The sequence below is a fragment of the Billgrantia desiderata genome, assembly GCF_900108215.1.
GTDB lineage: Bacteria > Pseudomonadota > Gammaproteobacteria > Pseudomonadales > Halomonadaceae > Halomonas > Halomonas desiderata.
In genome coordinates, this window is the sequence record NZ_FNVC01000003.1 from 1 (window position 1) to 55,221 (window position 55,221).

The 55,221-nt window shown below is 66.9% G+C and carries 55 protein-coding genes and 1 riboswitch (1 of these 56 only partly in view); of the genes, 37 read left to right on the forward strand and 18 right to left on the reverse strand.

Going from position 1 to position 55,221, the window contains the following annotated elements; genetic code table 11:
* Positions 1-272: group II intron maturase-specific domain-containing protein (locus C4S71_RS03940; RefSeq protein ID WP_304481824.1), on the forward strand; the 272-nt coding region annotated here is incomplete at its 5' end.
* Between the two features lie 86 nt (positions 273-358).
* Here C4S71_RS03940 and C4S71_RS03945 read toward each other — a convergent pair.
* From C4S71_RS03945 to ptsP, 3 genes are read right to left on the reverse strand one after another with little or no spacing between them, the layout of a single operon-like run.
* A complete protein-coding gene (locus C4S71_RS03945) occupies positions 359-2,101 on the reverse strand; it encodes a PTS fructose-like transporter subunit IIB (protein WP_103968279.1) in 1,743 nt (580 codons plus the stop codon).
* Positions 2,098-3,072, reverse strand: a complete 975-nt coding sequence (gene pfkB / locus C4S71_RS03950) for a 1-phosphofructokinase (protein WP_103968280.1) — start codon at positions 3,070-3,072, stop codon at positions 2,098-2,100. Before pfkB ends, C4S71_RS03945 begins: the two co-directional genes overlap by 4 nt.
* Positions 3,072-5,963, reverse strand: a complete 2,892-nt coding sequence (gene ptsP, locus C4S71_RS03955) for a phosphoenolpyruvate--protein phosphotransferase (protein WP_103968281.1) — start codon at positions 5,961-5,963, stop codon at positions 3,072-3,074. Before ptsP ends, pfkB begins: the two co-directional genes overlap by 1 nt.
* 207 nt (positions 5,964-6,170) lie before the next feature.
* Between ptsP and cra the strand changes: the two genes are divergently transcribed.
* Complete coding sequence (cra, locus tag C4S71_RS03960; RefSeq protein ID WP_103968282.1) at positions 6,171-7,169, forward strand: catabolite repressor/activator; 999 nt, start codon at positions 6,171-6,173, stop codon at positions 7,167-7,169.
* Between the two features lie 263 nt (positions 7,170-7,432).
* On the opposite strand, the gene C4S71_RS03965 is transcribed toward cra, so the two are convergent.
* The 5 genes from C4S71_RS03965 to edd are packed head-to-tail and all read right to left on the reverse strand — an operon-like array spanning position 7,433 to position 13,166.
* A complete protein-coding gene (locus C4S71_RS03965) occupies positions 7,433-8,413 on the reverse strand; it encodes a carbohydrate kinase family protein (protein WP_103968283.1) in 981 nt (326 codons plus the stop codon).
* A 36-nt stretch (positions 8,414-8,449) separates the two neighbouring features.
* Positions 8,450-9,283, reverse strand: coding sequence for an aldo/keto reductase (locus tag C4S71_RS03970; protein WP_103968443.1), 834 nt, complete (start codon positions 9,281-9,283; stop codon positions 8,450-8,452).
* A gap of 41 nt (positions 9,284-9,324) precedes the next feature.
* The gene (locus tag C4S71_RS03975; RefSeq protein ID WP_103968284.1) at positions 9,325-10,299 is read right to left on the reverse strand and encodes an aldose epimerase family protein; all 975 of its coding nucleotides are present in this window, start codon (positions 10,297-10,299) and stop codon (positions 9,325-9,327) included.
* Positions 10,300-10,314: 15 nt separating this feature from the next.
* Positions 10,315-11,283: a glucokinase gene (gene glk / locus C4S71_RS03980; protein WP_103968285.1), complete on the reverse strand. Its 969-nt coding sequence runs from the start codon at positions 11,281-11,283 to the stop codon at positions 10,315-10,317.
* Positions 11,280-13,166 carry a phosphogluconate dehydratase gene (edd, locus tag C4S71_RS03985; protein ID WP_086509386.1) on the reverse strand — a complete coding sequence of 629 codons (1,887 nt, stop codon included), beginning with the start codon at positions 13,164-13,166 and terminating at the stop codon, positions 11,280-11,282. The genes glk and edd overlap by 4 nt, the downstream gene beginning before the upstream one ends.
* Positions 13,167-13,360: 194 nt before the next feature.
* Between edd and C4S71_RS03990 the strand changes: the two genes are divergently transcribed.
* The 14 genes from C4S71_RS03990 (at position 13,361) to C4S71_RS04055 (ending at position 26,017) form a co-directional block, all read left to right on the forward strand.
* On the forward strand, positions 13,361-14,494 hold the full coding sequence (locus C4S71_RS03990; RefSeq protein ID WP_103968286.1) for a GNAT family N-acetyltransferase: 1,134 nt from the start codon (positions 13,361-13,363) through the stop codon (positions 14,492-14,494).
* 74 nt (positions 14,495-14,568) lie between these two features.
* Entirely contained in the window at positions 14,569-14,922 is a 354-nt protein-coding gene (gene ftsB / locus C4S71_RS03995; protein WP_086509387.1) for a cell division protein FtsB, read from the forward strand.
* Complete coding sequence (gene ispD / locus C4S71_RS04000) at positions 14,915-15,679, forward strand: 2-C-methyl-D-erythritol 4-phosphate cytidylyltransferase (RefSeq protein WP_103968287.1); 765 nt, start codon at positions 14,915-14,917, stop codon at positions 15,677-15,679. The genes ftsB and ispD overlap by 8 nt, the downstream gene beginning before the upstream one ends.
* A gap of 4 nt (positions 15,680-15,683) precedes the next feature.
* The gene (gene ispF, locus C4S71_RS04005; RefSeq protein ID WP_086509389.1) at positions 15,684-16,175 is read left to right on the forward strand and encodes a 2-C-methyl-D-erythritol 2,4-cyclodiphosphate synthase; all 492 of its coding nucleotides are present in this window, start codon (positions 15,684-15,686) and stop codon (positions 16,173-16,175) included.
* Complete coding sequence (truD, locus tag C4S71_RS04010) at positions 16,168-17,256, forward strand: tRNA pseudouridine(13) synthase TruD (RefSeq protein WP_103968288.1); 1,089 nt, start codon at positions 16,168-16,170, stop codon at positions 17,254-17,256. Before ispF ends, truD begins: the two co-directional genes overlap by 8 nt.
* A gap of 18 nt (positions 17,257-17,274) precedes the next feature.
* The gene (gene surE, locus C4S71_RS04015) at positions 17,275-18,021 is read left to right on the forward strand and encodes a 5'/3'-nucleotidase SurE (protein WP_103968289.1); all 747 of its coding nucleotides are present in this window, start codon (positions 17,275-17,277) and stop codon (positions 18,019-18,021) included.
* Positions 18,008-18,688 (forward strand): protein-L-isoaspartate(D-aspartate) O-methyltransferase, encoded by a 681-nt coding sequence (locus tag C4S71_RS04020; RefSeq protein WP_103968290.1) that lies wholly within the window; start codon positions 18,008-18,010, stop codon positions 18,686-18,688. The genes surE and C4S71_RS04020 overlap by 14 nt, the downstream gene beginning before the upstream one ends.
* Positions 18,685-19,668 carry a DUF368 domain-containing protein gene (locus C4S71_RS04025; protein ID WP_086509393.1) on the forward strand — a complete coding sequence of 328 codons (984 nt, stop codon included), beginning with the start codon at positions 18,685-18,687 and terminating at the stop codon, positions 19,666-19,668. The genes C4S71_RS04020 and C4S71_RS04025 overlap by 4 nt, the downstream gene beginning before the upstream one ends.
* Complete coding sequence (locus tag C4S71_RS04030) at positions 19,661-20,752, forward strand: peptidoglycan DD-metalloendopeptidase family protein (protein WP_086509394.1); 1,092 nt, start codon at positions 19,661-19,663, stop codon at positions 20,750-20,752. The genes C4S71_RS04025 and C4S71_RS04030 overlap by 8 nt, the downstream gene beginning before the upstream one ends.
* 145 nt (positions 20,753-20,897) lie before the next feature.
* Positions 20,898-21,890, forward strand: coding sequence for an RNA polymerase sigma factor RpoS (gene rpoS, locus C4S71_RS04035; RefSeq protein ID WP_086509395.1), 993 nt, complete (start codon positions 20,898-20,900; stop codon positions 21,888-21,890).
* Between the two features lie 110 nt (positions 21,891-22,000).
* The gene (locus C4S71_RS04040) at positions 22,001-23,473 is read left to right on the forward strand and encodes a TolC family outer membrane protein (RefSeq protein WP_086509396.1); all 1,473 of its coding nucleotides are present in this window, start codon (positions 22,001-22,003) and stop codon (positions 23,471-23,473) included.
* A gap of 130 nt (positions 23,474-23,603) precedes the next feature.
* Positions 23,604-24,722 carry an alanine racemase gene (gene alr, locus C4S71_RS04045; RefSeq protein WP_103968291.1) on the forward strand — a complete coding sequence of 373 codons (1,119 nt, stop codon included), beginning with the start codon at positions 23,604-23,606 and terminating at the stop codon, positions 24,720-24,722.
* Between the two features lie 44 nt (positions 24,723-24,766).
* Positions 24,767-25,681, forward strand: a complete 915-nt coding sequence (gene lpxL / locus C4S71_RS04050; protein WP_103968292.1) for an LpxL/LpxP family Kdo(2)-lipid IV(A) lauroyl/palmitoleoyl acyltransferase — start codon at positions 24,767-24,769, stop codon at positions 25,679-25,681.
* Positions 25,682-25,855: 174 nt separating this feature from the next.
* Entirely contained in the window at positions 25,856-26,017 is a 162-nt protein-coding gene (locus tag C4S71_RS04055; RefSeq protein ID WP_086509399.1) for a DUF1328 domain-containing protein, read from the forward strand.
* Between the two features lie 67 nt (positions 26,018-26,084).
* On the opposite strand, the gene ettA is transcribed toward C4S71_RS04055, so the two are convergent.
* The 4 genes from ettA to C4S71_RS04075 form a co-directional block, all read right to left on the reverse strand.
* Positions 26,085-27,746, reverse strand: a complete 1,662-nt coding sequence (ettA, locus tag C4S71_RS04060; RefSeq protein WP_086509400.1) for an energy-dependent translational throttle protein EttA — start codon at positions 27,744-27,746, stop codon at positions 26,085-26,087.
* Between the two features lie 86 nt (positions 27,747-27,832).
* The gene (locus C4S71_RS04065) at positions 27,833-28,042 is read right to left on the reverse strand and encodes a PA3496 family putative envelope integrity protein (protein ID WP_086509401.1); all 210 of its coding nucleotides are present in this window, start codon (positions 28,040-28,042) and stop codon (positions 27,833-27,835) included.
* A gap of 195 nt (positions 28,043-28,237) precedes the next feature.
* Complete coding sequence (locus C4S71_RS04070; RefSeq protein WP_103968293.1) at positions 28,238-28,672, reverse strand: PAS domain S-box protein; 435 nt, start codon at positions 28,670-28,672, stop codon at positions 28,238-28,240.
* A 109-nt stretch (positions 28,673-28,781) separates the two neighbouring features.
* A complete protein-coding gene (locus C4S71_RS04075; RefSeq protein ID WP_086509403.1) occupies positions 28,782-30,095 on the reverse strand; it encodes an MFS transporter in 1,314 nt (437 codons plus the stop codon).
* Between the two features lie 55 nt (positions 30,096-30,150).
* Here C4S71_RS04075 and C4S71_RS04080 point away from each other — a divergent pair, with 55 nt between their 5' ends.
* Complete coding sequence (locus tag C4S71_RS04080) at positions 30,151-30,420, forward strand: Rdx family protein (RefSeq protein ID WP_086509404.1); 270 nt, start codon at positions 30,151-30,153, stop codon at positions 30,418-30,420.
* A gap of 5 nt (positions 30,421-30,425) precedes the next feature.
* Entirely contained in the window at positions 30,426-31,340 is a 915-nt protein-coding gene (locus C4S71_RS04085) for a DMT family transporter (RefSeq protein WP_103968294.1), read from the forward strand.
* Here C4S71_RS04085 and C4S71_RS04090 read toward each other — a convergent pair.
* The 3 genes from C4S71_RS04090 to C4S71_RS04100 all read right to left on the reverse strand — a co-directional run bounded on the left by C4S71_RS04090 (position 31,325) and on the right by C4S71_RS04100 (position 32,703).
* Entirely contained in the window at positions 31,325-31,672 is a 348-nt protein-coding gene (locus C4S71_RS04090) for a type II toxin-antitoxin system RelE/ParE family toxin (protein ID WP_086509406.1), read from the reverse strand. The two genes, C4S71_RS04085 and C4S71_RS04090, sit on opposite strands and share 16 nt — an antisense overlap.
* Positions 31,669-31,932 carry a type II toxin-antitoxin system Phd/YefM family antitoxin gene (locus tag C4S71_RS04095; RefSeq protein WP_086509407.1) on the reverse strand — a complete coding sequence of 88 codons (264 nt, stop codon included), beginning with the start codon at positions 31,930-31,932 and terminating at the stop codon, positions 31,669-31,671. The genes C4S71_RS04090 and C4S71_RS04095 overlap by 4 nt, the downstream gene beginning before the upstream one ends.
* 66 nt (positions 31,933-31,998) lie before the next feature.
* Positions 31,999-32,703 carry an arylesterase gene (locus tag C4S71_RS04100; RefSeq protein ID WP_103968295.1) on the reverse strand — a complete coding sequence of 235 codons (705 nt, stop codon included), beginning with the start codon at positions 32,701-32,703 and terminating at the stop codon, positions 31,999-32,001.
* Between C4S71_RS04100 and C4S71_RS04105 the strand changes: the two genes are divergently transcribed.
* The 4 genes from C4S71_RS04105 to glyA all read left to right on the forward strand — a co-directional run bounded on the left by C4S71_RS04105 (position 32,702) and on the right by glyA (position 39,076).
* Positions 32,702-33,451 carry an ABC transporter ATP-binding protein gene (locus C4S71_RS04105; RefSeq protein ID WP_086509409.1) on the forward strand — a complete coding sequence of 250 codons (750 nt, stop codon included), beginning with the start codon at positions 32,702-32,704 and terminating at the stop codon, positions 33,449-33,451. The two genes, C4S71_RS04100 and C4S71_RS04105, sit on opposite strands and share 2 nt — an antisense overlap.
* The gene (locus tag C4S71_RS04110; RefSeq protein WP_086509410.1) at positions 33,448-36,048 is read left to right on the forward strand and encodes an ABC transporter permease; all 2,601 of its coding nucleotides are present in this window, start codon (positions 33,448-33,450) and stop codon (positions 36,046-36,048) included. Before C4S71_RS04105 ends, C4S71_RS04110 begins: the two co-directional genes overlap by 4 nt.
* Positions 36,049-36,276: 228 nt before the next feature.
* On the forward strand, positions 36,277-37,614 hold the full coding sequence (locus tag C4S71_RS04115) for a hypothetical protein (RefSeq protein ID WP_234250016.1): 1,338 nt from the start codon (positions 36,277-36,279) through the stop codon (positions 37,612-37,614).
* Positions 37,615-37,810: 196 nt separating this feature from the next.
* On the forward strand, positions 37,811-39,076 hold the full coding sequence (gene glyA / locus C4S71_RS04120) for a serine hydroxymethyltransferase (protein WP_103968444.1): 1,266 nt from the start codon (positions 37,811-37,813) through the stop codon (positions 39,074-39,076).
* 86 nt (positions 39,077-39,162) lie between these two features.
* Here glyA and C4S71_RS22685 read toward each other — a convergent pair whose 3' ends face one another.
* Complete coding sequence (locus tag C4S71_RS22685; RefSeq protein ID WP_103968296.1) at positions 39,163-39,996, reverse strand: calcium-binding protein; 834 nt, start codon at positions 39,994-39,996, stop codon at positions 39,163-39,165.
* Between the two features lie 81 nt (positions 39,997-40,077).
* Positions 40,078-40,482, reverse strand: coding sequence for a hypothetical protein (locus C4S71_RS04130; RefSeq protein WP_103968297.1), 405 nt, complete (start codon positions 40,480-40,482; stop codon positions 40,078-40,080).
* Positions 40,483-40,602: 120 nt separating this feature from the next.
* Positions 40,603-40,681, reverse strand: a riboswitch (cyclic di-GMP riboswitch).
* Between the two features lie 359 nt (positions 40,682-41,040).
* Between C4S71_RS04130 and C4S71_RS04135 the strand changes: the two genes are divergently transcribed.
* From C4S71_RS04135 to C4S71_RS04160, 6 genes are all read left to right on the forward strand, one after another.
* A complete protein-coding gene (locus C4S71_RS04135; RefSeq protein ID WP_103968298.1) occupies positions 41,041-42,450 on the forward strand; it encodes an MBL fold metallo-hydrolase RNA specificity domain-containing protein in 1,410 nt (469 codons plus the stop codon).
* Between the two features lie 394 nt (positions 42,451-42,844).
* Positions 42,845-43,039 (forward strand): YgaP family membrane protein, encoded by a 195-nt coding sequence (locus C4S71_RS04140; protein ID WP_086509416.1) that lies wholly within the window; start codon positions 42,845-42,847, stop codon positions 43,037-43,039.
* 43 nt (positions 43,040-43,082) lie between these two features.
* Positions 43,083-43,949, forward strand: coding sequence for an MBL fold metallo-hydrolase (locus tag C4S71_RS04145; RefSeq protein WP_086509479.1), 867 nt, complete (start codon positions 43,083-43,085; stop codon positions 43,947-43,949).
* Between the two features lie 10 nt (positions 43,950-43,959).
* On the forward strand, positions 43,960-45,708 hold the full coding sequence (locus tag C4S71_RS04150; protein ID WP_103968299.1) for a SulP family inorganic anion transporter: 1,749 nt from the start codon (positions 43,960-43,962) through the stop codon (positions 45,706-45,708).
* 52 nt (positions 45,709-45,760) lie between these two features.
* On the forward strand, positions 45,761-46,222 hold the full coding sequence (locus C4S71_RS04155; RefSeq protein ID WP_086509418.1) for a YeeE/YedE family protein: 462 nt from the start codon (positions 45,761-45,763) through the stop codon (positions 46,220-46,222).
* Positions 46,219-46,632: a DUF6691 family protein gene (locus tag C4S71_RS04160; protein ID WP_086509419.1), complete on the forward strand. Its 414-nt coding sequence runs from the start codon at positions 46,219-46,221 to the stop codon at positions 46,630-46,632. Before C4S71_RS04155 ends, C4S71_RS04160 begins: the two co-directional genes overlap by 4 nt.
* A gap of 56 nt (positions 46,633-46,688) precedes the next feature.
* Here C4S71_RS04160 and dsbG read toward each other — a convergent pair whose 3' ends face one another.
* Positions 46,689-47,444 (reverse strand): thiol:disulfide interchange protein DsbG, encoded by a 756-nt coding sequence (gene dsbG, locus C4S71_RS04165; protein ID WP_103968300.1) that lies wholly within the window; start codon positions 47,442-47,444, stop codon positions 46,689-46,691.
* Positions 47,445-47,642: 198 nt separating this feature from the next.
* Here dsbG and C4S71_RS04170 point away from each other — a divergent pair, with 198 nt between their 5' ends.
* The 9 genes from C4S71_RS04170 to C4S71_RS04210 all read left to right on the forward strand — a co-directional run.
* Positions 47,643-48,164: a copper chaperone PCu(A)C gene (locus tag C4S71_RS04170; RefSeq protein ID WP_160113352.1), complete on the forward strand. Its 522-nt coding sequence runs from the start codon at positions 47,643-47,645 to the stop codon at positions 48,162-48,164.
* A 143-nt stretch (positions 48,165-48,307) separates the two neighbouring features.
* On the forward strand, positions 48,308-48,790 hold the full coding sequence (nrdR, locus tag C4S71_RS04175) for a transcriptional regulator NrdR (protein WP_086509422.1): 483 nt from the start codon (positions 48,308-48,310) through the stop codon (positions 48,788-48,790).
* Positions 48,791-48,850: 60 nt separating this feature from the next.
* Complete coding sequence (gene ribD, locus C4S71_RS04180; protein WP_086509423.1) at positions 48,851-49,987, forward strand: bifunctional diaminohydroxyphosphoribosylaminopyrimidine deaminase/5-amino-6-(5-phosphoribosylamino)uracil reductase RibD; 1,137 nt, start codon at positions 48,851-48,853, stop codon at positions 49,985-49,987.
* A gap of 301 nt (positions 49,988-50,288) precedes the next feature.
* On the forward strand, positions 50,289-51,443 hold the full coding sequence (gene ribBA / locus C4S71_RS04185) for a bifunctional 3,4-dihydroxy-2-butanone-4-phosphate synthase/GTP cyclohydrolase II (protein WP_086509424.1): 1,155 nt from the start codon (positions 50,289-50,291) through the stop codon (positions 51,441-51,443).
* A gap of 100 nt (positions 51,444-51,543) precedes the next feature.
* A complete protein-coding gene (ribH, locus tag C4S71_RS04190; RefSeq protein WP_086509425.1) occupies positions 51,544-52,038 on the forward strand; it encodes a 6,7-dimethyl-8-ribityllumazine synthase in 495 nt (164 codons plus the stop codon).
* On the forward strand, positions 52,035-52,541 hold the full coding sequence (nusB, locus tag C4S71_RS04195; protein ID WP_086509426.1) for a transcription antitermination factor NusB: 507 nt from the start codon (positions 52,035-52,037) through the stop codon (positions 52,539-52,541). Before ribH ends, nusB begins: the two co-directional genes overlap by 4 nt.
* 10 nt (positions 52,542-52,551) lie before the next feature.
* Positions 52,552-53,505: a thiamine-phosphate kinase gene (gene thiL, locus C4S71_RS04200; protein WP_176342811.1), complete on the forward strand. Its 954-nt coding sequence runs from the start codon at positions 52,552-52,554 to the stop codon at positions 53,503-53,505.
* On the forward strand, positions 53,502-53,975 hold the full coding sequence (locus C4S71_RS04205; protein WP_010627176.1) for a phosphatidylglycerophosphatase A family protein: 474 nt from the start codon (positions 53,502-53,504) through the stop codon (positions 53,973-53,975). The genes thiL and C4S71_RS04205 overlap by 4 nt, the downstream gene beginning before the upstream one ends.
* Positions 53,976-54,035: 60 nt before the next feature.
* Positions 54,036-55,221 carry the 5' portion of a DUF945 family protein gene (locus C4S71_RS04210; protein WP_086509428.1) on the forward strand. It continues 53 nt past the right edge of the window, so 1,186 of the gene's 1,239 nt are visible here — the first part of the coding sequence; it begins with the start codon at positions 54,036-54,038; the stop codon falls past the right edge of the window.

Here is a 55,221-nt window from a genome sequence, read left to right on the forward strand (position 1 = left end):
AGCGTCCACTGGAAGCGCTGGATGGTTGGATACGTCGCCGACTGCGCTGCGTGATCTGGCGGCAGTGGAAGCGCCCGCGGACCCGGCGTCGTAAGCTCTTGGCGCTGGGGCTGGACGACTATCGGGCGTGGAAGTCAGCGGGAAATGGGCGAGGCGCCTGGTGGAACGCCGGGGCCTCGCACATGAATCAGGCCCTGCCAAGGAAGTGGTTTGATGGACTGGGCCTGATCTCGGTACTCGATACGGTAAGAGGGCTTAGCCGTTCTTCATGAACCGCCGTATACCGAACGGTACGTACGGTGGTGTGGGAGGGCGCCGGGGGTGACCCCGGCCCCTACCCGATGCTTGATGCACGCGTTCAGGCGGTGGCGCCCACCGCTACCGGTGCCGCGCCGCGCTTGATGGCGGCGTAGCCCAGGCCGGTGACCAGCGAGCCGATGACGATGGCGCCGAGGTAGAGCAGCACCGGGGTGATGGCGTTGGGAATCAGCAGCACGAAGATACCGCCGTGGGGCGCCATCAGTTGGGCGCCGACCAGCATCGAGAGGGCGCCGGTCACCGCGCCGCCGGCGATGCAGGCGGGGATCACCCGCAGCGGGTCCTTGGCGGCGAAGGGAATGGCGCCTTCGCTGATGAAGCACAGCCCCAGCACGAACGACGCCTTGCCCGCTTCGCGCTCCGGCTCGGAGAACTTGTGGCGGGCGACGAAGCTGGCGATGCCCATGCCGATGGCCGGGACCATGCCGGCGGCCATGATCGCCGCCATCGGCGCGTAGGTCTGCGAGGCCAGCAGGCCGACGCCGAAGGTGTAGGCGGCCTTGTTGACCGGCCCGCCCAGGTCGAAGCACATCATGGCGCCGAGCAGGATCCCCAGCAGCACCGCGTTGGTGGCGTCCATGCCGGCGAGGAAGCCGGTGAGGCCGGCGAGGATTGCCGCCACCGGCTCGCCGATGATGTAGATCATGGTCAGGCCGGTGACCAGGCTCGACACCAGCGGGATGATCAGGATCGGCTTGAGCGACTCGACGCTGGCGGGCAGCTTGACGTGACGGGTCACCGCCAGCGCCACGTAGCCGGCCAGGAAACCGGCGATGATGCCGCCGATGAAACCGGCCTCGATATTGGCCGCCAGCATGCCGCCGATCATGCCCGGGGCGATGCCCGGCCGGTCGGCGATGGAGTAGGCGATGTAGCCGGCCAGCACCGGGATCATCAGGGCGAAGGCGGTGCCGCCGCCGATCTGCATCAGCGCCGCGGCCAGCGTGCCCTCTTCCTGGAAGGCCTCGATGCCGAAGACGAAGGAGAGTGCGATCAGCAGGCCGCCGGCCACCACCATGGGCAGCATGAAGGAGACCCCGGTGAGCAGGTGCTTGTAGACCCCTTTCTCCTTGATGCTGCGGCTTGCATCGCTGCGGCGAGCGGTGCCGCTATGTTCTACCTCGGCCTGATCGAGGGCCGCCTCGATGGTGGGACGCGGTTTCTTCAGCGCGTTGCCGGTGGAGGTGCGGTAGATGCGCTTGCCGGCGAAGCGGGTCGGGTCGACCTCGATGTCGCAGGCGAGAATCACCACGTCCGCCGCGGCGATCTCCTCGTCGGTGAGCTTGTTCTGCGCGCCCACCGAGCCCTGGGTCTCGACGCGAATCGCATGGCCCAGGCTCTTGCCCGCTTCGCTCAGCGCCTCGGCGGCCATGAAGGTGTGGGCCACGCCGGTGGGGCAGGCGGTCACGGCGACGATTTTACTGCCGCCGGGCGCCTTGTGCTGATTGCCCGCTGCGCTCTGGGCGGGCGGGGTGAAGCTCTCGGCCTCGCGCTGGGCGCGCTGCAGGAATGCCTCGGGATCGGGCAGTGCCTCGCCGATGGCGGCGCGGAACAGCCGCTTGCCGGCAAAGCGCTCGGCGGCAGGAATCTGGTCGGCGGCGACCACGATGAGTTCGGCTGCGGCAATGGCGTCGGCCGAGACGGGCTCGACGGCCTCGAGCTGGCTGTGCATCTCGATGCTGGCTTGCCAACCCAGCCGACGGGCGGCCTGCTCCAGGCGACGAGCGGCGAGGAAGGTGGTGGCCATGCCGCTGGGGCAGGCGGTGACGATGATCACGTTCATGCGAGGGCTCCCCCCGCGTCTACGTCGTTGAGGCGACGCACGCGGGTCTGTTGTTGGAGTTGCGGGAAGTCGTCGGCGTGGAGGTTGCCCACGCCCAGGTGACGAACCGATTCGGCGGAGAGTGCGGTGGCCAGGCGCAGGGCCTGGTCGGGTGGATGGCCGCACACCACCCCGTGCAGCAGGGCGGCCAGCAGGGTGTCGCCGGCGCCTACGGTGCTGGCAACGCTGACCCGGGGCGGCATGGCCTGCCAGGCGCCGCGATGGCTGACCCACAGCACCCCGGCAGCCCCGGCGGAGACCACGGCCTCCTCGATACCGGCGGCATACAGGCGCAGCGCCGCGGTCAGGCGTGCTTCCGCCGTGTCGAGAGCGTTGCCGGCCCAGGCCGCCAGCTCGAGCTCGTTGGGTTTGACTGCGGTGGGGCGAGCCGCGATGGCTTGATCCAGGGCGGCGCCGCTGGTATCGACCCACACCGGCAGCCCGGCCTCGCGCAGCCGGATGACCAGCTCGGCAAGATTGCCCGGTGTCACCCCCGGCGGCAGGCTGCCGGCGATCACCACGGTGTCGGGGCGACGCCGCGGGTCGCCGATGCGCGTGTCGAGGCCGTCGAGCAAGCGCTGCCAGGCCGCTTCGTCGATGGCCGCGCCGGGGCCGTTGATGTCGGTGATGCGTCCGTCGGCCTCGGCGAGCTTGGCGTTGATGCGGGTCTCGCCAGGCACGCGCAGGAACGCGTCCTCCACTTGCATGGCCTCGAAGGCGCGCAGGAAGGGGCCGTCGTTGTCGGCACCAAGAAAGCCGGAAACCGTCACGTCGTGACCCAACTGGGTCAGTACCCGCGCCACGTTGACGCCCTTGCCGGCCGCCGTCAGGTGGGTCTCATGGGTGCGATTGACCGTGCCCGGCTCCAGCCGCTCCAGGCTCACGGAGAGGTCCAGCGCCGGGTTCAGGGTGAGGGTGAGCAGGCGGGCCATCAGCGTGCCTCCAGGGCGTCGCGTACCGCCTCGCTGGTGGCCTGGGCCAAGGCCAGTTGGGCCTGGGCACGGGCCTCGGCCAGATCGAACTCGCGCAGCCTGGCCTTGACCAGCGGTACCTGACGCGCGCTCACCGAGAGCTCGTCGACGCCGAGCCCGACCAGCACCGGCACCGCCAGGGTGTCGCTGGCCAGCTCGCCGCATACCCCGACCCACTTGCCGTGAGCGTGGGCCGCCGCCACGGTCATCTCGATCAGGCGCAGCACCGCCGGGTGCAGGCCGTCGGCCTGGGCCGAGAGCTCGGGGTGGTCGCGGTCGATGGCCAGGGTGTACTGGGTCAGGTCGTTGGTGCCCACCGAGAAGAAGTCGACCTCGGCGGCCAGGGCGGATGCCAGCAGGGCGGCCGAGGGAACCTCGATCATGACGCCGAGCTGCACGTCGGTGGCGCGCTTGGCGGCGGGAATCTCGTCGAGCAGGCGCTCGAAGATGGCGCGTGCGGCGCGGAATTCGCCTACGTCCTTGACCATCGGCAGCATGATACGCAGTGGCCGCGGCTTGTCAGCCGCCTCGCCGGCGGCGGGGGCTGCCGCCATCAGCAGTGCCCGCAACTGGGTTTCGAGCACCTCGGGCCGGGTCAGGCTGAGGCGGATGCCGCGCAGGCCGAGGAAGGGGTTGTCCTCCTTGGGTACCGGCCAGTAGGGCAGCGGCTTGTCGCCGCCCACGTCGAGGGTGCGGGCCACCAGCGGGCGACCCTCCAGGGCGTCCAGGGCCTCGCGGTACTCCTCGATCTGCGTGGCGAGATCCGGCTCCCGGGCGTGGGCCATGAACAGGAACTCGGTGCGCAGCAGGCCGATGCCCTCGGCGCCACGCTCCACGGCGTCGGCGGCGTGGGCGGTGTTGCCCAGGTTGGCGGCCACCTCCACGCGATGGCCGTCACGGGTTTGGGCGGGGTCGAAGCGCGCCTGCCACGCCTCGGCCTCGCGCCGCTCGCGTTCAGCCAGGCGCTGCTCGGCGCTGGCGCGGCGTTCGGCGGAGGGCGCCGGAATCACCCGGCCACGTTCGCCATCGAGAATCAGCTCCTGGCCGCCTGCCAGCGTCAGCACCCGTTCGCCGGCGCCCACCACGGCGGGAATGCCCAGAGCGCGGGCGAGAATCGCGCTGTGCGCAGTGGCGCCGCCGCGGGCGGTGAGCAGGCCGCGCACCCGCTGGGTGTCGAGCCGCGCCACGTCGGAGGGACCGATGTCGTCGGTCACCAGGATGTAGGGCGTCTCCGGCGGTTCGGGCAGCTGCACCTCGCACAGCACGCCGAGTACGCGGCGGCCGACGTCGCGCAGGTCGGCGGCGCGCTCGGCCAGCAGGCGGTCGGCGAGCATCTCCTGGGCATGGGCGGCAGTCTCGATGGCTTCCCACCAGGCGGACTCCGCAGAGCGGCCCTCCTGAATGCCTTCACGGGCGGCCTCGAACAGCTCGGGGTCGGTGAGCATCTCTTCGTGCATGGACAGGATCTGTGCCACTTCGCCGCCGCGGGCCTGCCGTACCAGCGCCTCGAGCTGGGCCGCGCCATCGGCGAGGGCCTGACGCAGGCGCCGCTGCTGCTCGGCGGGGTCGGCGGCGCGCTCGGGATAGTCGAAGCGCGGGGTCTGCAGCACGAAGGCCGGCGCGATGGCCAGCCCCGGGGAGGCTGCCACCCCCGGGTGCGGCACGTCGTCGGGCAGCGGCTCGACGGGGGCCGCATCCGCCTGCGGCATGCTGCGCTCACGGCTTTCGTCGAAGGGCAGCACGTGCTCGCCGAGGCCGTCCGCCACGGCGCGACACACGGCGTCGAGCGCCTGCTGGGCTCCCTCGCCTTCGGCGGAGAAGAGCAGCTGCTGGCCGCGGCGGGCACCAAGGTTGATCACCTTGGTCAGGCTGGAAGCGGACACCGCGGCGCCACCGCCCTCGGCCAGTCGCACCTGGATCGGCAGGCCCTGTTCCCGAGCCGCCTGCACCAGCTGCTTGGCCGGGCGGGCATGCAGTCCGTGGGCGTTGAGTACCCGGGCCAGCCGGGTATGGGCCGCGGCGGATTCGCCGGCCAGGCGGGCCAGTACGGTGGCGGCATCGGCACTGGGCAGCTCGGCGGCGGCACCGCTGTCGAGCAGGGTGAGAACGCGCTCCAGCAGGCCGCGGTGGGCGTCCCCCTGGGCGGCCAGGCAGAACACCCCCTTCACCGCTTCGCCGCCGCTCTCCAGGCGCTCATCCGGCGTGGCCAGGGCCAGCGCCGGCACCGTGACGCTGCGCTCGCCGAGGCTGAGCCACAGCCCCTGGCCCAGCGGCGCCAGCTCGCGTTCGGCGACCTCGGCGACGAAACCGCTGCCCACGCAGCCGAGCTGACGCAGCCGGGCGGCGCCGGCCAGAGCCAGTTCGCGCGCGTCGCGGGCAGGAAAGCCGAGACACAGAGTATCGGTGTCCAGTCGCGCTTCCACCTGGGCCTTCGACAGCAGGGCCGCCACGGTCGCCGCCGAGCTCGCGCCGGCCAGACGCTCGCCGACGCGGTCGTCGTCGAGTACGTGGGTGAGCTGGCGCAGGATGTCCAGATGCTCGTCGCTCTGGGCGGCAATGGCGACCAGCACGTGAACGCGCTGGCCATCGTGCCACTCGACGCCGGCGGGAAACTGCAGTACGCGTACGCCGGTGGCCAGCACGTGCTCGCGGCTTTCCGCCGTGCCGTGGGGGATGGCGATGGCGTTGCCGAGGTAGGTGGAGGACTGCGCCTCGCGCTGGAACAGGCCGTCGCGGTAGGCGGGGGCGGTCAGCCCTGCCCGGTGCAGCGATTCGGCGGCCTGCTCCAGCGCATCGCGCCAGTCAGGCGCCTGGCAGTCGAGGCGGACGTCCTCGGGGCGTAGCGTGAGCATGGGCAATCTCCTGTTGGCGGTGACCCCGATCGACGCCGCTGGATCGAGTCCTGGCTTGTCGATTACGTTTTGCTGAATCGTGTCACCTTGTCTATTCTTCATGCTGGATCGATTCATCTGCTTTCGCAAGTCAAGGATCTTAGACTTTGGCAGGGGGTGGGGCTCAGCCACTGGCGTAGAATGACAGGCCGTTAACGGGGGAGAGCGATGACACTTGCCGAAATCGCACGCCTGGCCGGTGTCTCGCGCACCACGGCCAGCTACGTGATCAATGGACAGGCCGCCGAGCGGCGCATCAGTCAGGATACCGTCGACAAGGTCATGGCCGTGGTGCGCCAGCACCGCTACCGGGTGGATGCTCAGGCCGCCGCGCTGCGGCGGGGCTCGAGTCGTATCCTCGGTCTGATCGTGCCGGATCTGGAGAATGCCAGTTATGCACGGCTGGCGAAGCGGCTCGAGCGCGGCGCACGGGAGCAGGGCTACCAGTTGCTGATCGTCGGCTCCGACGACCGGCCGGAGAGCGAGCGTGAGCTGGCCCTGGCCCTGCGCGCCCAGCGCTGCGAGGTGCTGATCACCGCCAGCTGTCTGCCCCTGGAGGATCCCTTCTATGCCGAGCTGATGGCCGACGGCCTGCCGGTGATCGCGGTGGACCGCGGCTTCGATCCCCGGCACTTCGCCTGTGTAGTGAGCAACGACAGGGAGGCCGCCGAGCGGCTGACGCGCTCGGTGCTGGGCGAAGGCGTGAAAAGCGTGGCCTGGCTGGATGCCGTGCCGGGGCTCTCCATCAGCCACGAGCGGCGCAGCGGGTTTCGACAGGCGCTGGTCGGCAGTGACGCCACGGTGCTCATGTACGGGGCCGAGCGCTACGAGCGAGACGAGGGAGCGCGCCTGATGCGCGAGCTGCTTGCCGAGCATGGCCTGCCCGATGCCCTAGTCACGGCTTCCTACACGCTGCTCGACGGGGTCTTCGACGTGCTGCTGGAGCAGGGTGGGCTGCCGCAGACGCTGCGCCTGGCCACTTTCGGCGACAACCGCCTGCTCGACTTCCTGCCGCTGCCGGTCAATTCGGCGGTGCAGGATCACGAGCGGATTGCCGACGCCGCCCTGGCCGCTGCCCTGGCTGCCGCCCGGGGCGATTATCGCCCGGGGCAGCAGGTGGTGGCGCGAACGCTGCGCTGGCGGCTGCCGGCGCGAGTGCCGCTATGACACGGCTGGGGCGGCATGGCTGAGTGGCAGGTATCGCTTAGGGAAACACTGCACAAATGCCTGCGCGAGCGAATCGCTGCGTTGCGCGGTGCCGAAGCGTCGGACCGGCGGATCCTCACATATACCCCATATGCTCCGGTTGACTCGAAGCCTGGGGCTTCTCGCCCCTTCGGGGCCAGCCTACGGCTGTTTGTCGCTTCGCTCGGTACTGTGCTCCGTGCGCCTTGCGCTTCATCTCGCTCGTCGATTTGTTCAGCGCTTCCTTAGCTCTCGCTGCGCAGCCGAGCCAGGTCGCCCCGGTTGGGCAGGGCGGCATAGGCGCCGGGGCGGGTCACCGCATGAGCACCGCAGTTGGCGGCGGTGCGCAGGGCGCGACGCAGGAAGTCGTCGTCCTTGTACCAGTCGCCGTCGCCGGCCGTGGCGCCCAGATAGTCGGCCAGCTCGGCCAGCAGTCCGCCGATGAAGGCATCGCCGCCGGCGGTGGTGTCCACGGCCTCGACCCTGGGCGGTGCATGGCGCAACTCCCTGCCCACGCCGATGGCGCGCACTTCGCCGGGGCCGTCGGTGATCACCAGCAGCCGGACGCCGGCGGCAAGCCGCTCGGCCAGCCAGGCCTCGGCGGGATGATCGGCGCGCAGGTAGTCGAGCTCGTCCGTCGAGAGCTTGACCAGGCCGGCACGGTCGATCAGCTGAGTGACCAGGGCGATGTCGGCGCTGCCGCCGGCCCAGAGGTTGTGGCGCAGGTTGGCGTCGACGCTGACCAGACAGCCGGCGCGGCTGGCCATGTCGGCCATGGCCAGGGTGGTGTCGGCGATTTCCGGCTCGGTCAGGCTGTTGCTGCAGAAGTGCACGATGGCCGGTTCGGCGAACACGCCGGGTGGCAGATGCTCCAGCCGATAGAGCAGATCCGCTGCCGGCGGGCGATAGAAGTCGAAGGTACGCTCGCCCGAGGCGTCGCGAGAGACGAAGGCCAGCGCCGTACGCGCTTCGCGGGTGCGCACCACGCCGCTGGTGTCGACCCCGTGAGCGGCGAGCTCGCCGGCGAGAAAGTCGCCGAAGTGGTCCTCTCCCAGCATGCCGAGGAAGCGGCTGGGCACGCCCAGGCGCGCGCAGGCCACTGCCACGTTGGCCGGGGCGCCGCCGGCATAGGGCGTGAAGGTTTCCGGAGCGTCGCCGGCGAGGTCGCCGAGGCGGCTGGAGAGCATGTCGACCAGGGCTTCGCCGAAGGCGATGACGGATAGCATGTGAATTCCTCGTATTGTCCTTGTGAGCGGCGAACCTCAGGCCACCTCGTGCCCCCGAGCGGACTCCAGCAGGGCATACCAGGTGGGGCGATCCATCTCCGTGTGGGCATCGGCGTGCAGGGCGGCGATGCGCTCTTCACGCAGGCTGCCGATCACCGGCCGTGGGCGACCGGGCAAGGCGCGCAGCCAGGCCAGCGCCAGCCCGGCAGGTGTCAGGCCGCGCTCCTCGGCGAGCCGGATCAGCCGCCGCTCGGCCGGCCCCTGGAAGACCCGACCGCCGCCCAGGGGCGACCACACCAGCGGTATCTGGCCGTCGCCGACCAGTGCATCGTAGGTGCCGTCGAAGAGTGGCTGGGTGTGGTCCAGCGAGAGCTGCAGCTGATGCGTGGCCAGTTGGTGATGCATCGCCGCCTGCAGGCGGCGCCATTGGTCAGGCAGGAAATTCGAGACCCCGACGGCACCGACCTTGCCGGCATCGATGGCGTCATCCAGCGCCCGGCCGGTGGCCTCGGCATCCATCAGCGGGCTCGGGCGATGCAGCAGGAAATGGTCGAGACGCTCGACGCCGAGACGAGCCAGTGAGTCGTCGATGGCGCGTGTCAGGTACTCCGGCGAGCTGTCGTAGTGCTTGACGCGAAACGGCGAGGTATCGCGCTCCGGCGTGACGATGCTGGCCTTGGTGACGACCCTGACGCGTGCCGCGAGCCCGGGGCGAGCGCGCAGGGCGGCGCCGAACAGGGCCTCGCCCTGGGTGTCGCCGTAGATGTCGGCATGATCGAACCATTCGAGCCCCTCGTCGAGGCGGGCTTCGATCCAGTCGGCCAGGCGCGCCGGCGGGTGCAGGTCGGTCACCTCGTGCAGGCGCATCATGCCCAGCAGGAAAGGCGTCTCCAGCGCCCCGGCGGCGTGCTTCACGAGTCTGCCTCGCAGGATAGGGTGGTGCCGAGCAGGTGCTGAGCGCCGGGCACCAGCCACACCGGGTCGAGGCGGGTATTGGCTGACTCCACGCAGAGGAAGCGTCGCGCGGCGGCGGGTGAGGTGTCGTCGGGCGGTGCCTCGCCGGGGTGCCACACCACCGCCGAGTCGCTGCCCTGGCGGGCGACGCGCAGGCGTCGGTTACCGTCGTCGAGCACCACCTCGGCGTTGCTGTGGTAGATGCGGTCGAGCCCGCCGCGCACGGCGAGCTCGCCCTGCTGTTCGCGCTCGGCGAAGCCGGCCAGCTTGTCCAGATAGCGGGCGCCGGCCAGTCCCGTGAGGCGACAGGCGAAGCTGTCGGCCACGGCCAGGTAGCTGTGCAGGGCGCCGCTGAGCTTGACCGGGGTCTCGCCGACGTGCTCGGTGATCAGCTCCACGTGCAGGCGCCGGGCGTTGGCCTGGATCACCGCGCGCGGCACCAGTTGGCTGTGCAGGCGCTCGGCGGGGGAGAGGTGCAGCTCCACGCCGCCCTCGTGTTCGTCCACTGCGTCGAGACGCCACTGGGCCTTGCGCGCCGGGCCGTGCATGGGGCCCGAGCGATCCGGCGATTCATCCGCGCCGCGCTCGTCGGCGAACCACGGCCAGCACAGCGGAATGCCGCCGCGAATGGCACCGGGCAGCGCCTGGGGCGTGGGCGTGACCCACAGCCAGCCGCCGGGCACCAGCGCCTCTTCTCCCTCGCCCATGACTTCCGGCGTGCCAGCTCGTGCGGGGGTGGGCGCGTAAGGTGGCGAGCCTTCAGCTGGCGTGGCTTCGGACGCCGGTAAAAAGTGAAGCACCTGGGCGCCCTGCAGACAGACCGCCAGTTCGCCCCAGGCTTCGCGGGCCAGCCACACGCGGCGGTCGGCCCACTCGCACTCGCGGCGGCCGTCGGTCTCGTCGAGCAGGGCTCGCAGGCTTTGCGGGATCATTCGCGCTCCTTCACGTCATTCCACTTCTTCGTTGTGCAGGGCCTCGGCGGCACCCAGCAGCCCCGGCCAGGGAGCAGTGACAACCCGCACCGGGATGGCGCGGTTGTAGTCGCTCATGCGGCCCTTGGCGGTAAAGGCTTCGACGAAGCGGCTCTGGGGCAGCCAGTCCAGCAGCCGCGGCAGGATGCCGCCGCACAGATAGACCCCGCCGCGGGCGCCCATGGTCAGGGCAGCGTCGCCGCAGACGTCGCCGAGGATCTTGAGAAACCGCAGCAGGGTATCACGAGCGATGGCGTCACCGCCCGCGGCGGCGGCCGTCACCTCGGGCGGGGTCTGGCAGCTGGGATTGGTGCCTTTCAGCGAGCAGTGGGCCAGATAGAGATCGAGCAGCCCCTGGCCGCACAGGATGCGTTCCACGGAGACCCGGCCATAGCGGTTGCGGAAATGCCGCAGCAGGTTCTGCTCGCGCTCGTCGGTAGGCGCATAGGTGACGTGTCCGCCCTCGGTGGGCAGCGGAATCCAGGCATGGCGGCCGGGGAAGATGCCGGCCACGCCGAGTCCGGTGCCGGGGCCGATGACGAGACAGGTGGCGTGCTCGCGCGCCACGCCCGGTTGCACCTCGACCAGTTCCTCGGGCGCCAGGTGCGGCACGCCCAGGGCCTGGGCGGTGAAGTCGTTGATCACCTTGAGCCGTTCCAGGCCGAGTGCGGTCTGCGCTTCGCGGCGAGAGAAGGACCAGTGATTGTTGGTCATGACCACCCGATCGCCGTCGATGGGGCAGGCGAAGGCCAGACAGGCTTGCCGCGGGGCGTCGTCGGCGGCCAGGCCGACCCGGGCCAGGTAGTCGCGCACTGCCTCCACCACGCCGGGATAGTCGGCGCAGGGTAGAGCGATGCTCTCGCGGGGGGCGTGCTCGCCCGGCGTGACCAGGGCGAAGCGGGCGTTGGTGCCGCCGATGTCGCCGATCAGGGCCGGTCGCGTCATTGGTCCTCCTGGGAGATCTTCTCGAGTTCGCGGGAGAGCACTTCCTCCTCGAAGCCGCCGAATACCCCGGCGCCCTGCTCGGCGCCGGCGGCCAGGTGGCGGAAGCCGCCGAACAGCTCCCGGCCCATGCCGAAGTGATAACGCTCCAGGTTGGGCTCGACGATGCCCCGGCTGGCGAACTCGGCGGCGTCGACCAGCGCGGTCAGCTCGCCGCGTTCGGCGTCGACCCGCACGACGTCGCCGTCGCGCAGGCGCGCCAGCGGGCCGCGGTCCACCGCTTCCGGCGTGACGTGGATGGCGGCGGGCACCTTGCCCGAGGCGCCGGACATGCGCCCGTCGGTGACCAGCGCCACCTTGTAGCCGCGGTCCTGCAGCACGCCGAGGAAGGGGGTGAGCTTGTGCAGCTCGGGCATGCCGTTGGCCTTGGGCCCCTGGAAGCGCACCACCACCACCACGTCGCGGTCGAGTTCACCCGACTCGAAGGCGGCCTTGACCTGGTTCTGGTCGTCGAAGATGCGCACCGGGGCTTCCACCACGCGATTGGCCTGCTTGACTGCCGAGATCTTGATCACGCCGCGGCCGAGGTTGCCCTCCATCACCACCAGGCCGCCGGTGGCGGCGAAGGGGTTGGAGACCGGGCGCAGCACGTCGCTGTCGAGACTCTCCGTCGGCCCCTCGCGCCAGGTGAGCTTGCCGTCCTCGAGGAACGGCTCCTGGGTGTAGGCGGTCAGGTCGGTGCCGAACACGGTGGGAATGTCGCCATGGATCAGGCCGGCGTCGAGCAGCTCGCGGATCAGCAGGCTCATGCCCCCGGCGGCCTGGAAGTGGTTCACGTCGGCGCTGCCGTTGGGGTAGATCCGGGTCAGGCTCGGCACCGCCGCCGAGAGGTCGTTGAAGTCGTTCCAGTCGATGGTGATGCCGGCGGCGGCGGCCATCGCCACCAGGTGCAGGGTATGGTTGGTCGAGCCGCCCGAGGCCAGCAAGCCGACCATGGCATTGACGATGGCGCGCTCGTCGATCTGGCGGTAGAAGGGCCGGTAGTTGCCGCTCTGCTCGGTGTTGCGGATGGCCTGCTCGGTGGCGTAGCGGGTCAGCGCCTCGCGCAGCGGGGTGCCCGGGTTGACGAAGGAAGCGCCCGGCAGGTGCAGGCCCATCATCTCCATCATCAACTGGTTGGAGTTGGCGGTGCCGTAGAAGGTGCAGGTGCCGGGGCTGTGGTAGGAGCGCGATTCCGCCTCGAGCAGCTCTTCGCGGCCCACCTTGCCCTCGGCGTAGAGCTGGCGGATGCGGGCCTTCTCGTCGTTGGGCAGGCCGCTGGGCATGGGCCCGCCGGGCACGAACACCGCCGGCAGGTGGCCGAAGCGCGCCGCCCCGATGAACAGCCCCGGCACGATCTTGTCGCAGATGCCCAGGTAGAGGGCGGCATCGAACATGTTGTGGGACAGCGCCACGGCGGTGGCCATGGCGATCACGTCGCGGGAGAACAGCGACAGCTCCATGCCCGGCATGCCCTGAGTGACACCGTCGCACATGGCCGGTACGCCGCCGGCGAACTGGGCGGTGCTGCCCATGCCGCGGGCGGCCTGCTTGATGACCTCGGGGTAGCTCTCGAAGGGCCGATGGGCCGAGAGCATGTCGTTATATGACGAAACGATGGCCAGGTTGGCGCTGTTGGTCAGCTTGAGCCGATCCTTGTCGCCGGCATGGTCGCAGCCGGCGAAGCCGTGGGCCAGGTTGCCGCAGGAGAGCTCGCCGCGGTGCACGCCCTGTTGGTGCTGTGCGGCCATGTGCGCTTCATAGAGCTTGCGGCGCCCGCGTGAACGCTCGCGGATGCGCTCGGTCACCTGTTCGACAGTGGAATTCAGTGCGGTGGGGCGAGCCATGGAAGCACCTCGCGTCGTTGAGGAATGTAAATTTACACAATTGTCTCCCATCGCTTGGCAAAATTGAAGGTGCTTGGCCAAAAGTATGTAGTTTTATTACAGCGATGGAAAAGGTCGAACGGTCTGCGCACAATGTAGGCGGGCGTCGGCCCGTTGTCAGCCGGCGCATCGGTCACTTCCCTGGCAGGAACCCCATGTCCGAGCTGATCCTCAAGCAACTGCCCGCCATCGAGGCGGTGGCAGCGACGCAATGGAATGCACTGATCGGCGACGATCACCCCTTTTTGCGCCATGAGTTCCTGCACGCGCTGGAGGCGAGCGGGGCGGCCAGCCGTTCCACCGGCTGGGTGCCGGATCACCTCACGCTGTGGCGCGGCGAGTCTCTGGTCGGCGTGATGCCTCACTATCGCAAGTTCCACTCCTACGGCGAGTACGTGTTCGACTGGAGCTGGGCCGATGCCTGGGAGCGTGCCGGCGGGCGCTACTATCCGAAGGGGCTCACGGCGATTCCCTTTTCTCCCGTGCCGGGGCCGCGGCTGGCCTTGGCGGCCGATGTCGATCCGCTCGCGGCACGGGACCTGTTGGCCGGGGCCTGGGAGGAGGGCGGGCTGTCGAGCTGGCATCTGCTGTTTGCCGCCGACGAGGAGGTCGACGCCTGGCTCGAGGCCAGGCCCGAGCTGTTGGTGCGCCACGGCGTGCAGTTCCAGTGGCGCGACCGCGGGTATGGCGACTTCGAAGGCTACCTGGCGGCCATGACGTCGAAGCGACGCAAGACGATTCGTCGCGAACGTCGCCTTGTCAGCGAGCAGGGGCTTACTTTGCACCGTCTCAGCGGTGAGCAGATCGGCGAGCGCGAGCTCGAGCACTTCTTCCGCTGTTACGAGATCACCTATCTCGAGCGCGGTCGTCACGGCTATCTCAATCTCGATTTCTTCCGCCGGCTGCGACGCAGCATGCCCGAGGCGCTGCTGCTCATTCAGGTGCGACTCGACGGGCAGCCGGTGGCCGCTGCGCTCTGCCTGCAGGGCAGCCGTACGCTCTACGGCCGCTATTGGGGCAGTGAGGTGCTGGCCGACTGTCTGCACTTCGAGGCGTGCTACTACCAGGGCATCGAGCACTGCCTGGCCAATGGGCTGACCTGCTTCGATCCCGGTACCCAGGGCGAGCACAAGCTGACGAGAGGGTTCGCCCCCAGGCGGCTGCGTTCGCTGCATCATCTGGCCGACCCCGGGCTGCGCGCCGCCGTGGCGCGCTTCTGCGACGAGGAGCGGCGCCACGTCGAGGCCTACTGTCGTGCCGCCGATGAGGCGCTGCCCTTCAAGGAGTGAGTTTTTCAGGGCGTGAGCCGGGCGGTCGTTGGTGGCATAATGCCGGCCATTCAGAACCATGAGGTCAACTACCGATGCTCAAGTGGCTCGCCATCGCCTTGCTGCTGTTGCTGGCGTTGCTGCAGTATCGCCTGTGGCTCGGTGACGGCGGTATTCATGAATTGCGCGAGATTCGCGAGCGCGTGGCCATGTTCGACGCCGACAACAAGCCGCTGCGCGACCGCAACCAGCGCCTCGCTGCCGAGGTCATCGATCTCCAGACCGGCCTCGATGCCATCGAGGAGCGGGCTCGCAGCGACATCGGCATGGTGCGTACCGACGAGCAGTTCTACTGGGTACCCGGCGTGGTGATCGAGGCCAGCGTCGGCCCTGTCGGCAATCCGGAGCCGACGGCGGGCAGCCCACGGGCGGGAGCGACCGATGAGTGAGGCCGGTGCCACCGGACGGCTGTGGCTGGTGGTTCCCGCCGCGGGCCGCGGGCGGCGCATGGGTGCCGATCGACCCAAGCAGTACCTGACCCTGGCAGGACGCCCGGTGCTGGCGCATACGCTGGCGCGGCTGCACCAGGCCTTTCCACAGGCGCAGCTGTGTCTGTGCCTCGACCCCGACGACGACCGCTTCGATCCGGCCTGGGTGCCCTTTGCCGGGTGGCGGCGCAGCCCCGGTGGGGCCGAGCGGGCCGACTCGGTGCGTCAGGCCCTGGCAGCGCTGGCCGACGAGGCCGGCGACGACGATCTGGTGCTGGTGCACGACGTGGCGCGACCCTGCGTCACCGTGGCGGATCTCACGACCCTGCTGAGCGCGCTGCGCGAAGACCCCGTGGGGGCGCTGCTGGCCACGCCGGTCGCTGACACCGTCAAGCGCGACGACGGCCAGGGGCGCATCGCTCGCACCGAACCCAGAGACGGCCTGTGGCAGGCCCAGACGCCTCAGGGTTTCCGCTACGGCCTGCTGCGCCGCGCGCTGGAGCGGGCCGCGGCCGGTGGCGTCGGGGTGACCGACGAGGCCTCGGCGGTGGAGGCGCTGGGGCTCTCGCCGCGGCTGGTGCCCGGCCGGCGCGACAACCTCAAGATCACGCACCCCGAGGATCTGGCCCTGGCCGCGCATGTGCTGGCCGCCCAGCGGGAAGAGGGCGCACCGCATGCCGGCGCCGGGCATGCCAACCATGCTTCAAAAGGAGACTGACTGAATGCTACGGATCGGCCACGGCTTCGACGTCCACCGCTTCGGCGAGGGCGATCACCTCATGATCGGCGGCGTCGCCATTCCATTCGATCACGGCTTCGTCGCTCATTCCGATGGCGATGTCCTGCTGCACGCCATCAGCGATGCGCTGCTGGGGGCCTGTGCGCTGGGCGACATCGGCCGCCATTTTCCCGATACCGATGCGGCCTGGGCCGGTGCCGACAGTCGTGCCCTGCTGCGCCACGTGTATGGCCTGGTGCGCGAGGCGGGCTACCGGGTCGGCAACGTGGATGCCACGGTGATCGCCCAGGCGCCCAAGCTGGCGCCTCATGTCGCCGCCATGTGCGCGCATGTCGCCGAGGATCTCGAACTCGCCCTGGATGCGGTGAACGTCAAGGCCACCACCAGCGAGCGCTTGGGCTTCACCGGCCGCGGTGAAGGCATTGCCGCCGAGGCCGTGGTGCTGCTGACCCGTGAGGGAGCGACGAGTGTCTGAGACACGACGGCCGGGCGACTGGCCCCGCGCCACCGACGCCGAATTCGGCCCGCCGCTGGCCGGCGACTACCGTGCCGCGCCGGAGGACTTCGTGGTCGAGGAGGTGCTCGGCTTTGCGCCCGAGGGCCACGGCGAGCATCTCTGGCTGTGGATCGAGAAGCGTGGCCTCACCACGCTGGATGCGGTGCGGCACGTAGCGCGTGAGTGTCAGGTGTCGCCGCGGGCGGTGGGCTACTCCGGCATGAAGGACAGAATTGCCGTGACCCGGCAGTGGCTCTCCGTGCAACTGCCGGGGCAGCCGGCGCCGGACGACCTGATCGAGCGGCTGGCAGCCTGCGGAGTGCGCGTGCTCGAGCAGGCGCGCCATCCGCGCAAGCTCAAGCGCGGCGTGCACCGGGCCAATCGCTTCACGCTGCGCATCACCGGGGCGACGGTGAATGCGCAGCTCGAGGCGCGCTGGGCCTGGCTCTGCCGCCATGGCGTACCCAACCTGTTCGGCCCGCAGCGCTTCGGACCCGAAGGGCGCAACCTGGCCCGGGCCCGGGCGGTGCTGGACCGCGGCTGGCGCAAGCGCGACGACAAGGAGGGTATGCTGCTCTCCGCCGCGCGCAGCTACCTGTTCAACGAGCTGCTCGCCATGCGCCTGGCCGATGGCAGCTGGCAGCGACTGCTGACCGGCGACGTGGCGATACTCGACGGCAGCGCCAGTCAGTTCGTCGTGGAAGCGCTCGACGCCGAGCTGGCAGAGCGCGCCGAGCGGCTCGACCTGCACCCCAGCGGAGTGCTGTGGGGAGTAGGCAATTCCATGGCCGGAGGCGAGGCGGTGGCCTTCGAACAGACGCTGAGCGAACGTCATGCCGCGCTGTGCCAGGGGTTGGAGCGTGCCGGCGTGCGCATGGCGCGCCGCGCCCTGCGCATGCGCCTGGACCAGCCCCAGCTCGAGGTGACGGCGGACGTGGCGCGGCTCGGCTTTCATCTGCCACGCGGCGGCTTTGCCACGGCGGTGCTGCGCGAGCTGCTCGACCATCCCACCTTGACCTCTTTCGCCCAACGCACGACGCCTGGGCGTGAGCCCGGCTGAATCTGGAGGCCTTATCGAATGCGCAGACTGCTGCTCTCCAACGACGACGGTGTGCATGCGCCGGGCCTGCGTGCCCTCTACGACGCCCTGGAGCCCCATGCCCGGCTGCGCGTGGTGGCGCCCGACCGCGACCGCAGCGGCGCCAGCAACTCCTTGACCCTCAATCGTCCCCTGGCCTTGACGGCGCTGGACAACGGCTTTCATTGTGTCGACGGCACGCCCGCCGACTGTGTCTACCTGGGTGTGAACGGCATCTGGGACGAGCGCCCCGATCTGGTGATATCCGGCATCAACCACGGCGGCAACCTGGGCGACGACGTGCTCTACTCGGGCACCGTGGCCGCGGCCATGGAGGGGCGCAACCTTGGCATGCCGGCCATTGCCATGTCGCTGGTGGGCTCGCGCCACTTCGACACCGCCGGTCGGGTGGCGGCCAGCCTGGTCGGTGCCGCCGATCGGCTCTCGCTGCCGCCCCGCAGCCTGCTCAACGTCAACGTGCCGGACCTGCCCTGGGAGGAGATCCGAGGGTTCCGTGTGACTCGCATGGGCTATCGTGGGCCGGCGGAGCGGCCGATGGAGGTGCGTGACCCCCGCGGCCGTTTACGCTACTGGATTGCGGCCGTGGGGCAGAGCGCCGATGATGGCGATGACACCGATTTTGCCGCCATCGAGGCGGGCTATGTATCGATAACGCCGCTGCAGACCGACCTCACCCGGCATGCAGCGCTCGACGATGTGCAAGGCTGGTTGGATGCATTCACCTGAACGATTGCCGGAACTGCTGCGCGGCGTCGGCATGACGTCGCAGCGTACCCGAGACCGCATGGCGGCGCGTCTGGCCGCACAGGGCATCGTCGATGAGCGGGTGCTGCGGGTGATGGCCGAAGAGCCGCGTCATCTCTTCCTCGACGAGGCGCTGGCCCATCGTGCCTATGAGGACACCTCGCTGCCCATCGGCCACGGTCAGACCCTGTCGCAGCCGTGGATGGTCGCGCGCATGACCGAGCTGGTGATGCAGGAGGCGCCGCAGCGTGTGCTGGAGATCGGTACCGGTTCCGGCTATCAAACGTTGATTCTCTCGCGCCTGGTGCCGGAACTCTGGTCGGTGGAGCGGATCAATGCCTTGCATCACCGGGCAGCGAAGCGGCTGCGCCTGCTGCGGGCGCACAACGTTCGCCTGCGCCTGGCGGATGGCGGTCACGGCTGGCAGGAGGCGGCGCCGTTCGACGTGGTATTGCTTACCGCCTGCGCGCACGAGCTGCCTCAGGTGCTGATCGACCAGCTCGCCGAAGGCGGCGTGATGATACTGCCCTTGGCCGATCCGGGCGGCGACCAGTGGCTGACCCGGGTACGCCGCGTGGGCCATCAAACAGAGGTACAGCGGCTCGAGCGCGTTCGCTTCGTGCCGTTGCTGCAAGGAGTGATTCGTTGAAGCGACAACTCAGTGTCTTCCTCAAGGGGGCCGGTATGGGAGCGGCCGATGCCGTGCCCGGAGTTTCCGGCGGCACCATTGCCTTCGTCACCGGCATCTACGAGGAACTGATCCATACCATCAAGCAGTTCGGCCCCAGTGCCTACCCGGCATGGCGACGCGGCGGGCTGGCCGGGCTCTACCATCATCTCAACCTGGCCTTCGCCTTGCCGCTGCTGCTGGGCATCGGCGTCAGTCTGGTCAGCGTAGCGCACCTGGTGGTGTGGCTCATGGACGACCATCCGCTGCTGCTCAACGGCTTCTTCTTCGGCCTGGTGGCGGCGTCTGCCATCGTGGTCAGCCGGCATCCCGCCGATTGGAAGCTGTGGCATCTCGTGCCGTTGATCGTCGGTCTGCTGCTGGCGCATGGGCTACCGTCGCTGATGCCGCTGGTCACCCAACTGGGCATCCCTTCGCTGGTGCTGATCGTGGGCGGCGCCATCGCCATCAGTGCACTGTTGCTGCCCGGTGTCTCCGGCAGCTTCCTGCTGTTGACCATGGGGCTCTACGGCACCGTGATGCAGGGCATACGCAGCTTCGACGTATCGCTGCTCTCGACTTTCGCGGTAGGCTGCCTGATCGGCCTGTTCGGCTTTTCACGGCTGCTCTCCTGGCTGCTTCGCCGTTATCATACGGCCACACTGCAGCTGTTGATCGGTTTCATCGTCGGCTCGCTGCCCGTGCTCTGGCCCTGGCGCGAACTCGTTCGCTACCAGCTCGGTCCCGAGGGGCAGATGATTCCGCTCGACTACCGCTACCTGACCCCTGGCGATTACGCCATTCTGACCGGAGAATCCGGCCTGATGCTGCCCGTGCTGATTGCCATGCTGTTCGGGGCGGCGCTGGTGCTCGGGCTGGCTCGCGGCTCGGGCGGCAGCGCGCCCGGCCGGGCGGGAAACGGCTCTCACAATTCGCCTGACAAGGAGGGCTCCAATGCGTAAGGTTTTTCTCGTCTCGGCCATCGCTCTGGCCGTGGCCGGCTGTGCCGCACAGCAGGATTATGGCGCTCCTCAGGTTCGCGATCTCTCGGTGAGTCGCGAGCGTGCTCCGGCCAGCCACTACACGGTCGAGCAGGGCGATACCCTGTACGGCATCGCCTGGCGGCATGACATGGATTATCGCGACCTGGCGCGACTCAACCAGATCGGGCCGCCATATCGCATCCAGCCCGGCCAGCAGTTGCGCCTGAGCGATGGCGCCGGCGCGCCGGCGCGCCAGGAACCCTCGCGTGAGCTGGGCGACTCCCAGGTGGCGACGGCGACCGCACTGGGCGGCGGCACCGTAGCCCAGGCCGGCGACAGCGATTGGCTGCTACCCGATGAAGAGCGCATCGAGCGTAACCGGCGCCTCACTGTCGAGCCTCTCGACGGGGAGGCGAGTGCCCCCAGCGAGACGGCGGTGGCCAGTGCGGAGCAGGTCGCCGGACCGGCTCCCTCAGCAGAGCCGGAGCGCACGCCCGAGCCCCGGGTGGATGCCGAAGCGGCCGTTGCCACACAGCAGCAGCCGGAACCCCAGCAGCAGCCAGAGCCCCAGCCCGAACCCGAACCCGAACCGCAGCCGGCGGCACAGCCCGAACCGGATGCCGGCACACAAGTGGCGGGTGAGCCGGAACGCCAGCCCGCAAGTGCTGGTCGTACCTATACACCGGTAGATGAGGTGCCCTGGCAGTGGCCCGCGGACGGTGAGCTGATCGGCCGTTTCGGTGAAGGCGGAAGCATAACGGCCGGCATTGATATTGCCGGACAAAAGGGGCAACCTGTCAGAGCAGCCGGTCCCGGTATCGTGGTCTATGCCGGCAGCGGGGTACGGGGTTACGGCAACCTGATCCTGCTCAAGCACAATGACCAGTACCTGAGCGCCTATGCCCACAACGACAGCCTTCGCGTGACGGAGAACGATGTGGTCGAGGCCGGTCAGGTGATCGCCACCATGGGCGACAGCGATGCCGAGAGCGTCAGGCTGCATTTCGAGGTGCGCAAGGATGGCCAGCCTCAAGACCCTCTGAAATACCTGCCGGAGCGATAGTCGCCAGTGTGGCTGTCGCCGGGTTGGCAAGGTGGTCATCGGCGCTTACCGGCGCCGCTGAGGAGTCAATAACAATAGAGCTCTGCATGCGGTAAGCATGCAAGAGAAAACGGCATTTCAGGACGAAACCACGGGGTAGCAACCGATGAGCATGCTTGAACGGGACCTTCAGGATGTTGATCTCGACGACGTCACCGAGGCCGATGAGGACCTCGGTACGGAGTCGGACAGCTCGGCCAGCGACAGCGACGACGATACCGCCTTCGAAAAGGCGCTCAGTCGCGAAGACAAGCACTATCACCATAGTCTCGACGCCACCCAGATCTATCTCAACGAGATCGGCTTCTCGCCCCTGCTGACACCGGAAGAGGAGGTCTACTACGGCCGCCTGGCCCAGAAGGGCGATCCGGCAGGCCGGGCGAGAATGATCGAATCCAACCTGCGGCTGGTGGTCAAGATCGCCCGTCGCTATCTCAATCGCGGCCTGACGCTGCTCGACCTGATCGAAGAGGGCAACCTCGGACTGATCCGGGCGGTGGAGAAGTTCGATCCCGAGCGTGGCTTCCGCTTCTCCACCTATGCCACCTGGTGGATTCGCCAGACCATCGAGCGGGCGCTGATGAACCAGACCCGCACCATCCGTCTGCCGATCCACGTGGTCAAGGAACTCAACATCTACCTGCGTGCGGCTCGCGAGCTGACCCAGAAGCTGGATCACGAGGCCACGCCGGAGGAGATCGCCGACTATCTCGACAAGCCGGTCGAGTCGGTGAAGAAGATGATGGGGCTCAACGAGCGCGTCTCCTCGGTGGACTACCCCATGGGCGGCGAGAGCGACAAGCCGCTGATCGAGACCCTGGCCGACGACAACGAGCAGGGGCCCGAGTCGTCGCTGGTCGACATCGACGTCAAGCAGCATGTCGATGAGTGGCTGGCGGAGCTGACCGAGAAGCAGATGGAAGTGGTCATCCGCCGTTTCGGCCTGCGCGGGCACGAGGCGGCGACCCTGGAAGAGGTCGGTGACGAAATCGGCCTGACCCGCGAGCGGGTACGCCAGATCCAGGTCGAGGCACTCAAGAAGCTGCGTCGCGTACTCGAGAAGCAGGGCCTCTCGATGGACAACATCTTCAACGAGTAACGGCAGATCGAGCAGAAGCGGCCGACCTTCGGGTCGGCTGCATATTTTCTGCATGCTGATGCGTTATCATTAGCATCCTCATCATGCAGGGATGAACAAGGAAACGATCAATGCATCGCTCACCATTCACGAGGCGCTTCCAGCGCCGTGGCCTTGCGGCAATCGTGGGCCTCGCCATGGCAGGCAACGTGCAGGCTGCCGACCTGTGGACCATCGCCCAGGATGCGCTGGCCAACGATGCCGAGCTGGCTTCGACCCGCTCCGGCTTCCAGGCCACCGAGGCGGCGCGGGACGTACAGCGCGGCACCTTGCTGCCGCAGATCGGCATCGGCGGCAGCGTCAGCCATACGCGAACCTACTCGAGCCCCGCTCAGGGAGCGGCCGGCCGGGTCCAGGAGGGCGCCGAGGAACTGGGGGCCGGTGCTCCTGCCTTCGACCAGGACGATACGGTGAACAGTGTCGGCATCAGTCTCGATGCCGAGCAGGCGCTCTACGACCCGACCCGACGTGCCCAACTGCAGCGTGCCGAGAGGGAGATAGATCGTGACGCGCTGGGCCTGGAAGCGACCCAGCAGCAGCTGCTCTTCAACGTGGCCAACGCCTACTTCGAGATACTGCGAGCGCACGACATCCTCAGTGCCCGTCGTGCCCAGGAAACCGCCATCAGTCGCCAGCTCGAGCAGGCGCGGGAGCGCTTCGAAGTCGGCTTGATCGCCATTACCGACGTGCATGAGGCCCAGGCTCGCTTCGACCTGGCGCGGGCTCAGCGCATCGCGGCGGAAGGAGCCATGCAGGTCAGCTTCGAGGCGCTGGAGCGGCTGACCGGCCACCGCTACGACAGTATCGATGCCCTTGACGAAGAGGTGCCCATTGCCTCGCCGCAGCCGGCCGACCGCGAGGAGTGGGTGGCGCTGGCCATGGCCAACAGCCCGATGGTGCTGATGGCCGAAGCGGGTATCGAGGTGGCGAGAAGCACCCTCGAGGTCTCCCGGGCCGGCCAGCGTCCGGTGGTGTCGGCATTCGCCAACTACGGTTGGGCGGACACCGATCGCAGCGGTACGGCGCATCAGTCGGAGAGCCAGGTCGGGCTGCGTGCCAGCCTGCCGCTCTACACCGGCGGTTCGACCCAGGCGCAGATTCGTCAGAGCGGCTTCCTGCTCGAGGCCACGCAGTACGACTTCGAGGCGCAGCGACGCGACACCATCCAGCAGGTCCGTTCGCTGTTCACCCGGGTGAACAACGACGTCGAGACCGTCGAGGCGCGTCGCCAGGCGATCATCTCCAACCAGAGCGCGCTGGAAGCGACGCGTTCGGGCTACGAGGTGGGTACGCGCAACATCGTCGACGTGCTCAACGCCGAGCAGAACCTGTTCAATGCCATCGCCGAGCATGCCGAGGCGCGCTACGACTACGTGCTGGGGCTGCTGCAGCTGCAGCTGCAGGCAGGCATACTCGGAGCGGACTCCATTCAGGCAGTCAACGCCTGGCTGTCCGACGAGGAACGGGTCTCGCTGGAGCTGCCGGATGAGGCCAACGACAATCCGGTCATGAACATCGGTGAGCGGCCTCGGGCGCCTTCGTGAAAAATTACGAAATCGCCGCTAAAAAGCGTAGATAATCACATGAGCCACCGAGTAATCGGTGGTTTCTTTCGTGAAGCGGCTTGAGTTATGAAAGATAATACTGCGCTGTTACCCATCAGCGGAGGTTGCCATGGCCAGGCCCCTGGTTGCAGACATCGATCTTGACGCCCTGCGTCACAATTATGCCCTGGCGCGTGAGCTGGCCGGGGAGAGCCGGGCTCTGGCCGTGATCAAGGCCGATGCCTACGGGCACGGTGCCGTGGCGTGTGCACTGGCTCTCGAGTCGCTGCCCGAAGGCAAGCGCCCGCCCGCCTTTGCCGTGGCCTGCCTGGAGGAGGCCGAGGCTCTGCGCCTGGGGGGCATCGCGTCGCCCATCGTGCTGCTGGAAGGCATTTTCGAGGCGGCGGAGCTGGCCCGTGTCGAGGCGCTCGGGCTGTGGATGGCGGTGCACAGCGAGTGGCAGCTCCAGGCCTTGCTGGCGCATCGCCCGGCCCGACCGATCCCGGTCTGGGTCAAGGTCGACTCCGGCATGCACCGGCTGGGTTTTGCCCCCGAGCAGGTGGAGTCGGTGTGGCAGCGTCTGTCGGCAGCCCCCGAGTGCGCCACCGGCCTGCAGCTGATGAGCCATTTCGCCACCGCCGATGCCGTCGATGCCGGTTACTTCGAGACTCAACTGCAACGCATGCGCGACCTGGCGCAGCGCTTGCAGGCCCCGCTGTGTCTGGCCAACTCCCCGGCCACCCTGGCCTGGCCGCAGTCCCATGGCAGTTGGGTTCGCCCCGGGGTCATGCTGTACGGCAGCGACCCGCTGGAACGACCCAGCGCTGCCAGCCGCCGCCTGCAGCCGGTGATGACGCTGCGCTCCGAGATCATCGCCATGCGCGACCTGGCCGTGGGGGAGCCGGTGGGCTATGCCGGGCGTTGGCGGGCACCGCGGCCGTCGCGCATCGCGGTGGTGGCCTGCGGCTATGGCGACGGTTACGATCGGCATGCTGTCGACGGTACGCCGGTGCTGGTGGCCGGACAGCGCACGACGATTGCCGGCAAGGTGTCGATGGACATGCTGACAGTGGACGTGACCGACATCCCCGAGGCCGACATCGGCAGCGAGGTGGTGCTGTGGGGACGCTCCCGTCATGGCGCGGTGCTCAGCGTCGATGAGGTGGCCCGCTACTGCGATACCATCAGCTATACGCTGTTGACCGGTATTCTGCCGCGAGTTCCCCGGCGTTATTCGCGGCTCGACTGAGCGTGGGTCCTCCCGCTCCCGAACCGATCTGAACGGAATTCTGCATGTCCAAACGCAACTGGCCCGACTCCTACGCCCATCCTCGCTTCTGGCCGGCCTGGCTGGCCATCGGCGCCATGCGGCTTGGCGCCTGGCTGCCGTGGCGCCTCAGGCTCGCCATTGGGCGCGGCCTCGGTCTGCTGGCCTGGGCGGCGGTGCCGCGCCGCCGCCATATCGTCGACACCAACCTGAGGCTCTGCTTTCCCCAGCTCGGCGACGCCGAGCGCGCCAAGCTGGTGCGCGAGACCTTCGAGGCCAATGGCATCGGTATTCTAGAGACCGCAACGGGCTGGTGTCGCGATCCCAGGCACCTGCGCCATCGCGTCACCTACAAGGGCCGTCATCATCTGGATGCGGCCTACGCCCAGGGCAAGGGCGTGCTGGTGGTGGGCATCCACTTCTCGACGCTGGACCTGGGCGGTGCGTTGCACTCGCTCTACTTCCCTTCCGACGTGGTCTACCGGCCGCACAACAATCCGCTGTTCGACCGTTTCATGACCCGGGCGCGCAGTCGCATCTTCGGCGAGGCCATCGACCGTCACGACCTGCGCGGGGTGGTGCGGCGCATCAAGGCGGGGCACATCGTATGGTATTCGCCGGACCAGGATTTCGGCCGCGACGTCAGCGTCTTCGCTCCGCTGTTCGGCATCGAGGCGGCGACCATTCGCCTGACCGCCAAGATCGCGCGGATGACCGGGGCGCCGGTAGTGCCGCTGATGTTTCATCGCAACCCGGACGATCGCACCTATACCATCGAGTGCCACCCCGCGCTGGAGGACTTCCCGAGTGGCGATGAGGTGAGCGATGCCAGGCAGGTCAACGCCTTCATCGAGCGGGCGATCGGCAAGTACCCGGAGCAGTACATGTGGCTCCATCGGCGCTTCAAGACGCGCCCCGAGGGCGAGCCGGAGCTCTACTGAGCCCGGCAGGCTCGAGCCGGGAAGTGGCAGTTTCGTACCGTGGTGTAGCAGAGCTATAACAAGGCGTCACCGGTAGTAACTTGACGCTTCGAGGAGTTCACGCAAGGCTTAAGGGCACCTGATAGGGAAACTGCGCCGAAGGAAGTTGGCGCTAAACGTGTCAAGGAGGTCCATATGCTCGGCAATGCCATGCTGTTTCTGATCATCGCCATCATTGCGGGGGTGCTGGGTTTCACCGGCATCGCCGGTGCGGCGACGACCATCGCCCAGATCCTGTTCTTCCTGTTCATCGTGCTGTTCATCGTCTCGCTGATCACTGGACGAAGGAAGCCCTAGCGTTTCCAAGGCGAACGCAACGAGGCCCCGCATGGCGGGGCCTCGTCGTTTGCGACATCCTGCGAGATCAGGCGTCGATGCGCTTGTACTTCATCCGGTGCGGCGTGTCGTTGCCGACCCGCTTGCGGTGATCCGCTTCGTAGTCGGTGTAGTTGCCCTCGAAGAACTCCACGTGGGAGTCGCCCTCGAACGCCAGGATATGGGTGGCGATACGGTCGAGGAACCAGCGATCGTGGGAAATCACCAGAGCGCAGCCGGGGAAGGCGAGCAGCGCCTCTTCCAGCGCGCGCAGGGTCTCGATGTCGAGGTCGTTGGACGGTTCGTCGAGCAGCAGCACGTTGGCGCCCTGCTTCAGGGTCTGGGCCAGCTGCAGGCGGCCGCGCTCACCGCCGGAGAGGTCCTTGAGGAACTTCTGCTGGTCGTTGCCCTTGAAGTTGAAGCGGCCGACATAGGCGCGTGAGGAGACCTCGTAGCCATTGATGTTGAGGATGTCCTGGCCGTCGGAGACCGCTTCCCACACCGTCTGCTTATCCTCGAGGGCGTCGCGCAGCTGCTCCACGTAGGCGATGTCGACGGTCTCGCCGATCACCACCTCACCGCTGTCGGGCTGCTCCTTGCCGGTGATCAGCTTGAACAGGGTCGACTTGCCGGCGCCGTTGCCGCCGATGATGCCGATGATGGCCCCCTTGGGCACGGTAAAGGAGAGATCCTCGTAGAGCAGCTTGTCCTCGAAGCGCTTGGACACGCCGTGGAACTCGATCACCTTGTCGCCCAGGCGCGGGCCGGGCGGAATGTAGATCTCGTTGGTCTCGTTGCGCTTCTGGAAGTCGCCCGACTGCATCTCCTCGAAGCGGTTGAGGCGCGCCTTGCTCTTGGCCTGACGCCCCTTGGCGTTGCTGCGCACCCACTCCAGCTCGTGCTTGATCGCCTTCTGGCGCGAGGCTTCCTGCTTGGCCTCCTGCTCCAGTCGCTTCTCCTTCGATTCCAGCCACTGGGAGTAGTTACCCTCGAAGGGGATGCCGTGGCCGCGGTCGAGTTCGAGGATCCAGCCGGCCACGTTGTCGAGGAAGTAGCGGTCGTGGGTGATGGCTACCACGGTGCCGGGATAGTCGTGCAGGAAGCGCTCGAGCCAGGCCACCGATTCGGCGTCCAGGTGGTTGGTGGGCTCGTCGAGCAGCAGCATGTCGGGGCTGGAGAGCAGCAGCCGGCACAGGGCCACGCGGCGGCGCTCGCCACCGGAGAGGTGGCCGACACGGGCGTCCCAGGGTGGCAGGCGCAGCGCCTCGGCGGCGACTTCCAGCTTGCGCTCGAGGTTGTGGGCATCGGCGGCCTCGATGATGTTCTCCAGGCGCGCCTGCTCGGCGGCCAGGGCATCGAAGTCGGCGTCCGGCTCGGCGTAGGCGGCGTAGACGGCGTCCAGCTTGGTCTGCGCTTCCTTGATCTCACCCAGGGCTTCCTCCACGGTCTCGCGCACGCTCTTCTCGTCGTCGAGCTGCGGCTCCTGGGGCAGATAGCCGATGTTGATGCCGGGCATGGGGCGCGCCTCGCCTTCATGCTCCTTGTCGACGCCGGCCATGATGCGCAGCAGGGTCGACTTGCCGGCACCGTTCAGGCCCAGCACGCCGATCTTGGCGCCCGGGAAGAAGGATAGGGAGATGTCCTTGAGAATCTGCTTCTTGGGCGGAACGACCTTGCCCACCCGATTCATGGTGAAGACGTATTGCGCCATGGAATTCCACTGGAGTTGAGGGGTTCAGTGGCCACGATGATAGTGGTCGGGCAGGGCAAAGGCCAGTGTCGCCGCGATGGGGGCGTTTACTCTTCTTCTTCCTCGTCGAGCATCATCCAGTCGTCTTCGATGGCGCGCTTGAGGCGGCGCTCTTCCAGCAGGGCCTCGACGCGGCGTCGGGCACGCAGGGTATCGGCACGGCTGGAGGCGCGAGGACGCACGTAGTCGTCGTCGTTCACCGCTTCGAGGAAGTCGTCGTCGTCGTGAGTGTCGTTGACAAGGGGTTCATGGCTCATGCGAAATCCTCCCATGGCCCGGTGTCGACCGCGCTGCGATCGACGTGTCGCACAACCGCTTCGCGTCCGAAGCGACGGACCTGAAGCGCCATCGGTGCCCATAAGGTCGGCACCTGACGGCTATATATATCCGGAATGAGCCGAGAGCAAGCTTAATCGCGATTTTTTTCTTCGCGCCTACAGGTCAGGGACAGGTCAGGGAATACCGTGCTCGGCCTTGAGCCGCTCCAACTCCCGCTGCGCCTCGACGCGCTCCGTGACGTCCTTCTGTACGCCGATGTAGTAGGTGAGGTTGTCGTTGGCATCGTAGACGGGGGTGATCGACAGCTCGTTCCAGAACAGGGTGCCGTCCTTGCGGTAGTTGCGCAGCACCTCCCGGCACGGCCGGCCCTCGGCCAGCGCCTTGCGGATGTTGTCCAGTGGCGCCTGGTCGCGGTCGTCATTCTGCAGGAAGCGGCAGTCCTGGTAGAGGATCTCGTCCGCGCTGTAGCCGGTGAGCCGCTCGAAGCCCTTGTTGACGTAGATGAGGATGTTTTCGTCACCTTCCTGTTCGGCGACCACGATGCCGTCCTCGGAGGCGTCGACGATGCGCTCGAGCAGTTCGGGGCTGATCAATGGGGTTCGTTTCATTCCAGGCATTCCTGTCTCGGGCTTGGCGGTTACCGATCGTGACTATTACCGAATGTCACTATGCTACATCATGGCCAGCCGGCGCCAGGTTGACAACGCCGTCCGATCCCTACTCGACATCCGGCAGACGCGCTGCAGAGGCGGCGGCTCCCAGTGCCATCACGGCCAGTACCACCAGCAGCCAGTCGGTACCCAGCCACTGGGCCAGCACGCCCGTCATGCCGCCTACCACGAGCATCAGCACGCCGGTGAGGGTGTTGGAAAGCGCGACGTAGAGGGCGCGCTTGTCCTGACCCGCCATGTCGACCAGGTAGGTCTTGCGGCCCAGGCGCACCCCGGCGTGGACGATGACCAGCAGAGCATAAACCAGGGCATAGGGCCATACCTGCGCGGTCCACTCGCCCGGCAGCCAGGCAATACCGGCGCCGAGCAGGCAGCAGGCCGCAGCGCCCAGGCCGGTGTCGCGCAGCACGCTGCGGCTGGAAGCGTCGGAGCGCTTGCCCCACACCGGGCTTGCCACCATGCCGGCGAGGCCCGATACGACGATCAACAGGCCCAGCCCACCAAGCTCGGCGCCGCTCTGCTGCTGGCCGAGCAGTGCCACGTAGGGCAGTGCCAGGGCGCTGGCCAACAGCAGCGCACGTGAGAGATTGAAGTGCAGAAAGTTGCGATCCTCACGCAGCAGGCGCAGTCCCAGTTTGATGCTGCTCCAGGCGTTCTCACCGCCCTCCACGGCACCCGGCACTTCGGCGATGCGTGCTGCGCACAGTGCATTGACGGTCCAGCCCAGGGCGGCGACGCCGAGCAGCGCCGCCAGAGCCAGTTCGCCGGGGCGATCGTCGAACAGCATCAGCACGCCGCCGGCCGCCAGGGTGACGGCCCCGGCCACGCTGCCGCTCCAGCCCAGCAGGTTGCCGCGGCGCTGTTTGGCGATGGTCTTGCCCAGCACGTCCTTGGTAGCGATGGAAGAGAGCCCGCGGGCCAGCGAAAGCGCCACCAGCGTGATCAGCACCAGGCCACCGCCGAGCCCGCCCTGGCCGAACAGCGCGAGCAGGGCGAGTGCCAACGCTGCCACGGCCTGGAGACAGCCGCCGACGACCCAGGCCCACTTGCGCTGCGGCTTGAGACGAATGAAGCCGGCGACGAACAGCTGCGGCAGCAGGGCCCCCGCCTCGCGGATCGGCACCAGCAGGCCGACCATCCACAGCGGGGCGCCGATCACGCCGAGCAGCCAGGGCAGCACCAGGCGGGCGCTGGAGAGTTCGTCGGCCAGCTTGTTGCCCAGCGCGGCGAACAGGTGCAGGAAAAAGTTGCGTGGCTGCTCGTTACAGGCCTCGTCGGCGATGTCCTTGCACATGCGGCTGTCTTCATCGCCCGTCAGCCACTCGTACAGTCGCGACTGGCTGATCTCGCGCTCGCTCATCCCGGCTCCTTGGCTGCTATCATTCCCGTTCCATTGTTGCGACAGAGTTGCCGACATGTCACGCATCCGCATCCATTACTGTACCCAGTGTCAGTGGCTGCTGCGCAGCGCCTGGCTGGCCCAGGAGCTGCTCTCCACCTTCGGTGAGGAGCTGGAGGAGGTCGCGCTGGTGCCCTCCCACGGGGGCTATTTCGAGATCTTCTACGACGACGAGTCGCTGTGGGAGCGCAAGCGCGACGGCGGCTTTCCCGACAGCAAGCAGCTCAAGCAGCGGGTGCGCGACCGGCTCGACCCCGGGCGGGATCTGGGGCATATCGATCGATGAAAACCATGACCAGTGCGGCAATGCCGAATCAGGACCGCCAGGCGATTCTGTTCGGCCTGGGAGCCGTGGCGCTGTGGTCCACGGTGGCCACCGCCTTCAAGGTGGCGCTGGGCTACATGTCGCCGTTGGAGCTGATGTGGCTGGCATCTGCAGTGTCGTGGCTGCTGATGGGTGTGCTGGTGATGCGTCAGGGGCTGCTCGGCCAGGCCTTGCGCCGCGGCTGGCGCACCGCCGTCTGGGCCGGGCTGATGAACCCGGTAGCCTACTATCTGGTGCTGTTCGGCGCCTATGCCCGCCTGCCGGGGCAGGAGGCCATGGCCCTCAACTACACCTGGGCGCTGGCCATGGCCTTTCTCGCCGTGCCGATCCTCGGCCAGCGGCTGACCCGCACCGACGTGGTGGCAGGGTTGATCGCCTATTCCGGGGTGTGGGTGATCGCCACCCGGGGGCAGGTGCTCGACGTGGCCTTTGCCGACCCTCTTGGGGTAGGGCTGGCGCTGGCCTCGACGCTGCTATGGGCGCTCTACTGGCTGCTCAACGTGCGCGACGCCCGCCCGCCGCTGGTGGCCCAGTGGCAGAACTTCAGCGTCGGTCTGCCGGTGCTCACGCTGCTGATGCTGCTGGGGCCCGGTTTCAGCTGGCACGGCTGGGCGGCGTTGGGGGCCGGGGTCTACGTCGGCCTGTTCGAGATGGGCATCGCCTTCGTGCTGTGGCAGCTGGCCGTGCATCGGGTGTCGCGCACGGCGCGGGTGTCCAACCTGATCTTCCTGTCGCCGCCGGTCTCGCTACTGCTGCTCTACCTGGTGGTGGGCGAGCCGATCCTGCTCTCCACCCTGGTCGGGCTAGTACTCATCCTCGGCGGCCTGGGGCTGCAGCAGTGGCAGAAGGCGCCGAGAGCAGCGGTTCAGGAGAGCAGCTGATATTCGAACAGCAGTTGCTTGAAGTCCTGGCGCTGATGGGCGAAGAGATAGACTGAAACCTGCTCCCGCTCGGGCCAGAAGCGATAGATGACCCGGTAGCCGTCGATCAGCAGCTCACGGTAGTGGCCGATGCCCAGCTCCAGGGCCAGCCGGCAGACAGGATAGGTATGGGGGTGGGCCGTGAGCCGCTCGAGACTGGTCGTGACGAGACCCCGTGAGATCTTCTCGACATGGGGCAGCGGGAGTTGGAGCTGGTCGAGCAGGAAGTTCTCGCAGGATTCCAGGGAGAGCTCTGCCGTAGTTTCGAAGACCACTCGCAGCGGAGGGGTCATGATGATTCGCCGCGGCGTGCCTCGTGCCTGGTCTCGAGTCGGGCCATGAACTCCTCGGCGCTCATGGTCTTGCCTTCTTCACGGCTCTTCTCTCCCAGGCTCAGCAGCTTGAGCAGGGCGATGGCCTGTTCGCGGCGCTCGTGGGCGGCATACGATTCAACCACGTAGGTAGGCTTGCCCTTTTGCGTGATGACCAAGGGCTCCTCCACATCGAGTGTGGCCGCATTCTGCTTGAGGTAGCTGATGGTCTCGGTACGCATGAGTGCACTCCTGATAACATGCCGGTGGTCCAAGAATAGTCCGCAAATGGACCGCTGGCTAGCCACTCATTCCGCTGCGAGTTCGGCCAGCTGCACGCCGTTGCTCTCCAGCAGCGGCTCGAGCGCCGGCCAGACGTTGTCGAGTATGATGGGTTGGGCCTCGGCGGTGGGGTGGATGCCGTCGTCCTGCATCAGGCCTTCTTCCAGCGCCACGCCTTCCAGCAGGAACGGCACCAGTGGGGTATCGTAGGTCTCGGCCAGACGGGTGAAGACGTCGGTGAAGGCGCGGCGGTAGGCCTGCCCGTAGTTGGGCGGAATGTCGATTCCGAGCAGCAGCACTTCGGCGCCGGCGGCCTGGCTGGCCTCGATCATGCCGGCCAGATTGGCCTCCATCTGGGTCGGCGGCAGGCCGCGTAGACCGTCGTTGCCGCCCAGTTCGAGCAGAACGATGTCGGGGTCGTGCTGTCCGAGTAGCTCGGGGAGTCGGCTGGCACCGCCGCCGCTGGTCTCTCCGCTGATGCTGGCATTGACGACCCGGGCGCTGCCGTCGAGCCGCTCCTCGAGCAGGGTGACCCAGCCGGCCTCCTGCTCGAAGCCGTAGGCGGTGCTCAGGCTGTCGCCTACCACCAGCAGTATCGGACGCTCGGCTGCCAGGGCCGGAGCGGTGACCAGGGCCAGGGCGAACAGCGCGCTCCCGGCAAGGCCGGCGCCGCAGGAACGCCAGCGCGCCAGCCAGACGCCTACCAGACCAAAGGGAAAGACTTTCACCATGACCGACTCCTTGACTCGAGATGCTGTTTCGCTTGCCGCCGCTTCCGGGCGTGACGTCAAACCGATTCTACATGCTCGTCAGCTGAGCAAGCAGGTGACGAGCGGCGAGCGGCGGCTCACCATTCTGAGTGGTCTGGAGCTCGAAGTGTTCCCCGGCGAGAGCGTGGCGATCCTCGGCCAGAGTGGCGCAGGCAAGTCGACCCTGCTCGGCCTGCTGGCAGGGCTGGACGAGCCGAGCGGCGGCGAGCTGGAGCTGTTCGGCGAAACGCTCGGCAAGCTCGATGAAGATGGCCGCGCCCGGCTGCGTGCCGGTCGGGTCGGCTTCGTGTTCCAGAATTTCCAGCTGCTGCCGACTCTGACGGCACTGGAGAACGTGCTGCTGCCGCTGGAGCTCTCGCCGCTGCCCGATAGCCAGTCGCGTGCCCGCGACTGGCTGACCCGGGTCGGCCTCGGTGAGCGCCTGGAGCATCTGCCCAAGCAGCTCTCCGGTGGCGAACAGCAGCGGGTCGCGTTGGCCAGGGCCTTCGTCACCGGCGCCGAGCTGGTGTTCGCCGACGAGCCCACCGGCAACCTGGATCAAGCCACCGGGGCGCGCATCATCGATCTGCTGTTCCAGCTCAACCGCGAAGCCGGCACCACCCTGGTGCTGGTGACCCACGACCAGGCGCTGGCGGCGCGCTGCGACCGCAGCCTGCGCCTGGAGGAGGGGCGGCTGATCGAACTCGTGCGCGATGAGGTGAGCGCATGAGCCGAGCCTCTACCCGGGCCGAGGGTGCCAATCTGCTGCGCCTCTCCGCCCGCGGCCTGCTGCGCGATCTGCGCGCCAGCGACGTGCGTGCGCTGTTCGTCGCCCTGGCGCTGGCGGTGGCCGCCTCGACCATGATCGGCTTCTTCCTCGACCGTCTCGACCGTGGCCTGACCCGCCAGGCCGGCCAGCTGCTCGGCGGCGACCTGGTGCTCGAACAGGGCCGCCCCTTCAGCCAGGAGCTGCGCCAGACTCTGGAAGAGGCCGGCATGACGCTGAGCGACCAGGTCGACATGGTGACCATGGTCAGCTTCGGCGATGCCTTCCAGCCGGCCAGCCTCAAGGCCGTGGACAGCGTCTATCCCCACTACGGCGAGGTCTACGTCGACCGCGGCGAGGGCCTCGAGACGGTCAGTCACGGCCCCGCTCCGGGTGAGGCCTGGGTGGCACCGCGCCTGGCGCTGCTGCTGGAGGCAGAGCTGGGCGACCGCATTCAGGTGGGCGAGGGCGAGCTGACGCTGACCGGACTGGTCGAGCGCGAGCCGGATCAGTCCGCCGGCTTCGGCAACTTCAACCCGCGTCTGATGATTCATCTCGACGATCTCGAAGCTACCAACCTGGTACAGCCCGGCGCACGGGTGGAGTTCGAGCTGCTCGCCGCCGGCCCGCCGCAGGCGCTGGACCAGCTGGCACCGCTGCTCGAGCGCCTGCGGCGTGACGGCGTCGAGGTGCGCGACGTGCGCCGCGACCGACCGGGGCTCGGCAACGCCCTGGAGCGTGCCGAGCGCTATCTGAGCCTGGCCGGGCTTGCCGCCGTGCTGCTGGCCGGGGTGGCGGTGGCCATGGCCACGCGACGCTACGTCGAGCGACATCTGGATACCGCGGCGCTGCTGCGTTGCTTCGGCGCCACTCAGCGCGATCTGACCTGGCTGTTCGCCCTGCAGCTGCTGTGGCTGGCGCTGGCGGCGTCGCTGCTCGGGGCGCTGCTGGGGTTGGTCGGTCAGGCCGCATTGCTGGCGCTGCTCACGGCCTTCCTGCCGTTGACCCTGCCGCCGCCGGGCTGGTTGCCGCTGTGGCTGGGGGTGCTGACGGCGCTGGCGGTGCTGGTCGGCTTTGCCGGCCCCACGCTGCTGCGTTTGAAGCGGGTCAGTGCGCTCAAGGTGCTGCGCCGCGAACTCGACCCGCTGCCGGCCGCGGCCTGGCTGGTGGTGCTGGTGGCCAGCCTGGTATTCGGCGGCTTGCTATGGCTCTACTCCGGCGACTTCGGCCTGGCAGCCTCGCTGCTGGTGGGCGGGCTGATCATGCTGGTGGTGCTGTGGGGGCTGGGGGGGCTGTTGCTCGGCCTGGTGCTGCGCGTTGCCGCGCGTCTGCCTCAAGGCGGTGGCAAGGGTGCGGAGCTGAGCCAGGCCCTGCGCCTGGGCGGGCGCCAGCTGGCGCGGCGGCGCTCCGCCAGCCTGGGGCAACTGCTCGCCTTCTCGGTGACCTTCTTCGCCATGGCCATGATCGCCATGGTGCGCGGCGACCTGCTCACTACCTGGCAGGACCAACTGCCCGAGGATGCGCCTAATTACTTTGCCATCAACATCCAGCCCGCCGAGCGCGAAGCGTTCATCGAGGCGCTGGAGGCCAGTGCCGACGACCGCACCGCGCTCTACCCGATGGTGCGTGGGCGACTCACCGAGATCAACGGTGAGCCGGCCCGGGACGCCGTGCCGGTGGAATCCCGCGGCGACGGCTCGCTGCGCCGCGAGCTCAATCTCACCTGGCAGGCCGAGCTCCCCGAGGGCAACCGGGTGGTAGCCGGCCAGTGGTTCGATGCGCTGGAGCAGGCCCCGCCCAACGGCTGGCTGGGCGAGGTGGATGCCGAGCCGGCGCAGAGCGTGGTGCCGATCTCGCTGGAGGATGGGCTGGCCGAGCGCCTGGGCCTGTCGCTGGGCGATCGTCTGACCTTCACCATCGGCGGCGAGGAGATCGTCGGTGAGGTGGCCAGCCTGCGCAACCTGGACTGGGACAGCTTCCGACCCAATTTCTTCGTCATCTTCCCGCCCGGGGTGCTGGAGCGTTTCGGCCATAGTTTCATCACCGCCTTCCACCTGGACGGCGGGCAGGGCGATACGCTGCGCCAGCTGGTACAGCGCTTCCCCGGGGTGTCGCTGCTCAACATCGACGCCATACTGGCCCAGGTGCGTGACGTCGTGGCTCAGGTGACGCGTGCCGTGGAGCTGGTGCTGGCCTTCGTGCTGCTGGCCGGGGTGAGCGTGCTGTATGCCTCCTTGACAGCGAGTCGTCCGGCACGTGCTCACGAGAGCGGCCTGCTGCGGGTGTTCGGCGCCGGCCAGAGCCTGATTTCCCGCGTGCAGGGAGCCGAGTTCGCCATCCTCGGCCTGGCCAGCGGCCTGATGGGCGCGCTGTTGGCCGAGCTGGCCACCGCCGGCATCTATATCGCCTGGTTCGACCTGGCGCCACGCCTTCACCTATGGCTTTGGGTCGTGCTGCCCCTGGGTGGCGCGGTGTTGATCGGTGCCATCGGTCATGTCCTGTCGCGGGGCCTGCGCAAGCAGGCCCCGGCGGCAAGCCTGGGGCTGCTGGGAGAGGCCTGATTCGTCCACCGCGACGTTGAAACGCCCGCAGGCGATGTTGCAGCGCTGCACTGCATGAATGCGGTTACACTATGTAATTGCGAATGTGGTGCGGCGTGCCTTGCCACCTTCCTATCCGACCGATGCAGTGCACAGGAGGTGGCATCGATGAAGATTTACCGACCCCGATCAATCAACCTGAAGCAGACCCTTGTCTGCATCGCTCTCTTTGGCGTCCATGGGGCTGCGATGGCGGACGCAGAGCGCTTCGAAGCCGACCTGCGGGCGCTGTTCAGCGAGGGTGGAACGCTTTCCATCGGCGACGTCTCGAGCGCCATGCTGCGCTCACGGCTCACCGCCGAAGATATCGTCTTCGAGGCCGACGAGGGCGAGCGCCTGCTGATCGATCGTTACATCGTCAGCGGCGATTACGACGCCCCTGCCGAAGTCACGCTCGAAGGCCTGCGCATCGAGGACAGTCTCACCGAGCTGACCCTGATGAGCGTCGAGCGCATCGTGCTCGGCGAGCCGTCGCAGGCGGTATTCCCGCTGCATGATGATGCGCTGACGCCCGAGCAGGTGCGCCTGGGTAGCCTTGCCATCGACGGCATCGTGATCGAGCTGGCCTCGGAGCTTGCCGAGGAGATCTTCTTCGATACACCGTTCAGCAGCGGCCATGGCCGCATGACCATCGACAAGCTGCGCGGCGAGTCGCTCTCCCACGAGGCGATCGGCATGCTGGAGATTTCCGGAATGGCCGGCGTTTTCGATGAACTGGACGAGCTCGGTTCCGGGTCGTTCACGCTGCGTTCGCTGCGCCTGGAGGGGCTGACCGGCATCGATAAAGAGGGCGAGGAGAAGCTGGCCTCGCTGGTGCTGCGTGACCTGGCCGTGGAGTCTCCCGAGCTGGTCGCTCGTCTGGCCCTGATCGATCTCGACGGCAACTTCGACGACGGCAAGGGGGGAGTGCGTCTCGAGGGGTTGCACATGGACCTGGCGCGCATGATCGAGCTCGCTCCCGAGGATGAGCGCACCCAACTGCGCATGGTCAGCAACGTACTGACCGGCGGCAGCGGCGAGCTGCGCCTCGATGCCGCCCTGCTCGGCAGCTGGCAGGAGAAGGACGAGCACAGCGTGCTGATCAGCGACAGCCAGATCGACATCCACGATGCCTTGAGCCTGCTGCTCGACATCAATTTGCCGCTGCTGCTGCCGCACGATGTGACTCCCAGTGATGCCTTCGGCAACATGGATTGGCTCGAGGACGCCACCCTGCTGGGCGGCGACATTCACTTGAGCCTGGCCAACCAAGGGCTGTTCTCGCGCCTGGCCACGCTGGGAGCGGCGATGGAGGGGGTGACGGAGGCGCTGTACGTCGAGCAGGTGCGCACCCAGGCCCAGGGCTTCGGCATGATGTTCGGCCCCGAGATTCAGGCCGTCCTGGTGGGATTGGTCGACCTGCTGGAAGGCAGTGCGCAGCACCTCGACGTGCGTGTGACGCTGCCGGCGCAAAGCAACGTGACCACCTACATGAGCGACCCGCTGGGGGTGCCGGGGAAGCTCAGCGTCAAGGTCGAGACCCGCTAAAGGGTGATCGCTGCGCCAGGAACCGTGCGCCTTACGCCGCATCTCGCTCGTCGATTTGTTTAGCGTTCCCTTGCTGCAGCTAAACGCAGCATGAGTATTTCTGCACCCGCCCATGACGGCCTTTCAAGTGAAAGCCGCCATGGGCTGGGGTATCATGGCGCATCCCGATTCTCCCCGTATGCGAGGTTTCCCGCCGATGTTCAGCCGTGACATGACGATTGCCGGTTTCGATGATGCCCTGTTCGATGCGATGCAGAAGGAAGTCGCCCGCCAGGAAGCGCACATCGAGCTGATCGCCTCCGAGAACTACGCCAGCCCGCGCGTTCTCGAAGCCCAGGGCAGCCAGCTGACCAACAAGTACGCGGAAGGCTACCCCGGCAAGCGCTACTACGGCGGCTGCGAGTATGTCGACATCGTCGAGCAACTGGCCATCGACTACGCCAAGCAGCTGTTCGCTGCCAGCTACGCCAACGTTCAGCCTCACTCCGGCTCCCAGGCCAACAGTGCCGTGTTCCAGGCGCTGGTCAAGCCGGGCGACACCGTGCTGGGCATGAGCCTCGATGCCGGCGGTCACCTGACCCACGGCGCCAAGCCGAACTTCTCCGGCAAGCACTACAATGCCGTGCAGTACGGCATCGACGGCAACGGACGCATCGATTACGAGGAAGTGGCGCGGCTGGCTCGCGAGCATCAGCCCAAGATGATCATCGCCGGCTTCTCCGCCTACTCCCAGATCATCGACTGGGCCAGGTTCCGCGAGATTGCCGATGAAGTAGGTGCCTACCTGCTGGTCGACATGGCCCACATCGCCGGCCTAGTGGCTGCCGGGGTCTATCCGAGCCCGCTGCCCCACGCTCACGTGGTGACCACCACCACTCACAAGACCCTGCGCGGCCCGCGCGGTGGCCTGATCCTTTCCGCCGAAGGCAACGAAGAGATCGAGAAGAAGCTGCAGTCCGCCGTGTTCCCCGGCGGCCAGGGCGGCCCGCTGGAGCACGTCATCGCCGCCAAGGCGGTGTGCTTCAAGGAGGCCATGGAGCCCGGCTTCAAGAGCTACCAGCAGCAGGTGGTCAAGAACGCCCAGACCATGGCCGGCGTGTTCATCGAGCGCGGCTACGACATCGTTTCCGGTGGCACCGAGGATCACCTGTTCCTGCTCTCGCTGATCAAGCAGGGCCTGACCGGCAAGGACGCGGATGCCGCCCTGGGCCGCGCCCACATCACCGTCAACAAGAACGCCGTACCCGGCGATCCGCAGAGCCCGTTCGTCACTTCCGGCCTGCGCATCGGCACCCCGGCCGTGACCACCCGCGGTTTCGGTGAAGGCGAGTGTCGCGAGCTGGCCGGCTGGATCTGCGACATCCTCGACGTCATGGCCAAGGGTGAGGATACCGCCGCCATCGAAGCCGAGGTGAAGGACAAGGTCGAGGCCGTCTGCGCGCGCTTCCCGGTCTATCGTTGAGCCGCGACGCCTGCGCCACCTGAAAGTCGACGCCCCGCACCGTGCAGACGGTGCGGGGCGTTGGCTTTCAGAGCTGTGCTGCCGACTTAGTCGACGATCAGTTTGCCGACAAGGCCATCGAAGTCGGTGACCACGCCTTCCAACAGTACCAGATTGGAATGACTGCCCGCCTCGGCATCGGCAACGCTGGTGGCCACGGCAATGGTGGTATCAGTGCCGTCATTGGTGACCTGAACCCAGTCGGCAAGGTCATGATCCTGGGAATTGAAGCCAAAATCGCTCAGCAGCTCCGTGATATCCAATTTGTTACTGCCATTGGACCAGTCGAGGATTGTGTCAAAGTGCTCGTCAGCAGTGCCTGCCATGTCGCCGGCGAGCCATTTGAAGGTGTCGTTCCCGTCACCCCCGGCAAGGATGTCGGCGCCGGGGCCACCAATCAGCGTATCTTGACCTGCACCACCGAAAAGCTGATCATCCCCTTCGCCCCCATAGAGGGTATCGTTGCCACGGCCGCCAAAGAGAGCGTCATCACCACTGGTACCCCATAGTACTACGTTATCATCATCCAGAGAGTAGTTGAGCGTATCGTTACCCCGGAATCCGAAGATGATATCGTCTCCAATCTTTGGGTCCGCTTCCGTTCCGGTACCGGAAGACTCGGTGCCTAGCAATGCATTGCTGTTCTGATCATTCCCACTTGTTCCAGCATTGAAGGTGAAGATTTCATAGAACTCGTTGCCGGCACTGTCAGTCACCTTTATGGTGAGGGTGAAAATGCCATCACCCTCCTTTATTTCCTTTCCATCTTGTAGTTTTAGGGTGGTGCCGTCGATTTTGAATCGATCAGTAGGGTCATTGGCGATTTCGAACTCATGGGTGTCGCCCTCGTCGGGGTCCACCGCTGATAAGGTACCGATCACTGTTCCTTGACCAGTTGTGGTGTTTGCAGGCTGGTCTGCTGTTGCTGGAGGGCCAATCCCGTGTACGGCTTCAGCCAGCTCTTAGCTTATAAGGATCCTTATATCAGTTGGCGGCTGATTTTCTGGTGAGCCTGGCGCCGTATACTCATCAAAATACCATCGAGTCTGCTCGGCTCGCCCTTGCATCCAGTTGAAGAAGTCCTTGCCGCCCGTGAATAGATCCGTCAGATAGAAGGGGGCTGCGCCATCTCCGAAATCCAGATAGGGGGCACCATCATCGCTATTCTGGTTAAGCTTGATCTCGTAGTCTCCCGAGAGCCCTTGCTCGTCGAGTTTGGCCGCCAGCCAAGCCTTGACAGCGTCAGCCTGAAGCACGACATCGGCCAGCCACATCGTATAGTGCTTGGAAAAGAAGCTCTGGCTCCAATTGTTGGGATCGGTCTCTAGCCCCTTGCCATCTAGGAAGTCCGTAAAGGATGTGCTCATTGTTCTACCCTCATCTACCTACCGTTACCTGGAGGAGCGGGCGACACCGTGTCGGTCTGCGGTGCGCGGCCACCCTCCGCCGCCTTGTCGATTGTTCTTCTACTTCTCAAGGCGCCCGGTTCAGGCGGCCCGGCTGTCTCAGGAGATGAGACCCGTGGCTTTCCGTCCCTGCATCGCTACAGGTTTGGCGGTACTGATGGCGCTAAGCACAGCGTCTGGAAGGAGTAGTCCCTGCGGACGACAGGCTTAAACTGAATTCTTGTCTAAAAGTAGTCTTATGCAATTAATTTTTGCTATTTTGTTTTGATATGTGAAAGTCTATAGGTATGAGGCGGCTGGACATTTGAACAGGTGTATGTCAGCCGGGCAGGCCTGTGTCTTGATGCCAAGGGCCAGAGGAGTCGCACTAAACCCATCTGTGCTCCAGCGCCTGAATTGCCCGAGGTCAAGTGGAAGGTCGCGCGTGGAACCTGACCCGGGCCGGTATTTCGGCTCAGCCGCCGGGCTCACCTTCCGTTATGCTGAAAGCAACGAGGAAACCTGGCGGACCATGAGCTTATGTCGACGTTGACGTTTCAAGGGGCAGTCGGTGAAGTCACCGGCTCCCGTTATCTCATCGAGGTGGAGGGGGCGGATCGTACCTATCGGGTGCTGCTGGAGTGCGGCTTGCACCAGGGCGGAAAGGGAGCCGACGAGGCCAACGCCAGGCCTTTCGGTGCCTTGGCCAGGCAGCTCGATGCGGTGGTCATTTCGCACGGTCATCTGGATCATGCCGGGCTGCTGCCCAAGCTGGTGCGGGAAGGCTACAGCGGCCCGATTCACTGCACCCGCGGTACCCGGGATCTGCTCGAGATCATGCTCGAGGACGCGGCCTTCATTCAGGCCAAGGACGTCGAATGGGAGAACAAGTGGCGCAAGCGCCACGACAAGCCCTTGATCGAGCCCCTGTACGAGCTGGCGGACGTGGAGCGCACGCTGAGGCTGTGCAAGTCCCATGGCTACGGCCAGCCCGTCAAGCTTCCCGGGGGAGTGACACTGGTATTCCGCGATGCCGGCCATATCCTCGGTTCGGGAATCGTCGAGCTGGCGGTGCCATCCGGCGGGCAGACGAAGCGGATCGTCTTTTCCGGCGACCTGGGCAATCCGAGCTCGGTACTGATGAAGGAGCCGGAGAAGCTCTTCGAAGCCGACGTGGTGCTGATGGAGAGCACCTACGGCGACCGTGACCATCGGCCCCTGGACGAGACCCTGGAGGAGTTTGCCCAGGTACTGGCGGAAGCCCACGCCAGTGGCGGTAACGTGCTGATTCCCGCCTTCGCCGTGGGGCGCACCCAGGAGATCCTCTACCACCTGAGCGTGCTCTATCACGAGGGGCGACTGTCTCAGCAAATGGTCTTTCTCGACAGCCCCATGGCGATCAAGGTCACCGAGCTCTATCACCGTGCTCGCAAGAGCCTGGATGCCGAAGACCTGAAAGTGCTCAACATTGCCGCCAGCGGCGATACCGGCCGCTACCTGCCGATCCTGCGCATGACGCGCACGGTGGAAGAGTCCATGGCGATCAATCGCATCCACGGCGGGGCGATCATCATTGCCGGGGCGGGCATGTGCACCGGTGGACGTATCGTCCACCACTTCCGCTACAACCTCGAGAAACCCAATACCCGCCTGGTGATCGTCGGTTTCCAGGCGGCCGGCACGCTGGGCCGTCAGCTCGTCGATGGCGCCGAGAAGGTGCGCGTGCTCGGCCAGGAGCTGGCGGTGAAGGCGAAGGTGCATACCATCGGTGGCTTCTCCGCCCATGCCGGGCAGAGCCAGCTGATCGGTTGGGCCGGTGCCTTCCGCGACACGCCGCGCTTCTACCTGGTTCACGGCGAGCCGGAAACCCAGCAGGTGCTCAAGGGGGCGCTGGCCGAGAGCGGAATCGAAGCGGAAATCCCGGTCTACGGCGGCCGTATCCAGCTCTAGGGAAGCGCTGAACAAATCGACGAGCGAGATGGAGCACAAGGCGCACGGAGCACAGGACCCGGAGCATATGGGGTATATGTGAGGATTCCGACGGTCCGACGCTTCGGCACCGCGCAACGCAGCGATTCGCTCGCGCAGGCATTTGTGCAGTGTTTCCCTAAGCCTGTCTCTCCGCTGCATTCACTGCAACGCTCCGCGGGCCGCTTTTTGCGCCCGGCGGTACATGCTCCTGCTGTGACGGGCTGCGACAACTTGATGCAGGTCAATGTTCGACAGGGTTTCTTCTCTGCACCGGGATTCTGAGCTATTCTTAGTGTTGAGTTTTGTTATTAGCATAGATCATTATGTTATTTGTCCATCTCGAGCTTCTGATCTCCAACCTCAAGGTGAAACCATGAAGAGCAACGTAGGCGGTATCGACAAAATTCTGCGGATCGTGGTCGGAGCGGTATTGATCGGCCTGACCATCACCGGCGTGATTGGCGTCTGGGGCTGGATCGGTGTGCTGCCGCTGGCTACTGGGTTGATCAATTTCTGTCCGGCTTATCAGCTGCTTGGCATCAATACCTGCAAGCTACCCAAGAAATAAGCCTATTAGACGCTTGCAGCCACACCGACGGAGGTCCATGACCATGTCCCAGCCGATCGTGACCCACTTCTTCGACGAGCCCACCAACACCTTCAGCTACGTGGTACGGGATCCGGGCAGCAGGGCCTGTGCCATCATCGATTCCGTGCTCGACTTCGACTACGCCGCGGGACGCACCGATACCCGCTTGGCGGACGATATCATTGCGTTCATCCGACGCGAAGGGCTCTCCGTCGAGTGGATCCTCGAGACCCACGTTCACGCCGACCACCTATCCGCGGCCCCCTATCTCCATGAAAAACTGGGTGGCAAGACCGGCATCGGCGCGAGGATCACCGTGGTGCAGGAGGTCTTCGGCAAGGCCTTCAATGCGGGCACCGAGTTCGCCCGCGACGGCAGTCAGTTCGACCGCCTCTTCGAGGAAGGCGATACCTTCGCCATCGGCAAAATGGAAGGACGGGTGCTACATACGCCGGGGCATACGCCGGCCTGCCTGACCTATGTGATCGGCGATGCGGCCTTCGTCGGCGATACCCTGTTCATGCCCGACTATGGCACCGCGCGGTGCGACTTCCCTGGCGGCGATGCGCGTACGCTCTATCGCTCCATCCAGAAAGTGCTGGCGCTGCCGGGCGAAACCCGACTCTTCCTTTGCCATGATTACAAGGCACCGGAGCGCGAGGAGTATCAGCACGAGACCAGCGTGGCCGAGCAGCGCGCGCACAACGTGCATGTTCACGACGGCATCAGCGAGGAGGAGTTCGTCCACATGCGTACCGAGCGCGACGCCACCCTCGACATGCCGCGTCTGATCCTGCCTTCGGTACAGGTCAACATGCGTGCCGGCCACATGCCACCGCCGGAAGACAACGGTCAGGTCTATCTCAAGGTGCCGATCAACCGGTTCTGAGGCGCGCCGCGTGAGCCCCAAACGCTATTTCCCCATTCTCCAGTGGCTGCCCGGCTACAGCCGGGTCACCCTGGGCAGCGACCTGCTGGCGGCGGTGATCGTCACCGTCATGCTGATTCCGCAATCGTTGGCCTACGCTCTGCTGGCCGGGCTGCCGCCCGAGGTGGGGCTCTATGCCAGCATCGCACCGCTGGTGATCTACGCCATCTTCGGCACCAGTCGCACCTTGGCGGTGGGTCCTGTTGCGGTAGTGTCGCTGATGACGGCGGCCGCGGTGGGGCAGGTGGCTCCCCAGGGCACGCCGGAATATCTCGGCGCGGCGCTGGTGCTGGCGCTGATGTCGGGACTCATACTGACCCTGATGGGGGTGGCGCGGCTGGGTTTTCTGGCCAACTTCCTGAGCCATCCGGTGATCTCGGGGTTCATCACTGCCTCAGGACTGATCATTGCCGCCAGTCAGCTCAGGCACGTGCTGGGCATAGACGCCACCGGACACAACCTGTTCGAGTTGCTGGGCAGTCTAGCCCTTGGTCTGGGTGGGGTGCATCTGGCGACCATGGGCATCGGGCTCGGCGTGCTGGCGTTCCTGTATGCCACCAGGCGTTGGCTCAAGCCGGCCCTGGAGCGCGCAGGCGTGCCGCCGCGACCGGCGGAGATGCTGACCAAGGCCGCGCCGATCCTCGCCGTGGCCGTGACCACCCTGGCGACCTGGTGGCTGGGGTTGGATGCCAAGGGCGTGGCCGTGGTGGGCACGGTACCTGCGGGGCTACCGCCGCTGACCCTGCCAGGCTTCGATAGCGGCCTGTGGAGCCAGCTGTTCGTGGCGGCGCTGCTGATCAGCATCATCGGCTTCGTGGAGTCGGTCTCGGTCGGCCAGACCCTGGCCGCCAAGCGACGACAGCGTATCGATCCCGATCAGGAACTGGTGGGTCTGGGCACCTCGAATATCGCCGCTTCCTTTACCGGCGGCATGCCGGTCACCGGTGGCTTCGCCCGCTCGGTGGTGAATTTCGATGCCGGCGCCCAGACGCCGGCGGCAGGTGCCTTCACGGCAGTCGGCATTGCCGGGGCGGCGCTGCTGTTGACCCCGCTGATCGCCTATCTGCCCGTGGCGACCCTGGCGGCCACCATCATCGTGGCGGTGCTGTCGCTGGTGGATATCTCCGCCATTCGCAGGACCTGGGAGTACTCCCGCTGCGACGCCATGGCCATGTTCGTCACCATCGGCGTGACGCTCGCCGTCGGGGTGGAGACGGGCATCCTGGCCGGCGTGGGGTTGTCATTGGCCCTGCACCTTTACAACACCAGCCGCCCGCACAGTGCCGTGGTGGGCCGCGTTCCGGGTACCGAGCACTTCCGCAACGTGGAGCGGCATCAGGTCGAGACCGATCCGGCGCTGGCCATCCTGCGCGTCGACGAGAGCCTTTATTTTGCCAATTCGCGCTACCTCGAAGATACCGTCATGGCACTGGCGGCGCGCCAGCCCGGGCTGCGGCATATCGTGCTGGCCTGTCAGGCAGTGAACGTCATCGACGCCTCGGCGCTGGAAAGTCTCGAGGTGATCAATGCCCGCCTGCGCGATGCCCAGGTCAAGCTGCACCTGGCGGAGGTAAAGGGGCCGGTGATGGATCGGCTGCAGCACACCCGCTTCTGCCGCGAGCTGACCGGAAAGGTATTTCTGAGCACTTTTGACGCCTGGCGCTCGCTGCGTGGCGACGCTCCGCAACGGGGCATACCTGTGGTGCTACCGGCCCGGTGAGTGCCGGGCCTTCGGGCTGTTGATGAACGACTGACAAACGAAGGAGGTGAACGTGGACTGGACGGCAAGCCTGCAAGGGCTGGCAGGTGGAATATTGATCGGCCTCTCGGCCGTATGGCTGATGGCAACGCTGGGCCGCATCGCCGGCATCAGCGGCATCGTCGGTAGCCTGGTGACGGCCCTGCCGAAGGGAGACAGCGCCTGGCGCGTGGCCTTCGTGCTGGGCCTGATCAGCGGCCCGCTGCTGCTCATGCTGCTGGGCGGTGGGCTGGGCAACGTGGCCGGCGCTCCCGGAGAGGTGGTCGGACCACCCGCCGGCGGGGTGGGACTGATGCTGGTGGCGGGGCTGCTGGTGGGCGTGGGCACCGGTCTCGGCAGCGGCTGCACCAGCGGTCACGGCGTATGCGGGCTGGCCCGGCTGTCGCCGCGCTCGATGGTCGCCACCCTGACCTTCCTGCTCTGCGCCATCGTCACCGTCTATGTGGTGCGTCACGTGATCGGAGGGGCGGCATGAAGACCTTCATGGGCTATATCGCCGGGCTGCTGTTCGGCCTGGGGCTGGCGCTTGCCGGCATGACCGACCCCGCCCGCGTGCTCGGGTTTCTGGATATCTTCGGTGCCTGGGACCCGACGCTGATGTTCGTGCTGGGCGGCGCCGTGGTGACGACCTTCATCGGCTACCGGCTGGTATTCCGGCGGGAGCGGCCGATGCTCGGCGAGACCTTCCAGTTGCCCACCCGCCGGGATCTGGATGCGCGATTGATCGGCGGCGCCGCCCTGTTCGGCATCGGCTGGGGGCTCTCCGGTTACTGTCCCGGACCGGCAATCGCCTCCATTGCCGGGCTGACGGCACCGCTGTTCGCCATGCTCGTGGCCATGGTGGCGGGCTGGTTCCTGGCCAGGGCGATGCCCGCCAGGGGTTGACCGACGGTGCGGCCCCACGCCTGGTCGGCGAGGGACCGCACGCTCGTCGAAGCGACTCAGGGGGCCTCGCCGCCCATCATCTCGTGCAGCCTCGTCGCGTCCGGCATGCCGTCCACCCGCTGCAGCCGGCCGTCATGACGATAGACCGTGGTCGGGGTGGCGTAGAGGCCGAGCTCGTCGAAGAGCTGGTTGTTGCGGTAAACCTGATCCTCGATGTGGCGGGGCTGGGCCGAGGGGGCCACGCTGTCGCCACCGCTGTGATCGTGCAGGGCGGCTTCGGGATCCTCGGCACCCAGCAGGGCGGAGGCCTTGGCTGGGCTGTCCGGCTGCAGGATGCCTACCATGATGTGGCGCAGTTGCACCTCGCCGGCCTCGATCCAGGGGCGTGCCTGCTCCCAGAACTGGCGGCAATAGGGGCAGTTGGGATCGGTGAAGGTGTAGAGCACGCGGGGAGCGTCGGCCTGGCCGTCCTGAATCCAGTGGCTCTGTTCCAGCTGCTGCCAGACCTGCTCCTCCTGAGGGGCTCTCACCAGCTCGTCCAGCGGCACCTCGGAGAGGTCGTTGCCCTCGGCATCGATCATGGTGCCGACGATGGCATGTTGGCCGTCGGCCGTGACGTAGACGGTCATCTCGCGACCCTGATGGCTAGCGGCGTAACCGACCAGCCCGCCGGGCGCCTCGAATTCGCCGTGAATCTCGAGTCCTTCCTCGACCAGGGCCTGAACCGGGCCCGGCCATTCGTCGGCCTGCGCCGCCGAAACGGCAGCGAGAGGGGCCAGGGCGGCCATGAGCAGCGTGAAGCGAAGAACCATGTGGGGTTTCCTTGATTGAAATTGCCTTCCAGGGAGCGTCATCCCAGCGATGGACTCCCCCGGCGAGCGCAGGTTCACCTTGCCGATGCAGGCCGAACGTGTCGGGTTGACGCATCCTGTCTCATGACGCTCGACATCGTAGTAAGCTTTTCGCCTGTTTCCCTGGCTCATGCCAACCATACAACAAGGAGTTTCATCATGGTGCTGGTCCGCTCACTCCTGCTCACTGCGGGGCTTTCGCTGGTGGCATCGACGGCGCTCGCCGAGCCGCTGCTCGTCGAAGAGGCTCAGGTACGCGCCGTGCCGCCTGGCTCGCAGACCTCGGCGGCCTTCATGACGCTACGCAATCCGGGGGAGCAGGACGTGACCCTGGTCGATGCAGACTCGCCTGCAGCCGAGGTCATGGAGCTGCACAACCACGAAGACGTGGAGGGCGTGATGCAGATGCGCAAGATTTCCGAAATCGTCGTGCCTGCCGGTGAATCGGTCGCGCTGGCGCCCGGCGGCCTGCACATGATGCTGATCGGGCTGACCGCTCCGCTGGAGGAGGGGCAGCCCGTCGAGATCGAGCTGCGCTTCGACACGGGCGAGTCCCAGCAGATCACGGCTCCCGTCAAGCGCATCGAGGTGAGTGCCGAGGGGCATCACGGCCATGCACAGGGCGATGCTCACGACCACGGCGACCATGGTCATGGCCATGGAGAAGGGCATCGACACTGACGCCGAATCGAGCGCCCGGCATGCCGGCTTGACCTGTGTGCTGGGCGATCAGCGGGGGAGTGGGTACAATATCGGGTCAATTGGCTCACATTTGTGCTCACGCGCGACCCAGTGTCGCCCCGCTTCACGTTCGGACCGATACCATGCATTGCCCCTTCTGTGGCGCCCATGATACCCGCGTGACCGACTCCCGCCTGGTGGCGGACGGCGACCAGGTGCGCCGTCGCCGCCAGTGCACCGACTGTGGTGAGCGCTTCACCACCTATGAAACCGCTGAGCTGGTCATGCCCCGGGTGGTGAAATCCGACGGTTCCCGAGAGACCTTCGACGAGCACAAGCTGCGCGCCGGCATGCTGCGTGCGCTGGAGAAGCGTCCCGTCAGCGCCGAGGCCATCGAGGCCGCCGTCGAGCGCATTCGCCATCGGCTGAGAGCGAGCGGTGAGCGTGAGATCCAGGCTCGCAACATCGGCGAGGCCGTGATGCAGGCGCTCAAACGCCTCGACCAGGTCGCCTACATTCGTTTCGCCTCGGTCTACCGTCGCTTCCAGGATATCGACGAATTCCGGGCCGAGATCGATCGACTTGCCCAGGAGCCGGGATACCCACCGGGTACTGCCGAAGAGTAGGTTTTCCGCACGCTGCCTGCCGCCGAGCATAGCCAACCTGCCCAGTTGAACGAGGAGAGCATGGCCAAGCCGACCGATGCCGCATGGATGGCACGAGCGCTGCAACTCGCCCGCCGCGGCCGCTACACCACCCACCCCAACCCACGGGTGGGCTGCGTGCTGGTCAAGAACAGGAGGGTGGTCGGTGAGGGCTGGCACGTGCGTGCCGGAGAACCCCATGCCGAGGTGCATGCGCTGAACATGGCGCAGGCGGCCGCTCGCGGCGCCACCGCATACGTGACCCTGGAACCCTGCTCCCATCATGGCCGCACCGGCCCCTGCGCCGTGGCGTTGATCGAAGCCGGCGTCAAACGGGTGGTGGTGGCCATGCAGGATCCCAACCCCGAAGTGGCGGGGCGGGGCATCGCCATGCTGCGCGAGGCGGGCATCGAGGTCACGGTGGGGCTGCTCGAAGCGGAGGCGCTAGCGCTCAACCCCGGCTTCATCTCGCGTATGACCCGTCGGCGCCCCTTCGTGCGCCTGAAGATGGCCATGAGCCTGGATGGCCGCACCGCCATGCAGTCGGGGGAGTCCCAGTGGATCACCGGGCCCCACGCACGAGCGGAAGTGCAGCGGCTGCGGGCCAGCGCCAGCGCGATCATGACCGGCGTCGACTCGATCATCTTCGACAACTCGCGGCTCACGGTGCGGGCGGCGCAGCTCGGCCTCGACGAGGCCGAGGTCATTGCCGGGCGTCAGCCGCTGCGCGTGGTGGTCGATACCCAACTGCGGCTGCCCCAGGCAGCCGCCTGCCTGCGTGAGCCGGGGCGTACCCTGGTGGCTACCGTATCGGGATATGACCCCGAGCGTCGCGCGCGGCTCGAGGCGGCCGGTGCCGAAGTGCTGGTGCTGCCGAGCGGTGACGACGGTCGCGTCGATCTGGCCGCATTGCTGCGCTACCTGTCCGAGCAGGAGCTGGTCAACGAGCTGCTGCTGGAAACCGGGGCCACGCTCGCCGGCGCCATGCTGGACGCCGGTCTGGTCGACGAGATGCAGCTGTTCGTCGCACCGACCCTGCTGGGTGGCGAGGCGCGCCCGCTGTTTGCCCTGCCGGGGTTGACGCGCATGGCCCAGCAGCGTCCGCTGGAGATTCTCGACATGCGCGCGGTGGGCCGCGACTGGCGGATCACCGCGCGACCGGAGCGAAGGCAGGAGTGACTGCTTAATCAGCTCTGGGGCAGGCGCCGGGGAGGTTTTTTTCCAGGGATGGAAAAAATAGCGTCCAGGGAAGGATTCACAGCGCCTCCCCGGCGGCCTCGTCCCGGAGCTGTCCGCTTGTGGGGGGTGCGCCAATGTGCGCACTACTGGCGCCCGAAGCCGCGCCAATGTGCTCACTACTGGCGCCCGAAGCCGCGCCAATGTACTCTGACGCCCATTCAACGTGGTGCGATTTGGCGACATTGCCTTGCTGCAGTGCACTATCGCCCATGAAGTCGTTCGAACATTCGGAGATTCCAGCGTGCAATCTTCCCAAACGGGCCTGGCTCCCATCGAGGACCTGATCGAGGACATCCGTCAGGGCAAGATGGTGATTCTCATGGATGATGAGGATCGCGAGAATGAAGGCGATATCATCATGGCCGCGGAGAAGGTCGAGGCCGAGCATATCAACTTCATGGCGCGCCACGCGCGTGGCCTGATCTGCATGCCGATGACCCGCGAGCGCTGCGAACGCCTCAAGCTGCCACTGATGGTCAGCGACAACGGCTCCGGCTTCGGCACCAAGTTCACGCTCTCCATCGAGGCCGCGGAAGGCGTCACCACCGGCATCTCCGCCGCCGACCGCGCGCGCACCGTGCAAGTGGCCGCCGCGCGCAATGCCCGTGCCGAGGATATCGTGCAGCCCGGCCACATCTTCCCGCTGATGGCCGAGCCCGGCGGCGTGCTGCGCCGCGCCGGCCACACCGAGGCGGCCTGCGATCTCGCCGCCCTGGCCGGCTTCGACCCCAGCGGCGTGATCTGCGAGATCATGAACGACGACGGCAGCATGGCGCGGCGCCCGGAGCTGGAGCGCTTCGCCGCCGAGCACGGCCTCAAGATGGGCACCATCGCCGATCTGATCCACTACCGCATCCACAACGAGCAGACCGTCGAGCCGGTGGAGTCCACCCTGGTCGACACGGCAGTGGGTAAGCTGACCCTGCACGTCTTCCACGACCGCATCCAGAACGCTCACCACGTGGCGCTGGTGAAGGGACATCCGACGCCGGAAACCCTGACCACGGTACGGGTACACCTGGCCGATACCATGCGCGACCTGCTGGGGTTGCAGAAGAGTGAGAGCCGCAACTGGACGACTCACAGCGCGCTGGAAGAGATCGCCCGGGTCGAGCATGGCGTGTTCGTGCTGCTCGACGATGGCCGCCCGCACCAGGACTTCCGCGATCAGTTCGAAGTCTTCCTGGAGCGTCGCCGCCTGCCGCGCACCAGCGACTCCGACGGTGCCGGCAACTACCTCACCATCGGTACCGGCTCGCAGATTCTGCGCCATCTCGGCGTGGGGCGCATGCGCTTGCTCAGCTCGCCGTGGAAGTTCTCGGCGCTCTCCGGCTTCGACCTGGAAGTGGTCGAGCTGATTGCACCGGGCGGGCAGGAAAGCGACGCCGAAGGCTGAGCGGCGCGCCAGGATCAAGGCCGGCACGGGTTGCCGGCTCGCTCGGCTTCAGCGGGATAGATACCGTTTTCAGCAGGACCATATTCATCAGGAACTAGCAATGCATACCCTGTCTCAACTGGAAGGCAACTTCGTCGACGTCGATGGGCGCTACGTGATCGTGGTGGGCCGCTTCAATCACCATGTGGTCGACAGCCTCGTCGAGGGCGCCGTGGACAGCCTGGTGCGCCATGGCGTGGACGCCGAGAACATCGACATCGTCCACGTGCCCGGTGCCTGGGAACTGCCGCTGGCAGTCAAGCGAGCCCTGCAGGTGGCGCGCCCCGACGCGGTGATCGCCCTGGGGGCGGTGATCCGCGGCGGCACGCCCCACTTCGAATACGTGGCGGGCGGCTGCAATGCGGCGCTGGGTAACCTGCAGCTCGAATTCGACACCCCCATCGCCAACGGTGTGCTGACGGTCAACTCCATCGAGCAGGCCATCGAGCGCTCCGGCACCAAGGCCGGCAACAAGGGCGCCGAAGCGGCCATGGCCGCCATGGAAATGGTTTCCCTGCTGCGCGGCTTCGGCGACCAGAACGGAGACGCTTCATGAGTGCATCGCGCCCGCAACGCCCCCCGTCCGCGGGACAGCAAGCGCGGCGAGCAGCCCGTGAACTGGCGGTTCAGGGGCTCTATCAGTGGCACATGACAGGCAAGTCGACCACTGCCATCGAGGCGGAGTTTCGCAGCCAGCAGCCCGACGACGATCTCGAGGATCACGAGAACTGGGCCAAGGTGATGCAGATCGCCGATCTGGCCCTGTTCCATGAGCTGCTGCACAACGTGGTGCGCTTCCGCGAGGAGCTGGATGCCGCCATCTCGCCGTTGCTCGACCGCCGCCTGGTGGAGCTCGACCCCATCGAACTGGCCATTCTGCGCCTGGGCGCCTATGAGCTGAGTCGCCGGCTTGACGTGCCTTACCGCGTGGCGATCAACGAGGGCGTCGAGCTCGCCAAGTCCTTTGGCGCCACCGATGGCCACAAATACGTCAATGGCATCCTCGACAAGCTGGCCGCCCGGTTGCGTAGCGCCGAGGTCAGGGCACGTCGCGGCTGAAGGTGCCCCGGTGGCCAGTGAATTCGAACTGATCGCCCGCCATCTCGCTCCCGCTGCACCCGGCCCCGACGCCGGCGTGCCGCTGGGCGTGGGCGACGATTGCGCGCTGCTCGCCCCGCGTCCGGGGCGGCAACTGGCGGTCAGCGTCGACACCTCGGTAGTCAACGTGCACTTTCCCGCCGATGCCCCGGCCGAGGCGATCGGCTATCGGGCTTTGGCGGTGAGTCTCAGCGATCTGGCGGCGATGGGCGCGGAACCGCGCTGGTGCCTCATGGCGCTGGCGCTGGAGCACAACGACGAAACCTGGCTGGCGCAGTTTGCTCGAGGGTTTCATGCGCTGTGCGAGACCAGCAATACCGCCCTGGTGGGCGGCGACGTGACGCGGGGGCAACTGGCCATCGGCGTGACGGTGATGGGCGAAGTGCCGGCGGGCGAGGCGTTGACTCGCGGCGGTGCGCGTCCCGGCGACACCCTGGCCGTGACCGGTGCCCTGGGCGGTGGGGCAGGGGGGCTGGCGCTGTGGCAACGCGGCGAGCGCGACCTCGGCCACCCGCTGCTGACCCGCTATCTCAAGCCGACTCCGCGGCTCGCGGCCGGTGTGGCGCTGCGTGGCCTGGTGCATGCCGCCATCGACGTATCCGACGGCCTGCTGGCCGACCTCGAGCATGTGCTGGCAGCCTCCGGCGTCGGGGCGCAGTTGGAGCCCGAGGCACTGCCCTTGGCGACAGGTTTGAGTGAGGCCCTGGGGATGGCGGCCGCCTATCGCGCCGCGCTGTGTGGCGGCGACGACTACGAGCTGCTGGTCAGCCTGCCGGGTGAGAGGCTCGACGAGGCACGCCGGCGGCTGGCGGCGCAGGGGCTGGCACTGACCCCGATCGGCAGCGTCAGCGCCGAGCCGGGTGTGAGGGGCGTCGACCTCGGCGGGGCCCATGGCTGGCAGCACTTCCCGGGAGGCGCGCCATGAACCGCTGCCCACCGAGCGTCTGGCGGCGCCCCGTCCACTTCTTCGCCTTCGGCCTGGGCAGCGGCGGGGTGCCCTGGGCGCCGGGCACCTTCGGTACGCTGGCGGCGATTCCCTTCTACTGGCTGCTCTCCGAGCTGCCGCTGGGCTGGTACCTGACCCTGGTGGCGGTCGCCTTCGTGGTGGGCGTCTGGTTGTGCGACAAGACCTCGCGCGACCTCGGCGTGCACGATCATTCCGGTATCGTGTGGGACGAATTCGTCGGCTACTGGATCACCATGGCAGCAGTGCCGTTCTCCTGGGAAGCGGCGCTGTGGGGGTTCGTGCTGTTTCGTATCTTCGACGTCTTCAAACCTTGGCCGATCCGCTGGGCCGACAGGCGCGTGGCGGGCGGGTTCGGCATCATGATCGATGACGTTCTTGCCGGTATCTACGCCTGGAGTACCATGCACCTGTGGCTCTGGTTGCACTAGCTTACATTCCGTGTACGGTTAACCGGTCTGGCGCATGTATCACCACAGGGAGGCGAAGCTATGCGCAAGGAACGTCTCATCGTCCCATTGCTGGTCGTGCTGCTGCTCGCCTGGTTGAGTGCGCAGGCGGTATCGAGCTGGCTGTTCGAACGTGAGATGGCGCGCACCCTCGCCGATCTGGAGGCGCGGGGGGAGATCGACATCGAACGGGTCGAGGTGGAGCAGGGCTGGTGGTCCTCTTCCGGACGCATCTATGTGGCGCCGCTGTTCGGCCATCTGTGGCAGCTGGAGCTGACCTATCGTGCCCGCCATGGTGTGCTCAGCACTCACCTGGATGGCGAGGCGATGCTGCGCCACGGCCCCAATGCCGTGCATCTCTTCGGCGACTCCCTGGCCACTTCTCCTCCCCTCTGGGAGGCCAGCTATCACTCCCTGACCGGCACCCTGGAAGGCGGGCTGCAGCTGGCGCCGCTGCGCATCACTCAGCAGGAGCGCGAGCTCGTCTTCGGCGGCGGCAGGCTGCGCTTCAGCGGCGAGCAGGGCAACTGGCGCATGCGTGCCCATCTCGACTCCTGGTCGCTCAGTGACGGCGCGGCTCGCCTGGAGGTGGGACCGGCCATCATCAACAGCCAGTACGCCTATACCGAAGACGCGCACTCCTTCACCCAGGAAGACCGACTGCAGATCGAGTCGCTCGTCTGGCATCAGCCTCAGCTCAGGCTCGATGCGAACGGTATCCGTCTGTCGAACCGCACCTCGCTGGACGAGCAGGAGCTGAGGATGCAGCTGGCGCTGGACCTGGGCGAGATCCATACCGCGGAGCAGGTGCTGTTGACCGGTCAGGTGGACGTGGAGCTTTCGCGCTTCAACGCCGATGCGATTCGCAGCAGCATGCTGCGTTTGCGCAAACTGGCTGCCAGTGGGCACCATGGCATGAAGCAAAAAGCGCTGCTGAGTGAGCTCGAGCCTTATCTGCTGGCGGTATTGCAGGACTCGCCGCGTCTCGACCTGCAGCGCCTGGAGCTGGACAGTCCGATGCTGGGGCTGTCGGCCCGGGTCGACGGCTCGCTGTTCTTCGACGGTCGCCGGCTCGAAGAGCTGAGCCTGCTCGGCCTCGACGAGCCCACCGTCAAGGCGCGCTGGCGCCGGCGCCTCGATGGCGACTTCACCTGGTACGAGCTGCCTACCGTGGTGGCGCTGTGGCTCGGGTTGCCGCTGGATACGCGCACGCTGGAGATCGACATCG

Bases quoted from the DNA above. Each gene is read 5' to 3' on its own strand.
- surE (WP_103968289.1), top strand. From the start codon at position 17,275: ATGCGCAGACTGCTGCTCTCCAACGACGACGGTGTGCATGCGCCGGGC.
- nusB (WP_086509426.1), top strand. From the start codon at position 52,035: ATGAGTGCATCGCGCCCGCAACGCCCCCCGTCCGCGGGACAGCAAGCG.
- C4S71_RS04070 (WP_103968293.1), bottom strand. From the start codon at position 28,672: ATGAAACGAACCCCATTGATCAGCCCCGAACTGCTCGAGCGCATCGTC.
- C4S71_RS04145 (WP_086509479.1), top strand. From the start codon at position 43,083: ATGTCCCAGCCGATCGTGACCCACTTCTTCGACGAGCCCACCAACACC.
- C4S71_RS03970 (WP_103968443.1), bottom strand. From the start codon at position 9,283: ATGATGCGCCTGCACGAGGTGACCGACCTGCACCCGCCGGCGCGCCTG.
- alr (WP_103968291.1), top strand. From the start codon at position 23,604: ATGGCCAGGCCCCTGGTTGCAGACATCGATCTTGACGCCCTGCGTCAC.
- glk (WP_103968285.1), bottom strand. From the start codon at position 11,283: ATGACGCGACCGGCCCTGATCGGCGACATCGGCGGCACCAACGCCCGC.
- ispD (WP_103968287.1), top strand. From the start codon at position 14,915: ATGAGTGAGGCCGGTGCCACCGGACGGCTGTGGCTGGTGGTTCCCGCC.
- C4S71_RS04205 (WP_010627176.1), top strand. From the start codon at position 53,502: ATGAACCGCTGCCCACCGAGCGTCTGGCGGCGCCCCGTCCACTTCTTC.
- C4S71_RS04105 (WP_086509409.1), top strand. From the start codon at position 32,702: ATGACCGACTCCTTGACTCGAGATGCTGTTTCGCTTGCCGCCGCTTCC.
- dsbG (WP_103968300.1), bottom strand. From the start codon at position 47,444: ATGGTTCTTCGCTTCACGCTGCTCATGGCCGCCCTGGCCCCTCTCGCT.
- rpoS (WP_086509395.1), top strand. From the start codon at position 20,898: ATGAGCATGCTTGAACGGGACCTTCAGGATGTTGATCTCGACGACGTC.
- ispF (WP_086509389.1), top strand. From the start codon at position 15,684: ATGCTACGGATCGGCCACGGCTTCGACGTCCACCGCTTCGGCGAGGGC.
- C4S71_RS03965 (WP_103968283.1), bottom strand. From the start codon at position 8,413: ATGCTATCCGTCATCGCCTTCGGCGAAGCCCTGGTCGACATGCTCTCC.
- C4S71_RS03945 (WP_103968279.1), bottom strand. From the start codon at position 2,101: ATGAACGTGATCATCGTCACCGCCTGCCCCAGCGGCATGGCCACCACC.
- ftsB (WP_086509387.1), top strand. From the start codon at position 14,569: ATGCTCAAGTGGCTCGCCATCGCCTTGCTGCTGTTGCTGGCGTTGCTG.
- C4S71_RS04080 (WP_086509404.1), top strand. From the start codon at position 30,151: ATGTCACGCATCCGCATCCATTACTGTACCCAGTGTCAGTGGCTGCTG.
- C4S71_RS04085 (WP_103968294.1), top strand. From the start codon at position 30,426: ATGACCAGTGCGGCAATGCCGAATCAGGACCGCCAGGCGATTCTGTTC.
- C4S71_RS04160 (WP_086509419.1), top strand. From the start codon at position 46,219: ATGAAGACCTTCATGGGCTATATCGCCGGGCTGCTGTTCGGCCTGGGG.
- C4S71_RS04075 (WP_086509403.1), bottom strand. From the start codon at position 30,095: ATGAGCGAGCGCGAGATCAGCCAGTCGCGACTGTACGAGTGGCTGACG.
- nrdR (WP_086509422.1), top strand. From the start codon at position 48,308: ATGCATTGCCCCTTCTGTGGCGCCCATGATACCCGCGTGACCGACTCC.
- C4S71_RS04095 (WP_086509407.1), bottom strand. From the start codon at position 31,932: ATGCGTACCGAGACCATCAGCTACCTCAAGCAGAATGCGGCCACACTC.
- C4S71_RS03990 (WP_103968286.1), top strand. From the start codon at position 13,361: ATGTCCGAGCTGATCCTCAAGCAACTGCCCGCCATCGAGGCGGTGGCA.
- C4S71_RS04110 (WP_086509410.1), top strand. From the start codon at position 33,448: ATGAGCCGAGCCTCTACCCGGGCCGAGGGTGCCAATCTGCTGCGCCTC.
- C4S71_RS04100 (WP_103968295.1), bottom strand. From the start codon at position 32,703: ATGGTGAAAGTCTTTCCCTTTGGTCTGGTAGGCGTCTGGCTGGCGCGC.
- lpxL (WP_103968292.1), top strand. From the start codon at position 24,767: ATGTCCAAACGCAACTGGCCCGACTCCTACGCCCATCCTCGCTTCTGG.
- C4S71_RS04055 (WP_086509399.1), top strand. From the start codon at position 25,856: ATGCTCGGCAATGCCATGCTGTTTCTGATCATCGCCATCATTGCGGGG.
- C4S71_RS04090 (WP_086509406.1), bottom strand. From the start codon at position 31,672: ATGACCCCTCCGCTGCGAGTGGTCTTCGAAACTACGGCAGAGCTCTCC.
- ptsP (WP_103968281.1), bottom strand. From the start codon at position 5,963: ATGCTCACGCTACGCCCCGAGGACGTCCGCCTCGACTGCCAGGCGCCT.
- cra (WP_103968282.1), top strand. From the start codon at position 6,171: ATGACACTTGCCGAAATCGCACGCCTGGCCGGTGTCTCGCGCACCACG.
- C4S71_RS04030 (WP_086509394.1), top strand. From the start codon at position 19,661: ATGCGTAAGGTTTTTCTCGTCTCGGCCATCGCTCTGGCCGTGGCCGGC.
- ribD (WP_086509423.1), top strand. From the start codon at position 48,851: ATGGCCAAGCCGACCGATGCCGCATGGATGGCACGAGCGCTGCAACTC.
- pfkB (WP_103968280.1), bottom strand. From the start codon at position 3,072: ATGGCCCGCCTGCTCACCCTCACCCTGAACCCGGCGCTGGACCTCTCC.
- C4S71_RS04115 (WP_234250016.1), top strand. From the start codon at position 36,277: ATGGCGGACGCAGAGCGCTTCGAAGCCGACCTGCGGGCGCTGTTCAGC.
- ribH (WP_086509425.1), top strand. From the start codon at position 51,544: ATGCATACCCTGTCTCAACTGGAAGGCAACTTCGTCGACGTCGATGGG.
- C4S71_RS03975 (WP_103968284.1), bottom strand. From the start codon at position 10,299: ATGATCCCGCAAAGCCTGCGAGCCCTGCTCGACGAGACCGACGGCCGC.
- glyA (WP_103968444.1), top strand. From the start codon at position 37,811: ATGTTCAGCCGTGACATGACGATTGCCGGTTTCGATGATGCCCTGTTC.
- C4S71_RS04065 (WP_086509401.1), bottom strand. From the start codon at position 28,042: ATGAGCCATGAACCCCTTGTCAACGACACTCACGACGACGACGACTTC.
- C4S71_RS04140 (WP_086509416.1), top strand. From the start codon at position 42,845: ATGAAGAGCAACGTAGGCGGTATCGACAAAATTCTGCGGATCGTGGTC.
- C4S71_RS04170 (WP_160113352.1), top strand. From the start codon at position 47,643: ATGGTGCTGGTCCGCTCACTCCTGCTCACTGCGGGGCTTTCGCTGGTG.
- C4S71_RS04130 (WP_103968297.1), bottom strand. From the start codon at position 40,482: ATGAGCACATCCTTTACGGACTTCCTAGATGGCAAGGGGCTAGAGACC.
- C4S71_RS04040 (WP_086509396.1), top strand. From the start codon at position 22,001: ATGCATCGCTCACCATTCACGAGGCGCTTCCAGCGCCGTGGCCTTGCG.
- C4S71_RS04135 (WP_103968298.1), top strand. From the start codon at position 41,041: ATGTCGACGTTGACGTTTCAAGGGGCAGTCGGTGAAGTCACCGGCTCC.
- C4S71_RS04020 (WP_103968290.1), top strand. From the start codon at position 18,008: ATGCATTCACCTGAACGATTGCCGGAACTGCTGCGCGGCGTCGGCATG.
- ettA (WP_086509400.1), bottom strand. From the start codon at position 27,746: ATGGCGCAATACGTCTTCACCATGAATCGGGTGGGCAAGGTCGTTCCG.
- edd (WP_086509386.1), bottom strand. From the start codon at position 13,166: ATGGCTCGCCCCACCGCACTGAATTCCACTGTCGAACAGGTGACCGAG.